Source organism: Bartonella henselae str. Houston-1 (assembly GCF_000046705.1).
GTDB lineage: Bacteria > Pseudomonadota > Alphaproteobacteria > Rhizobiales > Rhizobiaceae > Bartonella > Bartonella henselae.
In genome coordinates this window covers 1,267,328-1,324,998 of record NC_005956.1, presented here as the reverse complement: position 1 = coordinate 1,324,998, position 57,671 = coordinate 1,267,328, and the positions used below count along the sequence as shown (strand labels likewise).

Sequence of the window (57,671 nt, the reverse complement as noted above, 5' to 3'; positions counted from 1 at the left end):
TAAGGTTACGATCGGACAGGTTAAAACCTGCAGGTTCAATAATGTGCACATGTAAACCAAAACAAGCGCTCAGGCGCAAAATCGTTCCCGTGTTACCAGCAATGTCGGGTTGAAAAAGAGCAATGTGAAGTGTCATGCACCCTATAGTATGGTTTTTTTTGTGTGTTTGTAAAGGTGCTCTGTGGTTTGTTCCAAAAATAGAATTGAGAAGCATCTATTTTTTTGCATTTAGTTGTATTCACTTTAAATTTCGGAGAAAAAGTTACGCACACGAATTTATCATGAGATAAGAAAGATAGTGATTCATAAAAAATAACAGGAAGAATGAGAATGGCTATTTCTATCTGATACGGATTTATCTGATTAGGAGAATGTTATATATGTCCTCTTTAGAGAATGTTGAGGATATCTTTATTCGCAAAATATTGTTGATCCTAAATGCCTTTTGAGATGAGGATTTTTACTGGTTATAGAAATGGTAAGCAGGGATGTATTAGTTATAAAATCAATTTTAATCACTTTAGTTTATAGGTATTTTTTGTTGCAAGTGTTTTATGGTTTTGATGAGGAGTTGAAGCAGATCGGATGCAAAACTACCGTACTGTTAGGGGAATAGAGTAGTTCTTTATAAGTTATATTCTTTGAAAAAGACTGTTGTGGTGTTAAGTAAATGTGCAGATACTCATGTTGTTCAACATAAATGGCTTTCAAATTTTGGCAATAAAATAGCGCAGTAATATATGATGATATTGCCTTGTACTGCTTGAAAATGTTAAAGTTGCGTTTAGGATTGGAATAGAAAAACTTCAATCCTAGAATGCTAAGAGCAGAAAAAATAAAGGGTGTTGTCGATATAAAGCGTAAGAAAAAGTAAGCCACTATTTGTTGGAGTGAAGTTTAGAGGATATTTTCTTCAAGGAAAGAAAATATTGTGCAGAGGGTAGCAGGTCTTCTCGAGACTCTATGCACTTTAAGTTAAGATATGGGAGTAAGGGTGGAGTGGTGCTAAATTTTCATGTGTGTAGGATTATGAGAAGACATCTGACATTAAGTTGCCAAGATTTGCAAGGGGTTTACTGTTTATTGTAATATATTGATTTATAAAGATAATCTATCGTTTTTCAATTTGAATGAGAGCGCCAAATATCGTAAGATTCTCTCCTCTTAAATCCTCTCATAGTGAATCATTCAAAATCATTCCTTTGCACGTTACAAGTGGGATTGTCATGTGGATAAAAATTCTTCAAAAAAAGAGTAAAAATGCCTCTCATGAATTGTCTCAATGTAAGGGCTTAACATTTTGAGCTGGCAAAGAGAATGATGGTGCTGGTTTGCTTCTTCATAAGTGTAAAGAGGTTGTGCACAATAGCTTTTACGGTATTATCCTTCACGGGCGCCGTCGTGATCGTGAAATGGGCTTTTGTGCGCTGACGGGTATCTCTTTAAAATAAGAGCGTAAATGAGCAAAACAATGGTATTCTGTTTTGCATGAGGAGCGTAATCCTATTAAAGAAAGTGAGAAACAAAAGCATGAGGCAATGTCCACTCTGCACATTATTAATTAAAAAAATATTGCTCCTCAATGTTTTTGAAAGCTGTAAGGTCGAACTAAACGGTGATGGTAAGGCTGGGAGATAGTTTTTATCTTTACAGCTTCATATTCTTCCCAAATGAGGCTATCTCTTTGTTTCAGAGATTATATAAACAGAGATATGCAATGTTCTCGCTCCCATCTGGCATACAAAAGCTGTAACGATGAAGAAAACACTAAACCGTCTTAATCTTTGTTTCAAACATGCTGCTGCGCTAGGTTTAAATGTTGATTTACAGGGAATAGCAAAAACTTTATTGGGAAAAAAACTATAAAGTTAAAAATATGCCCGCTATGGATTGGAGAGATATTCTGGCTTTTTATAAAATATTTTGCAAAACAACAAGCATAACACAACTAGCTTTGCGTCTCTTTATCCTTACAGGGGGCGTATAAATCCTTTGCGTCATATTCATAAAGAGCAGATTGACGGCGCTATATTGGACAATCCCCGTTGAGACTATGCAAGGAAGGCGTGATGCTACAACAAAATTTCACGTACCTTTATTATCAGAAGCTCTAGAAATTTTGGAGCAAGCGCGTTTTTTATCTCGCAATTGGTATAATCCTTTGTGGGTAATACTTTAGCTATGGCACACTCACTTTGATTCTTTGAGTGATGGCCTTGTTTCCTGTGAGGATGGAACTTCAGAAACGGTTGAACATTATGTGCGCGATGTTGCTGCTTTTTTGATGTGGGTAGCTGATCCTCACATGGAGATTTATAAGAAAACTAGTTTTCGTGTTATTTTATTTTTAATTATTTTTGTGGAGCTTGTTTGTGTTTTAAAAGTTCGGGGCTAGAGGAGTTTAGAGGAAGATTTTGAGGAGGAAAAGAAAGGCTGAAAGAGAAAAAAGCTAGGATTATTGGTCTTAAAAGAGATGAGGGAACAAATCCGGTTACGATGCATTGAGGTTTTGTAAAGTAAAAACGGAGATGTTAAAATGAAAAAAATTATATTTACTGCTCTTATGACAGTTTTGATGGCTTCTAGTGCGTACGCTCAGTCTTTTGTGGAGCATTCTAAAACTGAGATGGTTTCTTCAATGGGGATCGTACATATGGGGTCAGATATGCTTGCGCGTTATGTTACACCTTTGGAAACTGATTTTGTTGCGTCAAGTCTTATTGGTTCAAGTGTATATAATATAGAAAATGAAAATATTGGCGAAGTAAAAGATATTATTTTGCGTGAAAATAATATTACGGGATTTGTTATCGCTATTGGTGGTTTTCTTGGTATAGGGGAGAGTTATGTGGTCGTTGCACCAGAAACAGTGCAAATGACAAATGATTATGGAAAGTGGAAACTTATTATGAATGCGACAAAGGATTCGTTGAAGGAAGCTCCAACATTTAAATATGAAGGACATTGGCCACGCTAATTTTGTCTTTCTGTTTTTTGTAAATATAACAGTGCTATCATACTCTATAATAGCGCTGTTTTTATTTAAGAGAATTTTTTGAAGGTCTTGAAACAATTTTATCGAAGAAGCTGTTCTCGTTTCGATTGATTTAAATGGAATAAATAGCAGTGAGATCAATAGCTTATAGTAGTAGTAAAGAGGATGGTTATTAATTCTATTGCATTTTTTGTCTTTACCCATAATTTTAGGGAGCTTTTTTATCGTTTCCAGGGCAAATTTTTTGCGATCTGCGCTTTTTGTATAAAGAGACACCATAGTGTTATCTGTTCATCCCAAAAGTGCTTTTAATTGTGATACTGTTGCATCTCGTGTTTGGATGCATGTATCGTTGTTTATTTTTTTAAGCATTGTGTTGATTTTTTGATATTTTTTTCATTACACGTTTCATGAAATATGTGTCTAAAGCTTTTTCTTTGCTTTATATCTTGCAATTTTCAATGAGTTTTATTTCAAATGTTGCAGTGAGTTTAGAAAAAATGGAAAGAAACTCTGTTTCGAGTTTATTGTCTTTGTTTTTAGATAAGAAATGATATTATTTTTCTCCATATTTCTACCCCATATAAACAGTGTTTCTAGGCAGTTAAGCTGAGTAAAAGAACGTTTATCATATATTTACGATTTTTGAGAGGTATATAGGTGTTTAAATGGAGTGCGTTAGGTATTATGTTTAAACAACATGATATCGCCGTCTTGTACAATGTATTCTTTACCTTCATCGCGGGCTTTTCCAGCTTCTTTTGCACCATTTTCTCCACCTAGAGCAATATAATCCTCGTAGCTGATAGTTTGGGCACGAATAAAGCCACGTTCAAAATCTGAATGGATAACACCAGCTGCTTGAGGTGCTTTAGTGCCACGGGTAATTGTCCACGCTCGTGTTTCTTTGGGTCCACAGGTAAAATAGGTAATGAGGTTAAGCAAATGGTAACCAGCGCGAATGAGGCGATTGAGACTTGGTTCAAAGAGCTCTAGAGCATTAAGGTATTCTATGGCTTCTGCGTCATTAAGTTGAGTGATTTCAGCTTCGATGGAAGCAGAAATGAGAATGCTTTGAGCGTTTTGCTCTGTTGCCATTTTCTCAATCGTTTGGGTAAAGCTATTGCCATGAGCAGCATCATTTTCGCTTACATTGCAAACATAAAGTACGGGTTTGGAGGTTAAAAGATTTAAACTATCAAGGATGCGGCGCTCATCGGAAGAGATCTCCTCGAGTAATAACCGCACAGGGCTTCCTTTATGCAGTAAATTTAAGGCAGATTCCATTACGGGAAGAATTGTAAGAGCTTCTTTATCTTTTCCGGTTGCACGTTTACGGATTTGTACGATACGTCGTTCAAGACTTTCAAGATCGGCAAGCATGAGTTCCGTTTCAACAGTTGTGGCATCAGAAACAGGATCAATGCGTCCTTCTACGTGGGTAATATCGTCATCTTGAAAACAGCGTAAAACGTGGATAATAGCATCAACTTCACGGATATTGGCTAAAAATTTATTACCTAAACCTTCACCTTTTGAAGCGCCTCGTACAAGTCCAGCAATATCAACAAAATTGATGCGTGTAGGAATAATTTCTTTTGAACCAGCGATCGATGCAATTTTTTCCATTCGCAAATCTGGAACAGCAACTTCTCCGGTGTTTGGTTCGATTGTGCAAAAAGGATAATTGGCCGCTTGTGCCGTGGCTGTTTTTGTTAATGCATTAAAAAGGGTTGATTTACCGACATTAGGGAGTCCAACAATACCGCACTTAAAACCCATGAGCGCCTTCTTCTTTATTGATTTTATAGTCAAGATAAAGTTTCTTTGGCATTTCTATAGCATATTTTGAGAAGAGTCATAGTCTTCTGTTGCTGTAAGGAAGAAAAAACTCTGCTAAAAAATAACCTGTCTTTATTTTACCTTTTACCACATTTTAAAAAATCTTGATTTTAATCATAAGAGACTTCCCAATTAACGTTAACAGTGTGCTAAGTTTTTCATAGTATGCAGGTTTATATGAAGAATTAATCGGAGAAAATAAAAGAGTGTTATCTCGTCGTGCCTTTTTAATTGCAGCACCTCTAGCTTTGGTTGGGTGTGCTACGCGTCATTCAGATATGTCGTTTGTTTCTTCTCAACAGGTTCTATACATTCCGGAAGAAATACGAGCCTTATACGGACCTGTAACGAATGAGCCTTATTTCTTACCTGCTGTTGATCTTTCGACAATTGATCCAAAATTTTGGCGTCAGCAGGTGATTTATTATACATCTTATCCACCTGGAACATTGGTTATAGATACACAGGAATGTTTTCTTTACCTTATTGGTGAAAATGGGAGAGCTTTGCGTTATGGTATTGGGGTTGGTAAGGAAGGGCTAGCATTTGAAGGTGAGGGGGTTGTACAGCGTAAGCGTCGATGGCCAAATTGGGCTCCTACGGCGGCGATGATGGCCAGGGAACCAGAACGTTATGGTCATTTAGGACGAGGAATGCCACCAGGACCCGATAATCCATTAGGAGCAAGAGCTCTTTATCTTTTTAAAAATGGACAGGATACACTCTTCCGTATTCATGGCTCACACGAGTCGTGGTCAATTGGCCATGCTATTTCAAGTGGATGTATTCGTTTGCTTAATCAAGATATCATTGATCTTTATGATCGTGTCCCTATTGGATCGCGTGTGGTGGTGTTGCAGAATAGTGAGAGTAGACCTAGTATTTTAAATCAACAATCAAAAACTTACGATCCACTACAGTCAACGATTAATCCAAGTGAAAGTGAATTGTTTTAATTCTAAGAAGTACTCTCTTGAGGGCGCATCATTGGAGTAATGTTTGGGTTGTTACTCAATGATTTCTTTTGTAAATAGAGAGTATCGTGTACAAAAATTGTATAAAACAGTGCTGATTTGTTTTGTAGACAAGCTTCTCATGTACATCACTTATCTAAGCCAGAGGATGATTGAAACATAAATCAGGAGTTCAGAAGAAGCTTTTTGATCAAATTACGAGCAGATGGATCTAAATTGGTCGCATTTCTTAAAAAAACTTTTGATAATGGAACGTTCTTTGTAAAGTTATTGATCATCGTTATGCGGGGTTGTTCTATTTGAGTGTGAAGGAAAGACAGGGATGTATTTTTCTCATCTTGTCTCGTGGTGTCTTTGAAGCGTTATTTTTGTCAGCAGCATCTTGCTATGGATCACGTTGTTCTTCATCCAGAAATAGTATAATCCCTTCGCGAAAAGATGGGAAGGTTTCTTATGTATTTTTATTCCCTTCAAGAAGTTGATGTGCTTTTATAAGAGCATTCCAGTCTTTGGAGTGAAAAGAAAACTTGAAGCTTTTGGTCCAAAGCATTGATCATAGCATGACTTTTCGTGGTTAAATCTTGGTTTTCTTCTTACCAACGTTTTTCTTTTGTGATGACTTTATTGATAGTTGACAGCACAATCTAGAGCTTCCAACACAATTTATAGTTTGCAAATACAGGGATGAGCCGGGATAAAAGAGGCATTGATCCTTATCATTAGCGTCATAGTCTTTAACAAGCGTTTTAAAAACCCAATTTCAGATCTCTTTTTGAAATTAGGATTGATAAATATCTATGAATGTTGCATTTCTTATTCTGAGAATAAAGAAAAGCTCTTACGTTTGAGCTCCCATTTTTAAATAACATGAACATTTTTAACAAGACGATTGGTATAATTTCCAGTCTCCAAGTGTATTTGAGATACTTATTTTCTATAAATGATAAACCCTTTTCCAGTCTTTGTTTACTTTGTGTCATCCTGGTTCTTGGGCATATTTTTGTTCTTTACAAAAGAGGTTTATCACTACTCCAACTTTACGCTAAAATTTGCATTAAGAGGCAGAACTAAGAGAAATGTGCTATTATTGTAGGTTTTTGTTTTTCATTGCTTGTGAGATTTCATTCATAAAGAGACACTTATTACCCTTTATGAGCAGAGCAATATTTTTTGCAATTGCCTCTAAGAGAGAAGGTAACCATTCTTGGTCAGATTTCGTAAAATTTCCTAGAACATGTTGGTAAACAAGTTCTTTGGAATTTGGGCGCCCGATTCCTAAGCGTATACGGCAGTAATCAGTACCACAGTGAGCATCAATAGATTTTATACCATTGTGTCCATTGTTTCCTCCACCGATTTTTACACGCACTCTTCCAGGTGGTAAGTCCAGTTCATCGTAAATAACAATAAAATTCTTCAAGTCTAATTTATAAAATCGTAAGGCTTCACCGATGGCTTGGCCAGAGAGATTCATGAAGGTTTGAGGTTTTAGAAGAAAAGTTTTTTTACCATTTATGAGACCAGTGGAGATTTCAGCTTGAAATTTTTTCGACCATGGAGAAAAAGAGAAAGACTGATAAATGGCATCAATGGCCATGAAACCGATATTATGACGGTTATTTTGATATTGTAAACCAGGATTGCCAAGACCAGCAATGAGCCACATGCGCACCTTCAATAAAAGTGTGAGAAGTTAGTAAATTTCTCATAAATTAAGGCGGGAAAAGGTTCCCGCCTGATGGAGTTTATTCAGATTCTTCGTTGTTTTCTTGTTCGGAAACCTCATCACTGACATCCATGTCGGCAGGGGCTACGATGGTTGCAATGGTGAAGTCTCGATCTTGGATTACTGGATTAACATCTTTTGGCAGTTGAACTGCTGAAATATGAATAGAATCACCAATAGAGTAGCTGGAGAGATCAATCTCAATCGCTTCAGGGATAGCATTTGCTGGAGCGGTACACTCAATTTCGTGACGAACAATATTTAAGACTCCTCCCTTTTTAAGTCCTGGGGCTGAATCTTCATTGAGGAAGTGTACAGGAATGTTCACTTCTACAATGGATTTCGCTGAAATACGTAGGAAATCTACATGGAGGGGAAAGTCACGGACTGGATCTAATTGGTAATCTTTAGGGAGAACCATGATTTTCTGTTTGTCAATTGCAAGAGTGGCAACAGTGGTACGAAAACCACCAGCGTGAATTTTGTAGAATATGTCTTTATAAGAAACTGCTATTGCCAAAGGAGGCTGTTTGTCACCATAAATGACAGCTGGAATGAGACCGTTGCGGCGAAGTTCACGGGAGGACCCCTTACCAACCCGCTCGCGTATTTCGGCCTTAAGAGTATAGCTTTTGCTCATAATTTAAGTCCTTTTACATGATTGGAGATCCATCAAAAACCAACAACAGTTTTTGTATGAATATGAAGATATACGCTGATAGGCAGCGCTTGCTCCATTCTGCGTTGCCTCCAAGGGTGTCTACGCAGAAGTTTTCTCTATAATTCAAACCATTCATAGATGCAAGAGTTGTGGGAAAAATCGATGATTTCTACCGTTAAGAGAGAGGAAATGTTACAAGCATGGTCTAGATGGACAATAAATCAATACGAGCCGGATTCAAAATCAAATAGTGGAGACGTTATGAAGGTGGAGATCGCCTTGGGTGAGATGGCAGAAGGTAATGCTTTGCGTAAATCAATGCCGGCATTTGTTGATTTGGAAGAATTATTGGCGACACGTCTTCTTGTGCAGGGCAATTCTGGTTCTGGAAAATCACATCTTTTGCGCCGTCTTCTTGAACAAAGTTCTTCATGGGTACAACATTGTGTGATCGATCCAGAGGGTGATTTCGTCACTTTGGCAGATAAATTTGGACATGTCATTGTTGAAGCGCAACGAAGCGAACAAGAGTTAATGCGTATTGCTTACAGGATTCGCCAACATCGGGTTTCAGTGGTGTTGAATCTTGAAGGTTTGGATACTGAACAACAGATGCGCGCTGTGGGTACCTTTCTTGGTGCACTGTTTGATGTGGAACGTGATTATTGGTATCCCATGCTTGTTGTTGTCGATGAAGCACAATTATTTGCTCCAGCTGTGGCGGGAGAAGTTTCTGATGAAGCGCGTAAAATTTCCCTTAGTGCTATGACCAATCTTATGTGTCGAGGGCGCAAACGTGGTCTTGCTGGTGTCATTGCTACACAGCGTTTGGCTAAGCTTGCCAAAAACGTTGCTGCTGAAGCGTCAAATTTTTTAATAGGGCGAACTTTCTTAGATATTGATATGGTGCGCGCTGCTGATCTTTTGGGAATGGAGCGTCGCCAAGCCGAAATGTTTAGAGATCTTGAGCGTGGTCATTTTGTTGCTTTAGGGCCTGCTTTATCAAGGCGTTCTTTACGGATCATCATTGGTTCTGTTGAAACATTGGCACGTTCTTCTAGCCCAAAATTAATGCCACTTCCAAAAGAGCGAGTGGATGTAAAAGAACTTGTTTTTACTGCTTCTCAAGAGGAAATTTTAATTCCCTTTAAACAATCACGAGAGCCGGTGAAAGAAAAATCGATTCATGCAATATTAGAAAAAGCTGTAAATAAAAAACGAGAATTGTTGGCAGAAAACTCGAGTTTATTTCCTGAACTTTCTGTTGTTGATCGTGATCTCCAGGCAGAATGTATTATTCGGGAAATTCTTGAGGATCCTGAGGCTTTTTATCGTTCTACAGCTGTACTTTATCAAGATTTCTTGGTGCGTTGCCGTATTCATGGTCTCTCAGGAGATTTTTTAAATCTTTCGCAATTTCGACGTAAATTGGCTATTGCTCAGGCTTGTGTAGATAAAGAAACCGCTGTCAGTGAAAACTGGAAGCGCATTTTGTATATCTCAGAAAGTTTGGAAGATGATGTCCAAGGTGTTTTTTTGAATGTGGCTCAGGCCGCTTTGGGTGGGAAGCCGTGCCCATCAGATGCATTTTTAGCGCGTCTTTATGGTACGCATTCTTTAAGCCGTGCACGCCGACTTTTAACCTACTTTGAAGAGCGTGGACTCATCGTTATCCATACGCATTTTAGCGGTCAACGCATTATAGCCTTTCCTGATCTTGGTGTAGAAACAGCACCAGGAGATCCTAAAGAACCAATTTAACCGAATAAGCTGGAGACAGATTGCTCTGCTGCTGTTCTTGCGATTGCTTCTCCAATGAGGTCAGTAATTGGCAAAACACGGATATTATGGGCTTTCTCAATTTCTTCTGTCGGCATAATTGAATTCGTAATAACTAATTCTTTCATTTCTGAGTTGGTAATGCGTTCAATAGCATTTCCAGAAAGAACACCGTGTGTGATGTAAGCCGTGACACTATTGGCGCCGTGCTTTAGTAGAGTACTTGCTGCATTGCATAGCGTTCCACCTGAATCAACAATATCATCAAGCAAAAGACAATTTTTTCCAGATACATCTCCAATGATGTTCATCACTTCTGATTCACCGGGACGTTCGCGGCGTTTATCAACAATAGCTAGTAAACTATTCAAGCGCTTGGCAAGCGAGCGTGCTCGTACTACACCACCAACATCAGGTGAAACAACGATAACATTTTCAAGGGAATAATGCATTTTGACATCGCGAGCAATGACCGGAACAGCATAGAGATTATCCGTTGGAATATCAAAAAAACCTTGGATCTGTCCTGCATGAAGGTCCAATGTTAAAACGCGATGGGCTCCTGCTTCAGTGATCAGGTTGGCAACAAGTTTTGCGGAAATGGGGGTTCGTGGTCCAGGTTTACGGTCTTGGCGGGCGTAACCAAAATAGGGGATTACAGCTGTGATGCGACGCGCCGAAGAACGGCGAAGCGCATCAATCATGATGAGTAATTCCATTAAATGATCGTTTGCTGGATAGGATGTAGATTGCAAAACAAATACATCTTGTCCGCGTACATTTTCATGTAACTCTACGAAAATTTCTTGATCAGCAAAACGTTTTACAGTTGCTTTGCCTAAGGGAATACTTAAATAATTTGTAACTTCTTTAGCAAGGCGTGGATTAGAATTGCCGCAGAAAAGTTTCATGGTGGAGCCTCTGAGTAGTCACGGTAGAATGTAATGTGCTTTTTAACTTCTTGTTACCAAATTGCAAGGAAACAATTATACAAGCATTACAATTTTAGCTTTCATTGTTAAAGAGCTTTGCATTTTGTTACTTTTAGAGCACAGTTTTTTGGTCATGAGGCAAATAAATACCTGTTGATTAAGTTTTTTTCTCTTCTTTATATATAAAGAACTGCTTCAATGTGAGTTATGTCTTATGTATGAAATGAGTGATAGGGAATCGTGTTAAAAGAATTTGTCTTGTTAACTCTTACGACTTAATATTGAACACAATAATAGCGCAACTCTTCACACTCTCTACATTAAGAGAGCACTTTGTGCTAAAAAAGTACCGTATTAATAGGGCTTATTGTTTCATTGAGAGCGAAAAGTTTATTTCGCTATTTTAGTATTTTTGTTAGGCGAAAAAAGACTTTTTTATTTGTTCAGGGCAATAGCAGAAAATTGTCGTCCATAATCAGGTTCATTCCGGTGTATTGCACGCCGATAAGAGAAGAAACGCTGTTCATCTTGGTAGGTACAAAGTTCCACACAAAAAGCATTAATGCCTGCTTCTTTGAGTTGATTCATAATAAATGCCCATAGATTGAAATGAAAATGATTGATTTTTTCTGTTTTTAAAAAATATTTTTGAAATTCGTTATTACAATCAATAAATTGGTTATAAAATTCGTCTGTTACTTCGTAATGGCAGGGGCCGATACAAGGTCCAAGAGCTGCTGTTATTGAGTGTCTTTTGGCTCCTTGTTCTTCCATAGCAGCAATTGTTTTTGCTATAATTCCTTTTAAGCTTCCTCGCCAGCCAGCATGTGTGGCGGCGATGACACCTGCTTGTGGATCAGAAAATAGAACTGGACCACAATCTGCTGTAAGAATACCGATTACGAGTCCTGGTGTTGTGGTAACGAGAGCATCAGCTTTAGGAGGCTCATCGATAAAAGCTTGGTCAACTACGACAACTTCACAAGAGTGTATTTGATTAACAGTGACTAAATTTTGCACCTTAACACCAAAATAATCGGCGATAAAAATGTGATTTTGTGCGATATATTCAGGTTGATTATTTGGACTTTGGCCAACATTAAGGCTTTTTGAAACATTGTCTTGACGTGTAAAAAAACCATGTTTTATTCCATGCGTGTGTAAAGCAGAAAGATTTTTTGCAAGAATGGGGTGAACAGAATTCATAAAAGTTCCATAGAGGGATGGTTGTTTTCAAAGTGGGAATAGTGTGAGATGTTTGTATTTGTCAATGTTTCTGATCATCAAATTTCAGGAGGCAAAGGTATATTTTGGTTACTCACATGCAAGACTTTAAATAATTTACCCATTTGATCTGGACCGGCTAATCGTTCGATATCTTGGTGGATTTTGTCTTGTAATGCGGCATTTTTGTCAGCTGCAAGCTGTTTTGCGCGTTCCAGTAGACCCATTTTAACAAGAAAATCTCCTTGTTCTAGAATTTTAGCAAAACACCCTTGTTCAAGCGCTATTTTTTTTAAAAAGGAAAAACCAACATGTGTTGTTAAATCATGCTCACCGGGAGCATCAAAAATATCACGGAATCTGTGTTTTGAAAGTGCTTGCAGTGTATCGCCAAATGCAAGGTTCGAAGCACCATAATCGATAAGTAAAGCAGAACCTTTCACTTGTATTAATCGGTTACTTATTTGTTGCATAAATTGATGTCGCGAAGGTGCATGTTCAAAAATTTTTCCATCAGGTATTTCAGAATCGCAGAATTGCAAAAAAGGAAAGGAGAATTTGCCTGGGGCAGCAATAAATACAAAGTCTCCATTTTGATTGACTGTAATGCGACGTTCTCTCCATTCTCCATTGATTTTAATATATTGGTTGATGGGAAGTGTGTCTAAAAACTCATTGGCAATTAACAAAAGAGGTTTTAAGGGGAGTTGATCAAAATTTTCAATGCTATAGATTTCTTTTTGATAAGGTGCGAGACGTTTTTTTTGTTCTTTTGCTAGTTTTTTACTTATTTCAATAAGAAAAATTTCAGCGGCATTAAATGCTTTTATCGATAATTTTTGAATGGTGCGCAAAATATCATCCATCAAAGTTCCGCGTCCTGGACCTATTTCAGCAAGGATAAAAGGGGCAGGACAACCATGGGCTTTCCAGTTTGCGAGAGCCCAAATACCAATCATCTCTCCAAATAATTGGCTTATTTCAGGGGCTGTTATGAAATCACCAGTGCGTCCAAAGGGTGTTTGTGTTTTATAATAGCCGAATTGGGGATCTGTAAGCGCTAACGTCATATATTGACTGACAGTGATTGGCCCATTAAGTGCAATCATTTCTTTAATTTTTTGTTTGAGTGTGGCCATTTTTGGTAGATTCGTCTTTGAAGGCTTGAAAAAGAAGATAGAACCCTAAAAAAAGCATGGGAAGAGATAAAGCCATGCCGTAGGTGAAACCCGTAGAATGAAAAAGAGTAGAAAACCATTCTGGATCTTCTTGAGGAGCACGATAAATTTCTGAAATACTGCGTGCTATTGCATAGCCTATAATAAATATTCCTGACACAGTGCCTGGACGTTTTAATGCTTTGAAAGCAAAAGTAAGAATGAATAAAATAACGAAAAGAAGAAATCCTTCCATCAGCGCTTCGTAAAGTTGGCTTGGATGACGCGGTAAATAGTAAGGATCTAGGGGGAAACAAACAGCCCAAGGGTGTGTGGTAACATTACCCCATAGTTCTTGGTTAATAAAGTTGCATATTCTTACAATGCCAATACCAATAGGAGCACCGATAGCAATGATATCAAACATTGCTCGTATCTTGATGTTATTTTTACGGGCAAACCAAATCATTGCAATGGTGATGCCAATGAGACCGCCATGAAAGGACATTCCTCCATTCCATATTGTAATGATGGCAGTTGGATGGCTGAAATAATAAATGGGATCCCATACAAGCACTTGTCCTAAGCGTCCACCAACAACAATACTGATGGCAGACCAGACTACAAAATCTCCTATTTTCTCTTTATCCATAGGAGGGTGATTTGCATACCATAGGGATTGTTTTTTTAATAATTTTTGCGCATACCACCAAACAAAAAGAATGCCCACAACATAGCCAAGGCCATACCAATAGAGGGCTATGGGACCTAAATGGACAATGACAGGATTGAGAAAAGATGGAAAAGCAATGGCTGGACAAGAAAAGTCGTTCATGAGCAAGCACTTTACATTTATGAGGTTATATGATGGTCAGGAATGACAGATGAGCACATGATGGTCAAGTCAGGAGAATGGTAAGTTTCCACTGGTTTATAGGGGTAAAGTTTATGTTGGTAAAAGGAATGTAAAAAGACTCAAGTGAAATCTCTATGGTAAATAAAATCTTATAGGTAAAAGGAACAAATGCAATATCTAAATGTTATGAAAATACGTTATAATACGTGTGTTAGTAATTTAAAATTTAAGGAAAGACGTTATGCGCAATGGATCAAACCGTATTCTTGATGAATTGGCAAAATTAGCAACAGATGCAGCTGATGTTGCACAAGGTATACGACGTGAAGCGGGAACAGCTTTTCGTTTGCAGGCTGAGAAGATCGCCAATAAACTTGATCTTGTTCCACGCGAAGAATTTGAAACTTTTAAGGAAATGGTGCTGAAAGTATCTGTCGACAATGCTGACTTGAAAAAACGCCTTGATGATTTAGAAAAAAACCAAACAGCCAAAGAATAAGATGGTTTTCGTAAAACAATGAGTGTCTCAGAAAAAATATCCCCAATTTTTCAATGTGATGTATGAAACTGAAAAATGCTTAATCTTGAATCTGTTATAACAAATTATTCACTTTTTTCGGTATGATTTGTATAAAAAAAAACATTTTTTTTAATCAAGGGGCTAGCGCTGTGAAATTGTATCAATACACTGAAAAGGCTTGATGATTCCCTTTATTATCAAGCGTGTTGCCGCAGGAAGCATTATTGGGTTGCGAGCTCTGAGTGCTATCGATGTTTTTAATGTGTATTTGTTGAGTGTAAAGGCTTTGATTGTAGCAAAATGTTGTTACAGTTTAGGCGGGTTGTATTCTGTTGACAATATTTTAATATTATTGAGGATTGATGATGAGGCTTGCATTTTGCGCCACAGAAAGAGAACAACATCCTGTTGATTTTATCGAACAGATTGCCTGTAAATATGATTGGTCTTTTGAGCGGGATGCTGAAGATGAAATTAGTGTTTGTGTGGAGGGGAAACGGGCAAATTATCGTCTTGCTTTTTCGTGGATGGAAGAGCAGGAGGCTCTTCATTTAGCTTGTGCATTTGATCTTTCTATTGAAAATGCTCGAACAGCGGAAATGCATCGCCTCTTGTTAGCAATTAATGAAAAATTATTGCTAGGACATTTTGATTACTGGCAAGGGAATAATTCGGTTATTTATCGGCAAGGTCTTCTTCTGGCTGGGGGGGTGCATCCATCTCATATACAGGTTGAAACATTGTTAATACATGCGCTTAAAGTCTGTGAGAGCCATTATGTGGCGTTTCAGATGGTAGCTTGGTCTGGAGAAAGTGCTTGCAAGGCACTCCAGTATACTTTGTTTGAAACTATAGGAAATGCCTAAATCGTTAAGTTTGTTTAACATTTTTTTAATAGATGATCTCGTGAAATATTTCTTATAAAGGGATATCGATGATGGCGCGCAAGCCTCCTAATGGGCTGTCCTCTAATTGAATATTGCCTCCGTGGCTGCGCGCTATATCTTGGGCAATAGAAAGGCCAAGTCCTGTTCCACTTGCATCTTGGTTGCGGGCTTTATCCAGTCTAAAGAACGGTTTAAAGACTTCTGTGCGCATGTTTTTTTGAATGCCAGGTCCATCATCGTCAATCGTTATGATGAAAGATTCTTGTTGGGATATAGCTGTCAGTTTGACAGTGTTGGCGTAATAAAATGCGTTTGATACGAGATTGCTGACTAGACGGGTGAAAGCATGTGGGCGTGCTTGTATCTCTGTAGGGCCTTCAATGGTGTAGGAAAAATGACGTTTATGGAGATGAGCATCGGCGGGAAATTTTTGCATAAGAGCTTTTAAATCAAAGGTTTTAAAATTTTCATTGCCTTCGCCGCGGGCAAAAGCAAGGTAGCCTTCTAACATATTCTGCATATCACTTACATCTTGTTCAAGCGGATTAGTATCAAAGTCAGTATTTGCTAAGGCTAGCTGAAGTTTAAAACGTGTGAGAATGGTTCTTAAATCATGGCTTACACCTGAGAGCATCATAGTGCGTTGTTCGATTTGGCGTTCAATACGTTCACGCATGCGTAAAAAAGCAATGCCCGCACGACGGACTTCATCAGCTCCTTGTGGTTGAAAGCTTTCTGGTAAAGGACGACCACGCCCAAAACTTTCTGCTGCTTCAGCCAATTGCTGAATCGGTTTGATTTGATTACGCAAGAAGTAAATCGCTATCAGTAATAAAACCAGAGCTGTGCCTACCATCCAGCTTAAAAAAATCCCAGTATTAGAAGCATAGGCTTGGCTGCGTAGTGCAAAGACGCGCAAGATGTTGTGACCAAGGTGTATGCGAATTTCGACAAGATTAGAATCTCCCACTGTATCAATCCAGAAAGGGCGATTAATTTGGCGGGTGATTTCTTCACTGAGAAAATAATCAAGAATTGCAAAAAAGGGCTTAGGTCCTGGAGGAGGGAGGGGGGTAGGTGGCAGGATAGAAATGTTTAATCCCATACGTTGTTGTGCAATACGCTTGATATCTTCGTAGTTATCTTGTTGTGGATATGTTTCAATGATGTCAATAATGGCTGAAATATCATGGACAACAGCGGTTGAGAGTCGCTCCGTCACCATTTGCCAATGGCGCTCCATAAAGACGTAGCCGATTACTGTTTGCAAGAGTACCATAGGAGCGATAATAATGATCAACGAGCGGGCATAAAGCCGTTTGGGCATCTTCTTCGTTAACCAGCGGACAAATTTTCTTGAGCGATTGGTCATGTACGCCTATTCAATTGAAAGTTTATACCCTATTCCTCGTACGGTTTGCAGCCATATAGGGAGTGATGGATTTTTTTCGATTTTACGTCGGAGACGATTGATCTGTACATCAATTGCGCGCTCACCTATATTGCTATCTTCCGTTGCAAATTTATGGCGCGGAATTATGTCTCCTGGATTTTCGGCAAAAATAACCATCATTTTTTGTTCTTTATCTGTCAATTTAATCACTTCTCCTCCTTTTTTGAGTTCGCGTCGTGAAATTGAAAATATATAAGGTCCAAAAACGATCTGCTCTATTTTAGATTGATTAAGTGCGAAACCACGGCGTAAAATGGCGTGAATGCGAAGGAGAAGCTCACGAGGATCAAATGGTTTAGCGAGATAGTCATCTGCGCCTGCTTCTAATCCATTGATACGATTATCTATCTCCGACAAAGCTGTGAGCATGAGAATGGGAACATCTTTTGTTTGACGGAGTGAATGGGTAAGATCGATGCCATTTTCGCCAGGCATCATGACATCAACTATAAGAAGGTCAAAATCTAAGTTTGAGAGCTGTCGTCTTGCTTCATCAGCATTGGCAGAGACTGAAACACGAAATCCATTTTTAATGAGAAATTGAAATAAAAGATTGCGAATACGGGTATCGTCATCAATCACAAGAAGGTGAGGCGCATCATCACACAAAACTTGAACGTGATCGGTCATTCTTCAAAACCTTGAAAAAAATTTATTTTCTAAAAAATTCAAGTTTACATAAGTTGCATAAAATTATCGAGCAGGCTATTCTATTCTATAAAGAGGGATGACGAAAGTATTACTTATAAGCTTGAAAAAAAATTATTTTAAAAAAGGCTATTATGGTTAGCTTCAGAACACATATTATTCCGGTTACATCTTTTCAACAAAATTGTACTCTGCTTTTTGATAATGAACGAAAAGTAGGTGTTTTAGTTGATCCTGGTGGTGATTGGCTTCAGATTCAAGACGTGATCCGGAAGAATGGCGTGATTGTTGAAGCTATTTGGATAACACATGGTCATTTTGACCATGTGGGAGCAGCGATGCAAGCTAAAGAGGCACTTAATGTTAAAATTATTGGCTCCCATCGCGATGATAAGCCTGTGATGGATGCTGTGCGTGAAAGCGCAGAAAGTTACGGTATTACTGACGCGCGCATTTGTGTTCCTGACCAATGGTTAGAAGATGGCGATAGCGTTCATTTTGCTGGACATGTATTCAGAGTTTACCATACACCGGGACATTCCCCTGGTCATGTCATTTATTTCAATGAAAAAGAACGCTTCGCCTTATTAGGTGATGTACTCTTTCGTGGTTCGATTGGACGTACAGATTTCCCCTTCTGTTCTCATAAAGACTTGATGAAATCACTTCGAGAGAAAGTTTTGCCCTTAGGTGACGACGTCCGTTTCATTTGTGGACATGGACCAGGAAGTTACTTAGGCTATGAGCGCCAGTGGAATCCTTTTCTTCAAGGATTTCATGAATAAGTGAAAAACACATTGGAGCGCTTTTTCTTGCCAATTACGACTTCTTTAGCAGGGCGTCATGCAAGTTACTTTAATGGGGCATAACAAAAGTGATCTAAGCCATCATAACCTCGAAAAGTACCCGTTTTTGGATTAAATGAACGGTATTTTTTCTTGCAATATTGAAGCCAATCAGTTGTCCATGGTTGCTGAATTGGTTGATATGTTCCTGTTGGCTGAACTTCATAAATCACCTGATTTTGTGGAATTTGTTGATAAACCACTTGTGGAATTTCTTGGTATATTACTCGACTTTGAGGTACAGTTTGATAGATAATCTTTGGTTGTTCTGGTTTCTTTAGAACATTGCCAAGAATTGTACCTGCAGCAAGACCAATAATACCTGAAGCTAAAGCATCTCCTGAGTTATTACGAGTAGTCACATGATGTTCATAGATATGACGATGCGTTGTAATTTTGCGTTCGACATGGCGATGTGTTTTGCGTTCAGTATGGTGATGACTCTGTTCTCTCCTTTTATGGTCAACATGATGATGATGGTGATTACTAGAAGGATAATAAGGGTGATGCTTCTCAAGAACAGAATGGGCACTAAAATTATGAGAAGGAAAATTGGTCTTCATTTCCTTTTTCATATCTTCTATTTTTTTCGTAATCTCTTCACTATAAGTTAATTTTGTATCCGCAAGCGTTGTGCCTAGTGGCACCCAAATGGTTGCAGTCGATATTGCTGATAATACTGCTAACTTGGTAATCTTTTTCATTAACGACACTCCTTCTATAAATTCATGTTGTTTACATTTTATATGTGCAAAACTGAATATAGCCTGAACGGTTTTAAACTTTATTTTGATAAAACGAATAAAGAGCGATTTAGTTGAGAATACATTATAAGTTCATAGAATAAAATCGATAAAAAATTAATTTTAAAAAATATATTTTTTTACATGAATTTATATTTCATATTGATATTTATTTATCTTCACTATGATCATAAAATTCTATGTAAGATAATTTTTTTAGCATTCCTCTGTTTCATAATACATAAAATATAAAATATAGGAGCGTGATCAAGAGTTCTTAAACATTGTTTCATGGGGATATATTATTACTATAAATTCTTATTTAATTGCATGATTCATAAGAGTACTGTTTTATTTAACGGATTTGTAAGAGATTTATTATAAAAATTTGGCTTATGATCTGTTTTACGGTATATTGTTGATTTTTTATCTATGAAAAACATATTTTTTATTTGGTTTTTAATGGTTTAAATTTTAGAAACAGTTTTAGATAGTTTTATGGATTTCTTGTAAAAAAACAATTTTTAGAAATATTTTCTTGCATCATTTCTTTGTTATGTTGCTTTTTCGCTAAATTGGATCAACATTGGTATTTAGGGTATGTGTTTTATGGAATAGTGCTGTTTATTGGTTATATTATTAAGATTTTAGGGGATAAAGATTTATTTTCAATGGTTTGAGATCTTTTGGAGTTATTTGTTAGGAGGAATTTTTTCTTTGTTTTTTGTCGTCTTATTAAGGGTATTTTTGTAAGGCCTTCTTTTTTCTTTTCGATTTTCTAAGATACCAGTATCTATTGTTGGTCCCATGTGATCAAGATCTGGTTTGGCGAAAATCCTTGACTGTGGCTCTTGGATGAATTGTTCACTATAATTTAAGGGATTATCTGCGATTGTGAGTTCTATTTTCTGTAGCTTTTTGATTTCATCACGAAGTCGCGCTGCTTCTTCAAAGTGAAGATTAGCTGCCGCTTCACGCATTGATTTTTCAAGATATTGAATATGCTTTGCTAAATTGTTACCTGTCTTACTGTTTTGCGTGATAAAATCAGGAATATTGGTGTGAGTATAACCATTTTCTCCCCCTGAATTGAGAATATCGTCGATATTTTTTTTGATACTCGTCGGTTTGATATGATGTTTTTCATTATAGGCTATCTGTTTTTCTCGACGTCTTTGTGTTTCTTGCAAGGCTCGTTCTATAGAGCCAGTAATTATATCGGCATAGAGAATAACGCGACCATCTACGTTCCGTGCAGCGCGTCCAATTGTTTGCACAAGCGAGGTTTCAGAGCGTAAAAAGCCTTCTTTATCAGCATCTAGAATGGCAACAAAACCGCATTCTGGAATATCTAGACCTTCTCGGAGCAAGTTGATGCCGATGAGGACATCAAAGGCACCAAGCCTGAGATCACGAAGAATTTCAATACGCTCCAATGTATCAATGTCAGAATGCATATAGCGTACTCGAATACCTTGTTCGTGGAGATATTCTGTCAAATCTTCGGCCATACGCTTGGTGAGCACAGTTACTAAGGTACGGTAGCCTTTTTGAATTGTTTTATGAATTTCATTTACAACATCATCAACCTGGCTGGAGGCTGGACGCACTTCTGTTGGTGGATCAACAAGCCCTGTTGGGCGAATAATTTGTTCCGCAAAAATGCCATGTGATTGTTCTATTTCCCAACGTCCAGGTGTTGCGGAAACAGCAATCGTTTGTGGGCGCATGGCGTCCCATTCTTCAAAGCGCAAAGGACGATTGTCCATACAAGAAGGCAGACGAAATCCATATTCTGCTAAGGTTGCTTTTCTTCGAAAGTCGCCTCTGTACATGCCACCAATTTGAGGAATAGTTACATGGCTTTCATCGATAAAAACGAGAGCATTGTTTGGAATATATTCGAACAAAGTTGGTGGTGGTTCACCAGGCTGTCGTCCTGTTAAGTAGCGTGAATAATTTTCAATTCCAGCGCATGAGCCGGTTGTTTCCAACATTTCTAAATCAAACATTGTACGCTGTTCTAAACGTTGTGCTTCTAAAAGACGTCCTGCTTTGTTCAATTCATCGAGACGTTGAACCAATTCCGTTTTGATGGCTTTCATTGCTTGATTTAATGTTGGTCGCGGTATTACGTAGTGTGAATTGGCATAAATTTTAATAGATTGAAGGTCGCCTGTTTTTTGTCCTGTGAGAGGATCAAATTCCGTAATTGTTTCCACTTCATCGCCAAAGAGCGATATACGCCAAGCACGATCTTCAAGATGGGCAGGAAAAATTTCGATTGTATCCCCTCGGACACGAAAAGAACCACGAATGAAGTTAATGTCTTGTCGATAATAGTGTTGAGAAACTAAATCAGCCAAGAATTGTCGTTGATTGAGTTTGTCCCCTTTTTTTATTTGCAAAGTCATGGCAGTATAGGTTTCTACCGAGCCAATCCCATAGATACAAGACACGGATGCAACAATAATGACGTCATCACGTTCAAGTACAGCACGTGTTGCAGCATGGCGCATACGGTCGATTTGTTCATTAATAGAAGATTCTTTTTCAATATAAGTGTCAGAACGTGCAACATAGGCTTCAGGCTGATAATAGTCATAATAAGAAACAAAATATTCGACCGCATTGTGGGGAAAAAAACTTTTAAATTCTCCGTAAAGTTGTGCAGCTAGAGTTTTATTCGGTGCTAAGATCAAAGCAGGGCGCTGTGTTTTTTCAATGATTTTAGCCATTGTATAGGTTTTGCCTGATCCGGTAACACCCAAAAGCACTTGTGTACGTTCATTCTTTTCAATTCCCTCAACCAGAGTTTTAATTGCTTGAGGTTGATCTCCCGAAGCTTCAAAGGATGTTTCGAGTTGAAATGGAATACCGCCTTCAGATTTTTCAGGACGAACAGGGCGGTGAGGTGTCCATAATGCGCCATTCTTAAAAAGAGGATTTCCTGAGGCAATTAACGCAGAAAGAGCTTCCACTGTTGCTGTAACACCATTTTTCATTGTTATATCCTTTGATAGAAAAGTACTCGTGTTTTTGAAGGAAACACCAAGTTTTACAACTTAATCGCGATAAATGATTAAAATGTCTCTTAATTGTTTTGTTCCGGCTTACTGAATATTTCATTTACTCTTTCAGAAGAGTTCTTGGGAGTGTTTTGAGTTTGGTGATGTTTGTAGTTGTTTGTGTCCACCATTTTGTTTGTCCCATGAGGATATTCAACAGGGTATTCCATTATGATATGCATCATAACCCTTATGGAGAATGACTGTATTTGCTGTGATTTGTTATTGGAAGCATCGTGTATGTTTCATAAAGATCACTTCCATCTTTAAATGAGAGGTAACGAGATGATACCCAACCTGTTTGGGTATTATATCTGATCTGGCACCAGTTTGCTTTACAGTTTTGAACAAATACCAACTTCCCTGCGGGAATTAAACCATGAATTGTACACTGAATGCTTGGTCCTGTTCTGAAATTAAGATTTCTTGTGACAAAGGCATCCGCCGCTCCGGATACTGTTGCGGTGAGAAAGAGAGAGACAAACACAAAAGAAATTACTAATTTTTTCATTTTTTTTAGAGGATTTCTTTCGAGATTTCCCTTCCTTTTCTCTTTACTATAAGATTGCTTCTGTTAGGTTATGATAAAATAGAAAAAAAGACAATTATTTCTTCTTTAGGCTTCTGTTGATTAGGAGCACAGTTAGATATTTTAAGTCTAAAAATATGAGAATTTTTTCAATATAATCGGTGAAATGCTTCGTATCCTTTTATTATTTTTTATATGGAAAATAGGAATTCTGTACTATATAATAAGTAAAAATATAGTTTTCGGATTCCAAAAGCAATTTTGGAGGCCGTTTTTCGTGTTTTTATTAAACCTTCCGTGTAATAGAAAGGGACGGATTATGGAAAAAGTTCCGATGACTACAGCTGGTTTTGAAAGTCTTAAAGAAGAATTGCGTTGGCGCCAACAAGAGGAACGTCCACGGATTATTGAAGCAATTTCTGAGGCGCGTGCTCATGGTGATCTTTCAGGAAATGCAGAATATCACGCTGCTAAAGAAGCACAAAGTCATAATGAAGGGCGTATAAATGAGCTTGAAGATTATATTGCGCGGGCAGAAGTTATTAATGTTTCGCGCCTTTCAGGTGATAAAATTAAATTTGGGGCTACTATCAAGCTTTTGGACGAGGATACTGAAGAGAAAAAAGTGTATCAGATTGTTGGAGATCAAGAAGCTGACGTAAAAACCGGTAAAATCTCTATTTCCTCACCTATTGCACGTGCATTGATTGGCAAGCAAGAGGGGGATGTGATTGAAGTCAATGCTCCCGGGGGAGCTCATAATTATGAAATTATTGAAGTCCAATATATCTAAATTATTATGCATGTGTCTTTAGAAGAGACAGAGATTATTGCTCCTCACTTTAAAAAGCGTTTATCGGGTATAACCTCTACTGTTGTTCAGCTTATTCCATTACAGCGAAAGCAGGGTATACGGATAGCGACTTTTGGATTTGGATTACCAAACAATTTGCCGGCTCTTGCCTTTAAGGATCTTTTCGGGCTTTGGAAAAGCCCGATTGGTAAACCATTTCGTATTTGGCATGCACGGCGCAATATTGAGATGCTTTGTGGGATCTTTTTGCGTGATGTCTTGCGAATGAAGCTTAAACTTCTCTTTACATCGGCTTCTCAACGTCATCATAAGTCTTTTACCAAATGGTTGATTCGGCGTATGGATAAGGTTATTGCTACCAGTATACGTACGGGAACCTATTTAGAAGTGCCGCATCAGGTTATTATGCATGGGGTGGATGTTAGGCGTTTTTCACCACCCAAAACTTTTGAAGATTGCTTTTCTTCATCTGGGTTTCCTGGAAAATATGCTGTGGGATGTTTTGGACGTGTACGCTATTCAAAGGGCACTGATTTGTTTGTGGATGCAATGATCGCATTATTGCCACGCTATCCTGAGTGGACAGCACTTATTGCTGGTCGCACGATAGAGCAACATTATTATTTTGAAAAAAAATTACGTCAAAAAATTGCAGAAGCAGGTCTGAATGATCGCATTGTTTTTCTTGGTGAGGTGCTCAATACACCTTTATGGTACCGCCGTTTGTCGCTATATGTAGCACCTTCTCGTACAGAAGGTTTCGGTTTGACACCCTTGGAGGCAATGGCATCACAAACAGCTGTCGTAGCGAGTGATGCGGGAGCTTATAAAGAATTGGTGGTGGAAGGAACAGGAACGATTGTTCAAGCAGGAGATGGAGGTGCTTTAACAGCAGCGATTGAACCTTATTTTGCTGATTTAGAAAAAACAATGGCTGCAGGGGAAAAAGCTTTAGCACATGTCCGTACCCATTTTCCTTTGGAAAAGGAGGCAGCTGCAATTAGGAATGTTTATGAGACAGTGTTTGCGCAAAAAACACTTTAAATATGCAAAAACCTTTTTGAGGAGTGCAGAGAATAAACCTCTTTTATAGGAAGGACCCTTGCATATCAGTTTTTAAGCGAATAGCAAAGTAACGCAAATATTATTTTATAAAATCTTCCATTTATTGATAGGATTAAAAAACTCGTTATCAAAACTTTGAGAACAAAAGGGTGAATTTATATTCTTAAAATGATGTTGGTATTGTGATAAAGTAGCAGGTACATTGATTTAGAATAATAATTTATCTTTTTGCATGTCATAAGCGGGGTTGGAGTGTGGGTAAAACTCTTCAAGAGAGGAGTAAAAATGCTTTTTATAAACCACCTTAATTACAACATTTTGAGCTGGCAAGAGAATAATGGTGCTGGCTTTCATCTTCATAAGTATAAAGATGGTGGTGCACAAGGGATTTTAAGTATCTCCTTCACAGGTGTCGTGGTGAAATGGGCTTTTGTGCTCTGAGAAATGTTTTTAAAACAAGCGCGTCAATGTGCAACGCAGTGGTATTCTGTTTTACGTGAGTGGCGTGATCCCATTAAAGAACGCAACAAACAAAAGCGTAAGGCAATGTGTAGCAAATACAGCCTGATTATTTTTACTCCAATAATGCTTTATATGACAATATAGGCTGCTCTTTCTGTAATGAGACCGATTATTATGGCTATTATATTGATTTCATGTTGGAAATGGTAGTGTGTGTTTTCAATGAGAATGCTTAATATTCAATGCACTATAATATGAAAATTTTATTTTTATGAGGAATATTTTAGTATCTTACGAATCAAGGGCTATTTATCAATTATGCTCCAGTGTTTTTTGACTTAGTTTGCTATTTGATACGGTAATTTAGCAAAGCAAAATTATAGATTTTACTGGGGTGAATAGTTCGTGAGTGATTTTTTTTAATCAATCGCACGCATTTTTCATTGCTTATATATTCAACAAAAGGTGGGTAGAATTTTTTATTTTTTGTGCGACTTTATCTCACACGGATTGAATTCTTTGTTTGAAAGTTTTCGAGCATTTTTTTATTAATTAAATCACGATTGAATTTTAAACCTATAGTTTACTTTTTTATTTGTCTTATAAATTCCTTACCATTATAAAAATCAAACCCCATGTATTAAAATTGTTCACGCCAGAAAGCGGGGATAAAAAGTACGAAAATGGTTATAATTTCAAGGCGTCCAGCTAGCATCATAAAACTCAAAATCCATAAAGCATTGTCATTGATTGTAGAGAAATTGCCAGCAGGACCAATAATGTCTCCAAAACCTGGGCCAATATTTGAAAGGGCGGTTAAGACACCTGTAAAGGCAGAAGTAAAGTCAAGATCGGTTGTAAGCAAAAGTGCAGTGCCGATAATAAGACAGAACATATAAAGACAGACAAAAAACAAAATTGCTTTAGCAACATCGCTTGAGATATTTGCGTGATCATAGCGCGCTTTTACCACGACATTAGGAGAAAGAAGTTGTGCGATATTTGTTTGTGTAATACGCCAAAGAATAATGAGGCGATTGATTTTCATACCGCCAGAGGTAGAACCAGCACATCCGCCCATAAAAGAAATAATGAAAAAAATCCCAAAGGCAAAAGGTCCCCAAAGTTGATAATCTTCGGCGGTATAACCAGTGGTACTAATAACAGATGTAAGGTGAAAAATGACATCAAGAAAAATCACATGGAAAGCACGATGATCATGAAATTTTAGCCATGCTGCTAAAGAAAAGCTGAAAAGGAAAACAATATAGAGAAAAACGATCACTTGCGGATCAATGAAGCGTTTGGAGCGGCCAGGGAGCACTAATTTAACATAAAGCACGAAGGGTAGTGCGGAAAGTAACATGAAGATTGTTGAAATGATTAAAATGGCTGGTTTATCAGAAAAATAGCCAAAAGAGGCGTCGTGGGTCGAGAAGCCAGCTGTCGCTACTGTGCTCATTGCGTGATTGATGGCATCAAATAAGCTCATGCCAGAAGCAAAATAAGAGAGCATACAGGCAAGTGTTAGTCCAACATAAGCTATGATGATTCCATTAGCAATTTGGTTGATGCGGGGTAATATTTTTTCAGATTTATCTGATGATTCCATATGAAAAAGCTGCACTCCACCAACACGCAGTGAAGGCAAAAGCAATAAGGCTAAACCGATAAAGCCAATACCTCCAATCCAGCATATTATAGAACGCCATAACAAAATACTGCGTGATAAATTGTCAAGACCTGTGATCACCGTGGAGCCTGTGGTTGTAATTCCAGAGACGGATTCAAAAATTGCGCCTGCTAAAGAAATTTGAAGAGGGGAAAGATAAAGAGGTAAGGCGCCCACAACGCTTCCTGTTAGCCAAAGACAAACCGTAAGCATAAAACCGAGTCGTGCCGAAAAATGACAAGTAGCACCTCTTGTTGCCAAAAGAATGAGCGTTGCCAATATGGTAGTTATGGAACAAGAGTAAACAAAGGTTACCCAATCAGGGTTGTGATTGTGCAGATCAGCGAAAATTGGTAGAAGCATTGCTCCTCCCATGATTAACGCAAAACGTGCACAGACATTGATAATAAATTGAAAAATGGTTGTTCCCTATCTCTGTATCTATTTTTATTACGGTTTTGTGCTTATGAGAATTTACCTTTCTCCTTTTATAGGATAAAGATTAATTCCTACGTTAAGCACGCCTTGATGAATCGGCAATCCAACCTTTTCACCAAAACCGAAAAAGTATGTACGTATACACCATAATTTAGGCTGTTGAAAAATGTTTTTTTTAAGGCTGCATTTCGTTATAATTTATAGAAGAGTTAAGTAACAAAAAATGAAAGGGATTTTATGGTGCAGTCGCATGTTCGTCTGCTTATTATTGGTTCTGGTCCAGCTGGTTATACAGCGGCGATCTATGCAGCGAGAGGAATGCTCAAACCGGTTTTGATTACTGGATTACAGCAAGGCGGGCAGTTGATGATTACAACTGATGTCGAGAATTATCCAGGTTTTGCTGATCCAATTCAGGGACCATGGTTGATGGAACAAATGGCAAAACAAGCCGAAAATATGGGCACGAAAATTGTCTATGATAATATTACAAAGGCTGATTTATCGAAGCGCCCTTTTATCTTATACGGAGATTCAGGAGCGCAATATTGTTGTGATGCGCTCATTATTGCAACCGGAGCGCAGGCGCGCTGGCTTGGTTTGGAGAGTGAACAGGTATTTATGGGTGGGGGTGTTTCTGCTTGCGCTACATGTGATGGTTTCTTTTATCGTGATAAGGACGTTATTGTTGTGGGAGGGGGAAATACAGCCGTTGAAGAAGCCCTTTATTTATCGCATTTGGCGAAGAGGGTAAGCGTAGTTCATCGGCGGGATTATTTTCGGGCAGAAAAAATTTTGCAAGATAGGTTATTTGCCCGTGATAATGTGTGTGTTCTTTGGGATCATGTGGTAGAAGAAATTATTGGTTTGCCAGCTCGTGCTTCAATAGGAGCTGTTGTGACAGGTGTACGTCTTAAAAATGTTAAAACCGGTCAAAAAGTTCATGTGGATACGGATGGAATATTTATTGCTATCGGACATGACCCTGCTGTCTCTTTGTTTGAAGGTCAACTAAAACAAAAATCAGGTGGCTACTTATGGACAGCGCCGGATTCAACAGCAACAAGCATTGCTGGTGTTTTTGCTGCGGGAGATGTCGTAGACGACGTATTTCGTCAGGCAATAACAGCAGCGGGGAGGGGATGTATGGCAGCATTGGAGGCAGAACGATTTTTGGAGTTGCAGATATAGACGTCAAAAATAGATATCTATCGGAAAAGTGAAAAAAGTAAGAGGAAAAATTAATTGTGTCGTCACCATTGGATTGGGATAAGTTAAGGGTTTTTCATGCGGCGGCAGAAGCGGGTTCTTTTACCCATGCTGCTCAAATGCTTCATTTGTCCCAATCAGCAATTTCACGACAGGTTTCAGCTTTAGAACAGGAGGTTGGCGTGTCCCTGTTCCAACGTCATGCACGTGGTTTGATTCTAACGGAGCAGGGTGAGATTCTCTATCGTACAACGCATGATGTTTTGATGAAACTTGAAAGTGCTCGCTCCCAATTAAGTGAAAGCTGTGAAAAACCTGCAGGCAATTTGCGTGTTACATCGACCTTCGGAATGGGAGCAGGATGGCTTGTGGAGCGCATGCCTGAATTCCTTAGTCTCTATCCGGATATGCGGATTCAGCTCTTGTTTGATGATAAAGAACTTGACCTGATGATGCGTTATGCAGATTGTGCTGTTCGTTTACAACAGCCTCAGCAGCCTGATCTTATACAAAAAAAATTATTTACAATTCATATGCATGTTTATGCTTCAAAAAATTATATTGCAAATTATGGCAAACCAGAAAAATTGTCTGAACTGGATAACCACCGTATTATTTCATTTGGTGAACCTGTTCCAACTTATTTGTCTGGTTTAAATTGGTTGGAAAAGGCTGGTAAAAGCGATGGGGCTTTGCGTCTTTCAATATTGCGAATCAATAATATCATTTCAATCAAGAATGCTCTTATGCGTGATCTTGGTATTGCTGTGCTTCCTGATTATATCGTGGATAATGATGAGCACCTTGTCCGTCTTTTTCCTGATATGGTTGATATTCCTTCTTTTGATACTTTTTTTTGTTATCCTTATGCTTTAAAGAATTTGGCAAAGCTAAAAGCTTTTCGAGATTATATTTTTTCAAAAGCCCGTCAGTGGTCTTTTTAATAATGTGTTCTTTTAAGCTATGTGTTTAATGCATAGCAGATACGCTGAAGTCTTTATTGTACTTCTTCTTATAAAATGACATACAATAAGATCTCTTGATTATGTTGCCTCCCATTGCATTTTCTTGAGTGTTCCCTTACGAAGATCTGTCAGATTGATTTTATCTCTGGAGATTTTCCAAACTTGCCGGACATTATTTGTCCGGCTTTTTTTTTGAAAGAGTATTTAAAGATAGAAATCTATGGGAAGATAATAAGAAAAAATTTCAAAAATTTTTATAAATATTCCAAATTTTTTATGCACACTAAAATTTAATGAGGATCTTTGGATTATAATAGGCGTTACGAAATAGAAAAAGTTTAACCAAAAGGTAGAAGCTTGGTAATTGTCAGGTTTTTTCTCTTTGTTACAAATCAAATCGAGAAGTATAAACTTTACGTGTATGTAATAGCGTTTTTGGTGATCATAATTCAATGTGATTGTAAAATTCGAAAAGAGTTACTTTTTGATCAGAGTTAAAAAAGCAAATGATTTTTTTCTCAATATGAGAGAGAAATCAGAAATCTAATCTATAGAAATATCATCTCTAAAATTATTTGTATCTCACTCATTTGAAGAGAACACTTAATTTTTTTGATTCTGTCTATAGTAAGAATATATTGCTATGCAGTTTCATTGACAAATATTTTCTTTATAACTCGCTTGTTTATTCTATACTCCAATTTCAGATATACTGACATGTGGCAACAAAATTGTAGAAAGAAACGCTCTGCAGAATTTTAAAGTAAGCTTTCGCAAAAATGCTTGATACGGGAACAAGCTTCTTCAAGAAACTTTTCTGATGTTGCATAAGAAATACGAAAAGCTGGACCGAGCCCGAAAGCAGATCCATGCACTACAGCAATAGATTCTGCCTCCAGAAGTGCTGTCACAAAGTCTTCATCATGTGCGATCACTTTACCTTCAGGCGTTTTTTTTCCAATGAGTTTTGCACAGGAAGGATAAACATAAAAAGCGCCTTCAGGCGTTGGACATTCAATCCCAGGAGCCTGGTTTAGCATGGAAACGACGAGATCGCGGCGCGTTTGGAAAACAGTTTTATTTTTAGCGATAAAATCTTGTGGACCATTGAGTGCTTCTACGGCTGCCCATTGTGAAATAGAACTTGTGCCAGATGTTTGTTGGCCTTGAATAGTATCCATGGCTTTAATTAATTCTTGCGGACCGCCCGCATAACCAATCCGCCAACCTGTCATGGCATAAGCTTTAGAAACACCGTTCATTGTGAGTGTACGGTCGTAAAGATTCGGTTCTACTTGAGCTGGGGTGACAAAGGTAAAACCTTCATATGTGAGATGCTCATATATATCATCGGTGAGAATATAAACATGAGGATATTTTATTAAAACATCTGTTAGTTTTTTTAACTCTTCGTGTGTATAAGCGGCGCCTGATGGATTTGAAGGAGAGTTAAAAATAAACCACTTAGTTTTGTGGGTAATGGCAGCTTCTAACTCTTGTGGTTGAAGTTTATAAGAAAATTCGGCTTTAGTTTCTAAAAAGACAGGTATACCTCCGTTTAGGGTAACCATTTCTGGATAACTGACCCAATAAGGTGATGGAATGATGACTTCATCGCCTTTATTCAAAGTTGCCATCAATGCATTAAAAAGGATTTGTTTACCGCCGGTGCCAACAATAATTTGCTCTGGTTGATAAGTGAGATTATTTTCTCTTTTAAATTTGGCAGAAATTGCTTGGCGCAATTCTGGAATGCCAGAAATGGGGGTGTATTTTGTTTCTCCACGTCGAATAGCTTCAATGGCAGCATTTTTGATATTTTCTGGTGTATCAAAATCTGGTTCCCCAGCGCCTAAAGTAATGACATCACGACCTAATACTTTTAAATTACGTGCTTTTTGGGAAACAGCGATTGTTGCAGAAGGTTTGATATGAGAGAGTTTATCGGCGATAAAAGCCATAATTTCAATCCTTACTTACATGATAAACAGTAAATGATTTTTGATTTTAACGGTATTCTATAAGAGATTATGTTGTATGCAATAAAAATTATGGGAAGATTCTTAGGGAGTTTTGTTTTAAATACAGATTTTGAGGCTTTTACAAGGGAATAGTTCTAGGTGAGAATGCAATTTATGAGGGGAAGGTGTAGGTTCATCTGGATAATTGTGCAAAGCAGAAAGGTAGAGCTTTACTTATAAAAAAATCTTCGTTTTTATAAACGAAGATTTTTAAAAAAATGTTGCAGAACTTAAAAATCAAAGGGTTGCAAGGTTACCAGCAGCAAATTTTCCAGAACGACGATCTTGAAGAACATCATAAGAAACTTTTTGTCCTTCATTAAGATTGCTTAAACCAGAACGCTCAACGGCGGAAATGTGTACAAAGACATCTGCACTGCCATCACTAGGCTGAATGAACCCGAAACCTTTAGTTGTGTTAAACCACTTAACTGTTCCTGTAGACATAGGAAACTCCTTAGAATTATATATAAATTATTTATGTACTGAAGCCATAAGCATTCACTACGGTTTTAGATCGAAATTAGGTGGAATAAGTTTCGTAAAAAGTGCAGATTGCACAGGAAAGAAAGTCACATAACCGAAAGTTCGATAGAATTTGTATAGAGGGCTTTGAGATAAAAAGCAAGTCTTAATCGGTATCTTTTACATAAAGAACAGATTGAAAGAGACCGTAAAAAGAGGCTGCAGAGTGTCATGACTTAAAGTGTAAGATGGCACTGTTGGTTGTGCTAAAAATCAATAGAATTTGTTAATTGCAAATGATCTAAGATAAGTAAGAATGCCCTACGAGTGTTTTTTTGATTTTTACGCTTTCCGGCATAACAAAAAACTTAAATGAAATAGTTTTGTAATGAGCGCACTTCAAGGTTACTTTTTGTGAGTGCTTCGATAGCTTCTGCTACAGATTTAGCTCCAGCTATTGTTGTATAATAGGGAACTTTTTGCATAAGTGCTGCTTGGCGTAATGATTTAGAGTCTGAGATGGCACTAGCAGTGCTGGTCGTATTAAAAATCAATTGAATTTGTCGATTACGAATAGCATCTTCAATATGAGGATGCCCTTCTAGTACTTTATTGATTTTTTTTGCTTCAACATTATGGTTGGTGAGAAATTTTTGTGTTCCACTTGTTGCTAATACAGAAAAGCCAAGTGCAATTAAACGTTTTACGGGATCTAAAATATGTTTTTTGTCTTCATCTTTCACAGAAACGAATAAAGTCCCCTCTTTTGGAAGTTCAACACCAGCTCCAAGTTGGGCTTTAGCAAAAGCAAGAGCAAATTCATAATCAAGTCCCATAACTTCACCGGTTGAGCGCATTTCCGGACCAAGAAGCGTATCGACACCTGGAAAGCGAGCAAAAGGAAAAACAGCTTCTTTGACAGCAATACGTTGTTTATATTGTGGAGAGGGTAATCCACCGTAAGCTTTTAGGGCATCGTGGAGAGTTTCTCCTATCATAATACGTGTGGCCATTTTCGCAATAGGGCGGCCAATCGTTTTTGCAACAAATGGAACAGTACGCGAAGCACGGGGGTTGACTTCTAAGACATAGATTGTACCATCTTTAATGGCATATTGGACATTCATCAAACCACGAACATGAAGTGCTTGTGCTAATGCTTTGGTTTGACGCTCTAATTCAGCTACTATTTCAGATGAAAGTGTATGGACTGGCAAAGAACATGCTGAATCACCAGAATGAATTCCCGCTTCTTCGATATGTTCCATAATGCCTACAACCAACGTTTCTTTTCCATCACACAGACAGTCAATATCAACTTCAATCGCTTCTGTCAGGTAGGTATCGAATAAAAGTGGATTTTTACCAAGCAATGTATTGAGTTGGCTTATTTTGTCATTGGGATAACGGGCTTTGATATTTTCTGGTACCAACTCAGGTACACTCTCGAGCAAATAATTTTGCAAACTACGCTCATCGCGGATAATTTCCATAGCACGTCCTCCTAAAACGTATGAGGGGCGTACAACCAATGGAAAACCCAGTTCATGAGCAATAAAATGTGCTTGTTCAACCGAATGAGCAATACCATTTTTGGGTTGTGTTAAATTAAGCTTGAACAACAATTTTTGAAAGCGATCTCTGTCTTCTGCTAGATCGATAGCATCAGGTGAAGTGCCTAAGATGGGAATATTATGTTGTTCTAATGCTTTTGCCAATTTCAGTGGTGTTTGTCCACCAAATTGAACGATAACTCCAAGCAATTCGCCTTTTTGTTGTTCTGTTTCTAAAATAGCAATAACATCTTCTGTTGTTAAAGATTCAAAATAAAGACGATCAGAGGTATCATAATCGGTTGAAACTGTTTCAGGGTTACAGTTAATCATAATGGCTTCAAAGCCTGCATCACGCAATGCAAAGGCAGCGTGGCAGCAACAATAGTCAAATTCGATCCCTTGTCCGATGCGATTTGGTCCTCCACCTAAAATAGCAATTTTTTTACGTTCAGAAACTTGTGCTTCTGAATGTTCTACACCCGCAAAGGGGACTTCGTATGTTGAATACATGTACGCTGTAGGTGAAGAAAACTCAGCTGCACAAGTGTCAATCCGTTTGAAAACATGTTTAACATTAAGCGACTTGCGCAAAGCAGCAATATCATCTGGTTCTTGTCCCGTAAGGGTGGCTAATCGTGCATCCGAAAAACCCATAGCTTTCAACATGCGTAGATTGTCTGCGTCTTGGGGCAGTCCATGGGTGCGGATGCGCTCTTCCATTTCAATGATGGAGGCTATTTGCTCTAAAAACCATGGATCAATTTTGCTAATTTGATGAATTTCATTTAAAGGCAAACCCGTTCGTATTGCTTGGGCTATGTAGCGTAGACGATCAGAGCTTGGTATTGCAATGGCAGAGCGTATAGAACTCTTTTCATCACCCTCAGCATGTTCAGGGATAACAATTTCATCAAGACCGGTAAGACCTGTTTCAAGTCCACGAAGCGCTTTTTGCAATGATTCTTGAAAAGTCCGTCCGATTGCCATGACTTCTCCCACAGATTTCATAGCAGTCGTTAAGACAGGTGATGAACCGGGAAATTTTTCAAAAGCAAAACGAGGTATCTTGGTAACAATATAGTCTATAGAAGGTTCAAATGATGCTGGTGTTGCACCACCCGTAATATCATTTTTTAATTCATCAAGTGTGTAGCCGACTGCTAGTTTAGCCGCTACCTTGGCAATTGGAAAACCTGTTGCTTTTGAGGCAAGCGCTGAAGAGCGGGAAACACGCGGGTTCATTTCAATAACAATTAAGCGACCATTTTCGGGGTTGACGGCAAACTGTACATTAGATCCTCCAGTTTCAACGCCAATTTCACGCAGTACAGCTATTGAAGCGTTACGCATACATTGATATTCTTTGTCCGTTAAGGTGAGAGCAGGAGCTACGGTAATTGAATCACCAGTATGGATACCCATAGGATCAATATTTTCAATGGAACAAACAATGATACAGTTGTCGTTTTTATCGCGGACAACTTCCATTTCATATTCTTTCCATCCCAAAACACTTTCTTCAATCAAAACTTCTGTTGTGGGTGAAGCTTCAAGCCCGCGTTCTATGATTTCATAAAATTCAGAGCGGTTGTAAGCAATTCCACCGCCTGTGCCACCAAGCGTGAATGAAGGGCGGATAATGGCTGGAAGACCAATAATATCAAGAGCTTGAACAGCCTTCGCAGTAGCATGTGCTATATAATGTTGTTTCCGGTCAGCTTCTGTGTGACGCCAATCATGCTCGAGCTTCTCCAGTGCTTTATCAAGATCATCACCAAAAAGTTGAGTTTTAAGTTCATTGCGTTTTTTGGCGTATTTTTGGCGATTTTCTTCTTTAAGTTCAGTTGCGTTGGCTAACATAGAACGTGGTGTTTCCAGACCAATTTTTGCCATCGCCTTACGAAATAAAGCACGATCTTCAGCTTTATCAATAGCATCGGCATTTGCACCTATCATTTCAACATGATAGCGGTCTAAAATTCCCATACGTTTTAATGATAGGGCCGTATTGAGGGCTGTTTGTCCTCCCATAGTTGGTAAAAGGGCGTCAGGGCGTTCATGGGCAATAATTTGAGCAACAATTTCAGGAGTAATGGGTTCAATATAAGTTGCGTCAGCTAACTCTGGGTCCGTCATAATGGTGGCGGGATTAGAATTAACCAGAATAATTCGGTAACCTTCTTCTTTTAATGCTTTACAGGCTTGTGTGCCAGAATAGTCGAATTCACATGCCTGACCAATAACAATAGGTCCTGCTCCAATGATAAGAATAGATTTTATATCTGTGCGTTTTGGCATTGTTTTTTCCTATGACAAACATTCCTGTCCGATTACAGCAGGCAGAGTAATTTAAATTTTGAGACTAAAATATTTTATAGGTTAATAGACGAAGAAAGTAAGCTATAAAATGCCTTTTCCATGCTTTTTTCATAGGATTAAAGATAATTATCTTCTTTGAGGCTGATCAACTTTATATGAATATGCGGAGTTATGATTTTTGATAATAATATGCGAAAAACTCGAATTTAAATACTACTGTTTATGATGAAACATAAGGAGTTATTTACAGGCAAATTGAATTTTGTGGAATGAAATGGGAAATTATGAGAAGTGATAGGCTATAACGTGCTTATCATTATTGTATGTTTGTTATTATAAATTTTTTAATTATAACTTTTCGCACTTTTTCTTGCACGGGAATGTGTAAGTTAAGTGAGGTATTGATGAGAAACTTATATCAAAATCACGAATAGGATTTTAATTTTATGATCAAATTATTATGGCAAAAAAAGTGATAATTAGTGGTACTAAATGATCTATTGTATCAATATATGAATCTAGACAAAAACTCTGTGATTTTGCTATTAAAATTATAAAAAAGATATTGTATCTCTATAGCGTACGCAGATTTGGATATTTACCTTAATAATTTCAATATATATTTGCTAATATGAGGATTTTACCCCATATAAATTATTGGAGAGCTCTTAAAACGATAATTCCTGGTGTTTTGCTAACATAATCCATAAAAGGGGAATCAACTACCTTTTCATTTTCTTTTCGTGAGGAAGCATTTCTTAACATAGGACCATTATCGGTCATAATAAAGAAACCCACATGGGTCACATCTAATCCAGCAAGTTTAGTATAAATACCAATGAAATCGCCAGATTGTAAACGGTTTATAACCTCTTCATTAATAAATTGGCTTGGAATATATGTTATATTACGTTTGACTATAGGTAATCCCGGGAGGTAGTTTGCACCATCAGCTTTTTTATTGAGATATTTTTCAGTAGTTACCGCATTAGGGCTTATCTGTGCAGTGATATCATTGGCAATTTTATATTGTCTATAAGCCCAGTCAGTGAAAAAATGCTTCCGATTCAAAAAATTAACATCACCCTCAACATAACGAGTTCGTATGACGTTATTGATAAATTCTGTTTGTGATGTTGATTTGCGTAATGCTTCAACATAATCCAGATAAGTGAAGCAATCTAAACCTCTAAAGTCAATTATTAATTTTTCGGGTGTATTTTCTGAGCCATGGAGCATATTGGGCTGGTAAGGTGTCCCTAAAAAAGCTTTAGACAGAAAGGCAATCATTTCTCCTATATTATGATCATTAGCTTTTGAGCGTTCTTCAAGAAGAATGTTCAGTTTATTTAAGGTATATGGATCTAGGTTCACTCTGGCTGTTTGTTGTGTCTCCATGTTGTTTTCTGAAACATCCTTATTTGCATAAGAATCCTTAATATCACATCCTATAGCCAACACTGAGATTAAAATGAATTGGAGTATTTTTCGCATTTTATGCACCATTTTTGAAATAATAATTCATCGGCTAATCATCACTAAAAGGAGTATTTTTCCACGCTAATCAAATAGCATTGTTGAGCTAATGATAGCATATAATAAATCATAGTACCAATAGATAGAGTTATAATTTTGATTTCATTATACACATATTGTGTATAATGTGAATATTTTCTGCGATTACAGAATAAAATTTTTTATATAATATACTTAGTTTTGGAAAAATAATTATAAGTATTAAATAGAAAAATTTATAATGTTATATAAAATATTCAATGATGAAGTTAGACTTACACTTTATAGCGCAAATAATTTTTAAATGAAAAATGTTTGTTTTCGTAAATTTATATTTTTTGTATGAAATTTTGCATTAATTTAAAATTCGATTAGTTTTTTTAATATTTTAAGATAAGAATATCTATATTCATTTTGTGTATTTTATAATATTATTTATATATAAATAGAGCTATTATCGGATTACTATAGTGGAAATTAAGTTCATTTAATTCATCAAAAGGGATTGATTAGAAATATCATGATACTTCATAAAAGTGCATGTAATGCTTTGTATTAGATTAAAATGAGGATTGGTAGATTATTTTTGGTTTTTTCTAAAATTCTTTCACTTTAGTAATATTTGGGGTGAGAATAAGTTATGTTATGGAGTGGTTTTTAATAGCGGGTAGGATTTAGAGGATAGTAGGGAAGAAATTGCCTGCTATCAATGATTAAAAATTTGATCTAAAATTTATTCAGCGTAGTCTTGTGTTGTTTTCATTTTGTTATTGGATATTATTGGTATTGCAATCATTAGGCTTGTTTTGCCGGAATATTTTTCTTAATTAAATGGAAAGGATATGAGTACGTCTTCTGTGAAAAAAGCAAAGTTACTTATGGCTTATTCAGTGATGCAATTTTTATTTTCTTCTGTTATTGGCAATCTTTAAGCTCATTATGGCTGCCGTCTTATCTTGCTTATCTCTATGATTGGTTTTGCTCTTGATAATCTTATATGTAGCTATAGCGTGTAGTTATTTTAGGTTGTTTATCGGGCGTTTTTTCAGGGATGAGGAGTGTTAGTTTTACAAGCTGCACAACTTATTTAGCTGATATATCTGATGATAGGATTCGCAAACGCAATTTTGGCCTGTGAGGAATAGACATCCCGATTGGGGGTTGTTTTAGGCTCGTTTATCGGCGGTTTTTTTTAGGTTAATTTGATCGGTGTGTTCTATTTTATTTTGTCGCTGGTTTTTCACTCATTAATTTTATTTTTTCTTTAGATGTTTTCAGAAACTCTTCCTATACAGGATAGGCATTATTTTGATATTAAGCGCACAAATCCTTTAGGTGCGGTTTTGCAACTTAGACAATATCGAACAGTTATTTGGATATTATAGTCTTTTTTCTTTATTGGCTTGCAGAATCTGTATGGCTAAACGTTTGGGCATTCATTACTAGAGAACGTTATGACTGGAATATATTGTTTATTGGATTGTCTCATAGTGTTTTCGGAATAGGCCAGTTTGTGTGATCGCTTTCACTTTGTCTTATTTTTCTAAGTGATGGAGTCATTGGTGTATTTGCGATAGCGTTTTTTTTGTTTGCACTGACTGCTATGCTTGGCTATACATTTGCAATGCAAGGGTGGATGGTTTAAGTGGTTTTTGTCTGTACAATGCTTTAATATCTTGTTCATGCACCTATGCGTGCTATTGCTTCAGCACAGGTTCCCATAAATGTTTAAGGAGAATTGTAGGGAGCCATGGTATCTGTTATTTCATTAAGTTCAATCTTTGGCCCCATTTTTTACATGTTTTTGTTTAAACAATTTACGTAGCCTTTTCACGCAAAAAAACACTATAATTTTTGGTAAAAATCCAAAAAATAAACTCCTTCGATTAAGCTGTTTTTTTATAATCCATAATCAGATTGAAAAAACGTTGAAATAGGTAGTGGCTGTCTTGTGGTCCGGGCGATGCTTCGGGGTGATGTTGAACAGAAAAAACTGGTTTTCCGATGATGCGAAGACCGCAATTTGAGTTGTCAAAAAGAGAAATATGTGTCTCTTCAACATGCTGCGGCAAAGATGTTGTATCTACAGTAAAACCATGATTCATTGAAACAATTTCGACCTTTCCGGTAATAAAGTCTTTAACAGGATGATTTGCACCATGATGTCCTTGATGCATTTTTATGGTTTTTGCTCCAACAGCAAGAGCCAGAAGTTGGTGGCCGAGACATATGCCAAAAAGTGGTATATTGCTGTCAATGAGTGCTTGAATGGTTGGAACAGCATAATTGGCTGTGGCGGCTGGATCGCCTGGTCCATTGGAAAGAAAAACACCATCAGGATTCATTGCCAGAATTTCTTCTATATTTGTGTTTGCTGGAACAATGGTTATATGTGCACTGTGTGCAGCTATAAGTCGCAGAATGTTGCGTTTAATGCCATAGTCAATCGCGACAATGTGAAAATTAGATGCATCATTATTTGTTTTATAGCCTTTATTCCAAACCCATGGTTTTTCATTCCATTTCATTGATTGCTTTGATGTTACTTCTTGTGCCAGATCAAGATTTACGAGACCAGTCCATTTTTGAGCACGTTTTTTCAGAGTATTGATATCAAAATTTCCATTTGGATCATGGGCAATGATGCCATTTAGTGCACCTTTTTCGCGAATAAGAACGGTTAATGCTCGTGTATCGATACCACAAAGTGCAATGATTTTACGCTTTTTTAACCATTGATTAAGGTTTTCATTTGCGCGGTAGTTAGAAGGGTGAGTAATGTCTGCTTTGAAAATAGCACCGACTGCTCCATGACAATTGAGGGGTATGAGATCTTCAATATCTTCACTATTGGTTCCCACATTGCCAATATGAGGGAAAGTAAAGTTCACAATTTGTTTTTTATATGAGGGATCTGTGAGAATTTCTTCATAGCCTGTCATGGCTGTGTTAAAACATATTTCAGCTTCAGCAAAACCTGTAGCGCCTGCTCCTTTACCCTCAATAACTGTTCCATTGGCCAATACTAAAAGAGCTGTAGGTTTGTTTATACTCCAAGGCTTAGGAGATGGAATAGTTTGTGTCATAGTGTGCGCCCACAATTCGTTATCTGAAAGATATAATGACCAACGTTACACAAAAAACACCACCATAACAGATGGTGTGTGTATTGTTATTACAATGTTTTGCTTAAGCTTGAGAGTATAGGTCTATTATATGAAGAGGTAAAGTCCTGTTTTTAGATTTTCTAAGACCTTGATGTTCATTATTTTTTAATCATGCCTTGTAAGACGTATAAGGATTGGTAAAAAATGCTTTTAAAGAACCCAACATTGAAGGTTTTTTCAATGAAAATGAAACACTTTAGATGTTTTTTCTGACGATTTGATAAAAAGCTGTTTCTTTTATGAGATTCCTTATCTCTGTTTCGATTTTTTTCTAGCTTAGAGAGTGAGTTGCATAGAACTTAATTTGTTGAGAGAATATATGGTTAGATTGGTAAATTTTTAGAAAACTGGCCTTGTGGAAGAAATCACCATAGATAATTTGCTCGAACAGAATCGGACAAATTTATATTGCATCACAAAGATGGATAAAGCAGTTTGAATTGTTTTGAATTTAAAGGTGCAGGATAAAATATATCTTGCTATGTTTCGTTTAATGGATGATCCATTGAATTGGCGTTGTGGTTAGGGATTGTGATATTTTTCAGTATGGTCAAGAGAAGCTCAAAGCTGATGATTATCCGACAGTCTATTTTAGCTAAAGTGGTAGAAGAGTGTGAAGAGTCAGAGCGTTTTCATAAAAAGAATCTAGTCGTTTGAGATTGGTAAAAAAAGAATAAGAGAAAATAATGGTTATTGGGTAAACTTTCCCATCAGCTTGATGTAGTAGAAGTTAAATACGTCTTTTGTAAAACTTTGACGTCAATAAAGGCGGTGAGGGATTGCGCGGTCCTTTCTAGGCTATTGAGACTAAAGAAAACTCTCTATAGAGGAAAAATGCATTATTCCAAAGTTTGGCAATAAGCTTTGATGAAAAGTACCGTAAATCTTATCAAACGCAAAGGACATCTAAAATTATTTTGATTGTTAGCAGCTTGTCAATTGTACAGATAATGCGGAGTCATTCATGTTGATAAGCAATATTTTTTAAAAAAATTGAGTGTATAGAAATACTTTGAAGTGAACAAGTGAGTGGTGCTTTTTGCTGAGATGTAAACAGGACATTTGCTCTCTGTTTCACATTGTATTTCTCTTTAAGATATTGATATCCTCTATTTATATGGGATTTGTTGTGTAAAGAGGTGAAGCTGCTAAAAACAATTCGGTTAATAATAATGGCTTGCCTGTTAATCGTAAACGGGAGCGGCGTGCCCACAGCGTATCTTTTCTTCCGATATGGATGTAATCGCGGGTCAATTTATCAATACTGAATAAATAGCGTCCCAGTGGTACATCCCCTAAGTTTATCAGTGCTTCATTGTGTTCGAATAGGGTTTCTTGCGGTATCACTGTGCGCCCAAGGAGCCAAGGTTGGTTGTCTCCCATTAGTATGACTTCGCGTAACCAATAACGTGTGCTCTTGGGCAGATGCGCAGCTTCTTCTTTAAGTTTATCACGCGTAATAAAACATTCACGTTGTGGTTTGATATGTATGTAAGTGCAGTGGTTTTCAAATCGACGTGTCATAGATCCTAATTCCATGAGCCAATCTTTGATGTGAGTTGGTACTGGAGGATCTTGATCTGATAGCCATTTCAGAGGTGGCAAGATAGAATCTTTAGGATCAGACATCGTTTCACTTTATACTTAAAACCGTATTCCATATGCTTTGTGCAGGATGATAGAAAAACATCGTCGTTGTAATGCAGAAATGCAAAGGCAGCAATATTCTAAATAGAAAAATGTAAAAGGGAATAGAGTATTTTCTTAGCGTAATCCTATCTGTGTATTTAATTTTCTACTCTAGAGGATAATTCAAATAGAGACCAGGAATCCCAATAAAAGAAGGAGTTTGTTATCAAATCACTGGAGATATATCTGAAATGTTTTAGTTTATTGAAAAACCTCTCAATAAGATGCCGTTTTGTTTTAGCAATATCCATCATTGTTCTGTAATGTTTTTTATTTGAAAAAAGTTTTAGCGGGAGAGAAGGGTAGGATGAAGTAACAGGCAATAAGTTAGCACCATCATTCTATTTTCCAGCTTCAAATGCTGCTGACAATCCTTGCATTGAGACGATTCATAAGAAGTATTTTTACTCCTTTTTTTGAAGAGTTTTTTCCTCATACGCCAACTTCATTTGTGATACGTAAGTGAATGATTTTGATTGATCATTATAAAGAAAGTGGGAAATGAGAAAATCTTACAATATGCGGGGCTTTCATTCAAGTTGCAGAACGGTTAATTATTCTTATAAATTAATTTGTTGACTTTTTTCTTTTTCATAGGTTTTCTTTTTGACTCTGAGCATACTTTTATCATTATAGTTTGTGTATTTTCATTTCCCTCAAGAAGTGAGGTACTTAGATAATTATCATTTCCTTTTCTTGTCGTTAAGAAGGAGACGTAGAGCTTAGTCTAAGGCATCCTTCCACAGCGTGATTTTCACCACGATATTATAGCTTTTCCGGATCAAATCTTGGCTTACTTCTTTGCACTGTTCTTCCGCTCATTTTTATCTTATTTATAACCACCTGCATAATCTATATTCTACAATATAGAGTGACTCTAGACAAAAGTGATATCGATCATTACAGATTATCTTAGTCTACAGTCCATAGGCGTTAAAAAACTCTTAGCAAATCACATATCAGGTTCCTTTCTGATACCAGGGTCATAACGTTTATTGATGCTATGTGATTTTCCTTAGGATAAGCAGAAATTCTCGCCATTGAGCTACTGTTTTAAAAACAACCTGAGTTTTTTCAGAAAAACAATGGGTAAGTTTTTAATTCTTATGCGTATTTGAGAGACTGATCTTCATTAAGCACTATATTCTTTGCCAATCTTTGGCTATTTGATGGAATAGCTTTGCTAATATGCTTTTTCTTTAAAAATAAAACGTTTCCACACAAATGGAACATTATCACTGTTTCACCTTTATTCTCAAATCTTAACTTAAGGCGAAAAACCTGGGGAAATAGTGTTTTGTCGATGGATTCAAAAGGTTATTTGAATTCTACAGTAAAATGACATCATTGGTGCACTCTTGGTTGGTTAAGCGTTGCACGAGTGAAGTTTTGATTTTCAGTATTGGTTTTTATAAGATGTATTTATTGGCTGTATTGATGCTCCAGTGAGATGCGTGTGGTTTGATAATCTTTGATGAGCATATTCCATTTTATGAGAATTGTGTGATTATCAAGATTAAACTGTAGCATTCCTCTGTTCGAGGCGATAAAAATGTGAGCATGAGTTATAGAAAAGAAAGTTAGTATTGCATTAAAATAACCCCATTCCTGCAGTTGTGAGCACACTGGCATATTGATGCATTTGAGGTGATGAGTTACTCAAGAACTTCTTCCCTGCTCGCTTGATGATATGATGATAGTGATGCAAAAAGACTGCAACTTAAAGCATCTCACCATCACACCCCCACTGACTGCAATTTCTAAAGTTATGGCACAAATAATTCACCCCCCTGCACTCAGCAGTAAAGGTGCTTTGAAGCAATGAATAAATGCTCTATGATCGTACTTTCCGTCCTAACCATATAAGAATACAGGCTCCGACAAAACCTGAAATAAGATAACCAACCCAACCAGCAAAACTGATACCTAAAAGGCCAAAAAGAAAGCTGGCTAATGCGGCTCCAATAATTCCTAAGATAATGTTTAGAAATACTCCTGTCTGGTTTTTCATAAGGTATTGAGCAGCACAACCTGCAAGCCCCCCGATGATAATAGCTGTAATCCAACCGATTTTTGCGTCTTCCATTACATTTTCCTTCCTTTGCCTGTGAACTGTTAGTTCTAACTAGGATAAGCTTTGTAAAGGTCAAGGCTTATTACTTCTTTCTCCAGAAGTGGAAGATATCGCTGCTGAACACTTTATTACAATTTTTACTTTACAGATTTTTAACTTGCTTGAACATATTCTTATGCAGCGTTCTATCCAAAAGTCATAAACGCATATAAGCGACTCTACAATAGCAAAAAGTGTCAAGATTAGCAATATTTTTCCATAAAAACAGAAAGTATTTTTGAAAGTAAATTTAGAGTGTTCTAATTTATATTTTAAATAAATTTTATTTATGAATATAATTTTTCCCAATTATTATAATAATATTTGAAAATTTAAAATTATATTTAGAAATAAAAATAAATAACATTCAAAATTTCTAAAAAGAAGTTTGGCAATATACTATCAATGAGGTTTAAAGCTATTTTTGTTTAACTCTTTGCAAATTGTTATGTAACTTGAATCTCTAAAAATATTGTTATAATAATCGTAATCCAACTAAGAGTTGCATTTCTTATGACGCTATTTTTTCTGAATGATAACCGTTATTCTTCTCGTGTAAGTATTTTTAAAGTTAAAATTTCACTGTTTTCTATTCTGTAGGATTACGCAGGCGGGAACTTTTGAGTAATCCCTTCGCTTCTAAAATTGGATAGATCATTGAGGTCAAAAGGGAGTTAATTTGTTTCAGATCGCGTACAGTGTCAAGGTGAAGACTGGATGATTCTACATTTTTAAGTTCACCCTCACGCAGGCGTTTAAAATGTTTTAAATTCATCTCTTTTTCTAAATTTCGGAGCTGATCTTTTTTCTGTACCAGTAAATGTGCGGCATGTGTGTCACGTGAGACAAGAACATTAAATGCGATATGGGCATTAGCCAGAACAATGGCATGGAAACGAAGAAGGTCATTCCATCCGTCACTACTGAATTGTAAGCCTTTTTGTTGTTTCTTTTTAACTAGCATAAGCATATTATGGATAATGATGTCTCCTGCTTGATCTAATTTTATGCAAGTACTTAGAAGTTCTTGTGTTTGGAGGGCTTCTTCATCCGATAATTTCTGTCCAGCTAATCGTGCAAGATAAAGTTTTATTGCGATATGCTTTTTCTCCAATATAGTGTTTAGCTGGTTAAGCTCACGGATGATGTCGGGATCAGGTTTTTCATAAAGTCCCATGATTTTTTCTAGCATGATATCCACAAGGTCACAAATATGAATCACTTCACGCATGACGTTAGAGAGTGCAAGAGTCGGACGTTCAAGAACGCTATCATCAAGAGCTGTTTGATCGGATAAATTAAGAATTTTATCAGTTTGCACTTTTTTTGTACTTAAATGGACAATCTTAGTAGTCAGTTGTAACACCCATTTCGAGAGCGGTATCCCTGCAAGGAGAATGAAAACATTGAAAACAATATGGGCATTAATAACTTGAGTAGAAACTTCATTGCCAAGCCACGTTATAGGTGGTTGAAAGAAGAGAAATAAAATAAGGACAAGGATTGAACCGGCTCCACGCATCAGTAAATTTCCCAATGGCACGAGTCGCGTATTAGGGGAGGCGTTGCGTGTTAAAAGTGGTGCTATGAGAGAAGAACCAAAGTTGACTCCTAGGACCATAATAATACACAGTTGTGCATGGATAAGGTTATAGTTGGCAAAATTGACCAGCAAAATGATTCCTGCAATCGATGAATGCAAGAGATAGGTCAGGACAGCTGCCAATAAAAAAGTGGAGACAGGATCGGTTGAAAGATAACTAATGATACTAGGCAAAACTGCGCTATCACGTAAAGGCTCTGTGGCTGCGCTTATCATTTGTAAAGATAAAATCAAAAGGCCAATACCGATGATGATACGTCCGATTTGACGCCAATCGCGTTTTTCAGTTGTCATGAAAATACAAGTGCCGATTAAAAGACACAATGGCACAACGATGGTGAGGTCATAGGAGAGAATTTTTACAACCAATGCCGATCCTAGTTCTCCCCCACGTACAGCCATCAGTCCCGCTAATCCAGAGACAAAACCAGATTCCACAAAAGAACCAACAAGGAGCGTTATTGCTGTAGAGCTTTGTAAAATCATAGCTGTAAGAAGTCCAAAGCTTACAGCAAAAAATGGTTTGGAAATGACGTGGCGCATTTTGTATTTAAGCTTGTCACCATAGGCGCGTTCAACTCCAGTGCGCACCATACGTGTGGCCCAAAGAAGTAAAGAAATAGCGCCTGCAAGATGAAGGAGTACCAATGAACTATTCATGATACTTTTTCTTTTTCTATTGTCATAAAGAAGATCAATCTCAAAATTGACGAATTGAAGTGTATCGTCTTACTTTGCTTTCTTTTCTAATAAATGATTAAAATCATAGCCGCTTGGATTTTGAAAAATCTTTAGACCAAAATTAGGAAGAATGGAATAGAGGTGGTCAAAAATATCACATTGAATTTGTTCATATTCCAACCAAACTGTTGTGTTGGTAAAGCAATAGATTTCCAAAGGTAAACCATTTTCTGTTGGAGGTAATTGTCGTGCCATAAGTGTCATATTTTGTGCGATGCTTTGATTTTTCTGTAGGTAAGCAACAATATAAGCACGGAAAGTCCCAATGTTAGTTAAACGGCGAGTGTTGGCTAAAACATCATGATTTTTTTCTAATCGAGCGTTCCATTCTGTAATTTCTGGTATTTTTTGTGTAAAATAATCTTCTAACAAATTAAAACGAGAAAGATACTTTTGTTCTTTTTCTGTGTGAAAGCGGATGCTTGATTGGTCAATGAAGAGAGAACGTTTGATGCGTCGTCCACCTGCTTCTTGCATTCCACGCCAATTCTTAAATGGATCGGTCACGAGTTTACGGATAGGCACTGAAGTGATTGTGTTATCGAAATTTTGAACTTTGACAGTGTGAAGAGCAATTTCAATGACATCACCATCTGCACCGAGATTGGGAACTTCAATCCAATCGCCGACACGTATCATATCGGTAGATGAAATTTGGATGCCTGCAACGAGAGAAAGCAGCGTATCTTGAAAAATCAACATGAGGACAGCTGCCATTGCACCAAGACCAGAGAAGAGAATAAGAGGTGAGCGGTCAATCAAGGTGGCTATCATTAAAACAACTGCGACAGTAAAAAGTGCAATTTTCGCGATTTGAATGTAACCTTTTATTGGTTTTACCCGTGCTGCTGGTCTTTGTTCGTAAAGGGTATTAATGACATTGAGAAGAGCAGAAATTGTGAGGACAACAAAAAAAATGATTAAGGCGTTAGCAACATTGCTGATGATGGTGCTGAATGTTTTGGGCAATGTAGGTATAAAATTAACACCAATTGAAAGCATAAAGGCTGAAACAATATTAGCCATGAATTGAATGGCGTTTCTAATATCATTAGTTGTCTTCTTGGGAAGAAAAGAACCAAGAGTTTTTACTCCGTGAATGAGTGATTTTCGTGCTAAAAAATTAATGAAAAGTGCAATAAGAATAAGAATAATCAGCCAAGAAATCGTCTCTAACCATGGATATTGAACAAGAAATTTTATCACTTTTTCACTCTCTTTTTCTAAAATTATGTGCTGTTTGGTCTTTAAAAATTTTCGACCTCTTAAGAGGAAGTCTTGGAATTATGCTCTAAACTCGTTAAATATGCAAAAAGGAATTTTAAAACTCTGTGAGAGATAATGCGTTTTTCGCCTGATTTTCTTGATGAACTGCGTACCAGATTGCCAATTTCAACAGTTATTGGCCAGAGGGTAACATTTGATCCTCAAAAAAGTAAACCTTCGCGGGGGGATTTTTGGAGTTGTTGTCCATTTCATGGTGAGAAAACACCAAGCTTTCATTGTGATGATCATAAAGGCCGTTATTATTGTTTTGGCTGTGGTGTAAGTGGTGACATTTTTACTTTTCTTTGTGAGCTTGATGGGTTGCACTTTTCAGAAAGTGTAGTGCGCTTGGCTGATTTTGCTGGAATGAAACTCCCTCTTTTTGATCCACAATCTCATAAGAGCCAAATGGGAAAGGCTGATCTTTATAATGTTATGAAGATCGCTACGGATTTTTTTCAATATAGTTTACGTGATAAAGCAGGTGTGCAGGCGCGTCGTTATCTTGATGCGCGTGGTGTAACGCCAAAGCTTGCAGAGCGCTTTCGGATTGGTTTTGCTCCGACAAGGCGTACAGCTTTGAAAGAAGCTTTGAATGCGCGTGGTATTTCAATAAAACAAATGGAAGAGTGTGGGCTTATCAAAATGGGGGAAGATGGTACGACTTCCTCTGACCGATTTAGAAATCGCATTATGTTTCCTATTGAAGATTTACGTGGACGTGTTGTGGCCTTTGGAGGGCGTGCGTTAGAAAAAGATATACGGGCAAAGTACCTCAATAGTCCTGAAACAGTGTTGTTTCATAAAGGAGATATGCTTTACAACGCAGCGTCTGCTCGCAAAAATAGCCGCTTGGTTGGTGATGAAAAAAACCATGCACTCCTCGTTGTTGAAGGCTATATGGATGTCATCACATTGACTAAAGCTGGTTTTGAGGGAGCTGTAGCCCCTTTGGGGACAGCGTTAACAGAAGCGCAAATTGCGCTTTTATGGCAAATAGGAACCGATCCAATTTTGTGTTTTGATGGAGACGATGCCGGTTTAAAGGCTGCTTTTCGTGTTGCTGATCGTGTGCTGCCTCTTTTAAAAGCCGGGGTGTCTGTTCGCTTTGTTTTGTTGCCACAAGGTAAAGATCCAGATGAAATTATTTGCGCTGGTGGTGCAGAGCTTTTTACTTCTTTTTTACAAAAATCAATTCCGTTGATTGAACTTTTGTGGTGGCGCGCCACCTATGGAAAGAATTTTGAAATTCCAGAGGCGAGAGCAGCGCTAGAAAAACAACTCAAACAACAAATTTTTACGATTAAGGATGAAGATATACGACGTTATTATTTGCAAGATATAAAGAAACGACTTTTTGACTTTTTTCGTCCCTCTTTTTCGAACAAAAAATTTACTGGGCGCTCTTATCAGTCCTCCCCAAATAGGATATTAAAAGATCAATCGTTTTCTGTTTTGGCAAATTCCAACATCGTACGTAATTCTTCGCACTCTATTCCTCTGCGTGAGGCCGTTATTTTATTGATTTTAGCTTATTATCCTGAGTTATGGTATGAAAATTTTGAAGTTCTTGCTGAGTTGGAGTTACAAAACACTCAATTAGTGCGTTTTCATCAATCTATGTTGGAAATTCTTGGAAATCAGCAGCTTCATGATAAAGAAACAATGATTGCACTTTTAGAAGAAAGAGGGCTAAAAGTTCTTTTAGAGCTCATGAAAAATCTTGTGAAAAAGATTGGTATGCGTACCATCTTTTATGGTGCTCCCATAGAAGATGCCCGTGCTATATTAAAACAAGCCATCTACTTGCATCTTCAAGAATACCACCTACATAAGAGACTACAAGATATTGAAGAGCAACTCGTGGAAAATCCTAAAAGTGAGGTGTTTGATCTGCTGTGTGAAACAAAAATAGAATTGGAACAGATGCAAGCAACAGAAGCTTTAATTGAAGGATTTGGAAGTTGGTTTGATGAAGAAATAGACGGGAATAAGCAAGATAAGATAAAATGATTCGCTTTTTGAGAGCGAATCAGTCACCTAAGGCCAAGTATAAGGAAATTTTATGTAGAGCTACATTTTTATAAAAAATGATGACTAAATTTTAGGAATAGCGGGAAAGTGGTTCTTATTATAGCGTGCAGAGATTATCTCAGAAAGGCTGAGAGGTGTCGGGGAAACTTCTGGAGTTTTCCCGCGTTTTTCTGTGAATGAAAAGCGTATAAAATATATCTGTTTCTAAGAGAGATCTCTTCTCAAAGGAAGTAGAGAAGTATATATGGAAAATTATTGATACGCTAAGTGGGAACGCAACAAACTGGTCACGTGGAAGCTGCAGAGTGATCAAGTGGAGTTAACGGTATGGCAACAAAGGTTAAACAGAAAGACAATACAGAAGTAACGACCCAAGCGAGTGTGGACAGTCCTCTTCTCGATTTTTCTGATGATGCCATCAAAAAAATGGTTAAAATCGCCAAAAAAAATGGTTACGTGACAATGGATGAACTGAACGCAGTTCTTCCTCCTGATGAGGTTACATCTGAACAAATTGAAGATACCTTGGCGATGTTCTCGGAGATGGGCATTAATGTCGTGGATGATGAGGGTGAGGCTGAGAATTATGAAGAAGAGGTTAGGGTAGAGGGGGGGGATTTAGTAGAAGCTACGAGCAATGCGCTTGTAACGACAGCCAAGCGTGAGCTAACAGATCGCACCGATGATCCAGTGCGCATGTATTTGCGTGAGATGGGGGCTGTTGAGCTCCTTTCACGAGAAGGTGAAATTGCCATTGCTAAGCGTATTGAAGCAGGACGTGAAACAATGATTGCGGGGCTTTGTGAGAGTCCCTTAACTTTTCAGGCTCTTATTATCTGGCGTGAAGAATTAAAAGAGCAGCGTATTCTCCTGCGTGAAATTATTGATCTTGAAATGACTTATGCAGGTCCAGAAGCTAAGCAGGCTCCTGTTATTGAACGAAGTGAGGTCCAAAAAGTAAAAGAGGAAAAGTCCTCTTCTGCCATGCGTGATATGGAGAATATTGCGCGAGATATAGGTGTCGAAGAGGATGATGAAGAAGACGATGATGTTAATTTATCGCTTGCTGCAATGGAAAATGAACTCTGTCCTCAGGTTATGGGAACTTTGGATTTTATTGCTGAAACCTATGTGAAATTGCGAAAATTACAAGATCAGCATGTTGAAAGTAGTTTGGCAGAGCGTAAAGAGGGAGCTCTTTCACCTTCACAGAGGAAAAAATGTATTCAATTGAAGAGCGAATTGGTTCAGGCAGTGAAATCTCTTTCTTTGAACCAAAATCGTATTGAGTCGTTGGTTGAGCAGCTTTATGATATCAATAAGAGATTGATTCATAATGAAGGTAAGTTGAAGCGGATTGCTAATAATTATGGCGTTGGTCATGAGGAGTTTTTAAAAGAATACCAAGGTCGTGAATTAGATGCAGATTGGATTAATTATATTGCAACTTTGTCTGGACGCGGTTGGAAAGAGTTTTCTAAGCGTGAAGCGAAAGAAATTAAAACTTTGCGCAGCGAAATACAAAATTTGGCGCAAGAAACAGCTATTTCGATTGGCGAATTTCGTCGGATTGTGACACAAGTGCAGAAAGGTGAGCGCGAATCGACAATTGCAAAAAAGGAAATGGTGGAAGCTAATTTGCGTCTCGTAATTTCAATTGCAAAAAAATATACTAATCGTGGTTTGCAGTTTCTTGATCTTATTCAAGAAGGCAATATCGGTTTGATGAAGGCAGTGGATAAATTTGAATATCGTCGTGGATATAAGTTTTCAACTTATGCAACATGGTGGATTCGTCAGGCAATTACACGCTCAATTGCTGATCAGGCACGCACTATTCGTATTCCTGTTCATATGATTGAAACAATTAATAAAATTGTTCGTACATCGCGTCAGATTTTACACGAAATCGGGCGTGACCCTACGCCAGAAGAATTGTCTAGTAAACTTTCTATGCCCTTAGAGAAAGTGCGAAAAGTTCTTAAAATTGCAAAGGAACCGATTTCACTTGAAACACCCGTTGGTGATGAAGATGATTCCCATTTGGGTGATTTTATTGAAGATAGGAACGCATTATTGCCGATAGATGCCGCTATTCAAGCTAATCTGCGCGATACGACAACGCGTGTACTTGCTTCACTAACACCACGTGAAGAACGTGTTTTGCGAATGCGTTTTGGTATAGGAATGAATACTGATCATACATTGGAGGAAGTTGGTCAACAGTTTTCAGTTACACGCGAGCGCATTCGTCAGATTGAAGCAAAGGCGCTTCGTAAGTTAAAGCATCCTAGTCGTTCACGCAAATTGCGTAGTTTTCTTGATTCTTAACTGTGCTGCGTTTTTTTCAAAGATGCATGAAAGAAAGGCTTATCATGTAGTTCTTAAGATGTCTTTCTGCCACAGATAACAGATTGTGTGTTGAGTATTTTTATAGAGTTTGCATTATCAAAAGTTTCTCTTAACTTTGTTATTTTGTATTACAGTTTATAAAGTGGCATGAAATTATAGGATTATTTTTAAAGAGAGTAGATATATCTAGAGCGTTATATTACGTGCACTGGTAAGTTTATTAGCAAAGATAATATATTAAGAATCCTTAAATCGGAGCACGTCCACTTTTTTTGAGAAGAAGGTAAAGCTTTTTATGCGGCTGCATTCATAAAAGCGGCTATGTTTGTATGTGGATATGAAAAATTTTATTTGGATTATATTATTCTTTTAGGTTGTGTGTAGCTCGCTTTCTAAGTTCGAGAACCATAAAGCAGAGATCAGAAACTCAAAGATGCTTTTTTATTCAATCATGAGGAGATACGTCTGAAGTTCTTAAATTTATTGAAGGAAATTTCGATAAGAGGGCGTTCTTTTTAAAGATATTTTATCATCGTTATGCTTCGTTCTATTTGTTGAGAGGAAAGAGAAGGTAGTGAGGCAATAACAAGCAGAATCCTATCATTCTACGTGCCAGCTCCCAATGCCGCGACAGCCCTTGCATTGAGACGGTTCAGAAGAGATATTTTTACTTCTTTCTTGAAGATTTTTTATCCAAATGCCAGCTCTGCTTGTGATATGCAAGCGAATGATTTTGATTGATTTACTCTAAAAGGATTTGAGGTGAGAGAATCTCAAATATTCGAAGCTCTCATTCAAATTGCAAACGATAAATTATTCTTATCACTCAATATGATGTAGTTTCGCTTCTTTACTTATTTTCTTCCTACCTCTGAAGCATAATCTTTATTAAGCAATAATTTGTTTGTTTTTACTTCCTTTAAGAAACTAATCTACTTGGATGATATCATTTGTGTTCCCTGTAATTAAGAAAAAAATGGAAAATTTATCCTAAGGGTTTTAGCTCAGCATGACTTTTTATGGTAAAATATTACTGGTTTTTATTCACAGTATTTGCTTCTCATGCTCGACTTTTCTAGAGTATGCTTCACAGTCTAAGCCTCCTGTATAGGGATGAGCTCAGACAAAGGGGGACATTAATCCTTACAGATCACCATTGTAGTTCTGAGCAAGTTCTTCAAAAACCGAACGCCAGCTCTCCTTCTGATATCAGCATTAATAACCTCTATCGATGCTATGCCACTTTCCATGGATATATAAGTGATACATCACATTGATTTATAAGGATAATTTATCGTTTGCAACTTGAATGAGAGCACTGAATATTGTGAGATTCTCTCATTTCAACAAATCCTCTTAGAAAAAATCAATCAAAATCATTCGCTTGCACATCGAAAGCAGAGCTGGCATTTGGATAAAACTTTTCAAGAAAGAAGTAAAAATACTTTTTATAAACCCGTCTCAATGCAAGAGCTGTCATAGCATTGGGAACTGACACATAGAATGATGAGATTCCGTTTATAGAATCCCTTGCTTAAAGTGAAATTCTCATCTTTGAATTCTAGTTTTTAAAATAAAATGAACGCTTTCAACAAAATGATGAGTAAGACTTTCAGTCAGTACGCTATTGCAAAACTTATTCTCAATAAACGATAAATTTCTTATTCATTCCTGCTTTTGATAAAATATTGCTACTCCCTAATAATCATTTGTTCTCTAAAAATGACACATTATGATCTTCATATCTTTATTTTCAAATCTTAACGGAAGCTGCAAAACTTTAAACAGTGCAATATGTGTCATTGTGTATGCCGGCTTTTTTTATGTTTTGTTTACAACAGATGTGTGTTTAAAGTGTTTTCCATTTTAAACTGAACTTTAAGAAAATTCTCTTGAGGCAATATAATGAATAGGATATTTTTTTAGCATATAAAAATGTATCAAATTACAGAGATTAAATTATTTCTTTTATTTCCTGAGAGATTTTCTTATTTGAAGAAACTATGGCTAATTTTATGAGTAAAGAGGCTCCCTTTTGGAAAGTAAAAAAATTAGAAGAAATGTCCCTTTCTGAGTGGGAGAGTCTTTGTGATGGCTGTGGGCTTTGTTGTCTACACAAAGTGGAAGATGATGATACTGGTGATATCTATGCTACCAGTGTTGCTTGTCGTCTTTTAGATAGTGAAACTTGCCGGTGTCGGAACTATGTTCATCGTAAATCAATTGTGCCAGATTGTATATTTTTGAATCTTGCGACGATTAAAACAGTTCGTTGGCTTCCGGAAAATTGTGCTTATCGATTAATTTATGAGGGGAAAGATCTCTATTGGTGGCATCCACTGGTGTCAGGAAATTATCAAACAGTCCATCAAACACAATTTTCTGCGCGTGGACAAATAGAGATTTACGAAGATGAATTATCTTCTGAAGAAGATTACCTTCAATATATCACCGGCATTCTTTGTGAAGGCCGGTGATGAGATTATTTTACTCGGTGATTGATAATATTATATGGTTTAATCGATAGCAAATACTATGGTGACACTCACACTATAATTTAGTTCACCACTTGAAAATGTTGTATCCGTATAGTTTGCATTGACTGCCTTGCTCATTAAATGTGGCCTTGAATAATAATTGTCATCGTTTTCATTGATTTTAATAATTTTTCCTAATTTTAAATCAGCAGCCTCTGCTATAGTTTTTGCTTTTTCAATCGCTTCAGCAATAGCTTTTTTCCGTGCTTCTTGATAGAACGGTTTTGTATTGGCATTGGTAAAGGTAATGCCATGCACTGAATTGACGCCGAGCGCCATTGCTTGATCAAATATTTTACCGGCGTTGGAAAGATCACGAATGCGTACTGTTAAAGAATTTGAAACATGATAGACAATTCCATTGTTCTTTTTTTCGTGATCTTTGTTTGGATTGGATTGATAAATAGATAAGCCTGACGTTTGCAGATCATTTGCTTGAATGCCATTATTCTTAAAAGCGTTTATAATATCATTCATAGATTTATTATTGTCCGCTAATGCTTTTTGAGCAGTTTTATCTTGTGTAACAACAGCGAGATTGATAATTGCCATATCTGGTGTTGCTTGATTTTCACCGGTTGCAGTAACCGTAATAGTTGCATTTTTCATTTTGCTTTCTTCAGCGTGTGTGATAGGTGAAGCTGCTAGCAGTGTGAGTGCTATCATAGCCATTTTAACTGGATAACTCTTCAACGGTTTGAAAATTACTTTTTTCATATCTCTTCCTTTTTTTTGTTGATTGACTATCTTTTCATTTTCTGGAGTTCTTGTAAAGAAATTAGGGCATTAGAAAAAAAAACCGATAAAAAAGAGAAAAAGGTGGCTTATAATTTGATTAAGCCCTTGTATCATAGAAAATTTTAGTTTAGAGAGAAGCTGCTTGTGGGGCCTGTAGCTCAATTGGTTAGAGCCAGCGGCTCATAACCGCTTGGTTGGGGGTTCGAGTCCCTCCGGGCCCACCAATATTCAATAGAATGAAGAGTTAGCAGGTGGAGGAATTTGTGATTGTCTATTTCATTGCAGCTCTTCACTGAGTTTTATATAATTTTTTTGTATTTTTTTAATATCTTTCAAATTCTTCTCTCCTTTTTGCTAGAAAATTTTAATTTTTTGCGTTTTTTTAATGTCTGTTTACAAGACTATCTTTGATAATGAATGCATTAATGATAGAAAATTCCTATAAAAACAATAGGTTATAATGTATTCCTACGCTCTTCCCATTCTTTCTACTTAGACAAAGTTTGCTGTCAGATTACATTCATTACGAGGATTATTATTCCGATTTTTTGAAGAGATTTTTATCGATTCAAGAGAAAATTTTTGCGGTCAGTATTTGTTTTATAAAGGAACGACATCTTTTATTCAATCAAAAGTGTTTTGAATTGTGCTTCCATTTTACCTGAATTGGGGCAGTACGTATTGCGGTTGATTTCCTTAATCTGTAGCCTTATTACAAAGGTAGGTTTTATCTCCAAGAGAATCAGTTTTAAGTGTTACGTTTGGTTTGGGTAAAATGAGGAGATAGATATGTGTTTAGAATTTATTTTTCTTTTTTTTAGAGGAACAATATTCTTTTGATGTCTTTCTAGCCAGTGCGAATCATATCCCACGATGTAAGTCTGCAGAGCGAAGAACATAAATCCAAATAAGTTCACACGTTTTATGAGAGAGATATAATATTTCTCTTTGTTTTCTTCGTCCAAATCGGGAAGCTACCCCTATTTTAGGAGAGTTTTTTACCCTCAGGTTGGCTTATCTTTAAAAAGACGCATTAAATACGTTTAGAAAATTTTGAGAGATTGTTAGCGTTTTTTGTATCTTTTAAGGTCTATTGTAATAAGTGTTTTTATTGTGTTTTAGGAATTTCTCTTATGACATAGGAAACTTTTATTAGAATGCTTTTTCTTTTTTTTGTTTGCTAGGCTATAGCAATTAATACTCCTAAAATGCTCTTTGAGTGACAATATCAATGAATCTGTAATAAGTTTTCTAGGTTTGAGGGAGATGGAATCATTACTCTTCGGTAAGAGTACTTTTGTTGGTATTAATAAGCTCTTGTATTCCATAGGTTTTGTTTATTCTAGTTCATAAGCAATGCGCATATATCATAGAATTGATTATATTGGGGAGTGTATTTTACAAGTTAAAGAGGGGGAAATGGAGTCTTTATAACTTAAGAGAGTAAAAATTTCTCACATTTATTTTTTGACACATTTAATAATTTATCTGAACAGATCATTGAAATTGCTCTTGGAACTTTGTTTTAAGAGAGATGAGCTATTCATAAACAGGCTTGATTTCTCTTAATTTACAACTTAGTTTGGACTTCTCTTAAAGCACGTGCAATGATTGATTACTTTATGTTTACTGGGGGGATACTGAGGTACATCTACAACTTTTTTATGCGTAATTTATTTGTGATGTCAAACAATACATATATTGAAAATAATTATTTGTATTGTTAAGGTCAATCTTTTGAAACTATATGAATTCTATCCGTGAATTCCTATTTCTTCACTATCTGTTTTTTCTAGTTGAAGTGATGTCATTGTAAGTCTGTATATTCTTCAAATTGTTTTCATTTCATTGTGAATTGATGTACTGTCTAAGATGCAAGCGTTATGATTAACCATTTTCATAGCCAATTGTATTACTCTAAAGTTAAGCATCGCTATGAATAGCGCACATTGTTTAAAACTTTTGTGATGTCGAAAATCCAACATTTTTCATGATTAAGGTTTATTACTTTCGTTATTTTTAGTTTCCTAAAACACCGTTCTGACTTTTTCGGAGGCTTTCAGCGTACGGAACAATGTAAATTACGATCAC

39 protein-coding genes, 1 tRNA gene and 3 pseudogenes (1 of these 43 cut by a window edge) are annotated in these 57,671 nt (G+C 37.0%); 19 read left to right on the top strand and 24 right to left on the bottom strand.

Annotated elements, in window-relative coordinates; genetic code table 11:
• Positions 1 to 136: the 5' portion of a tRNA (cytidine(34)-2'-O)-methyltransferase gene (locus AYT27_RS06060; protein ID WP_011181030.1), read on the bottom strand. The gene continues 341 nt to the left of window position 1, outside the view; the window shows 136 of its 477 coding nt (coding positions 1–136); the start codon lies at positions 134 to 136; its stop codon lies beyond the left edge, outside the window.
• Between the two features lie 1,124 nt (positions 137 to 1,260).
• Between AYT27_RS06060 and AYT27_RS09005 the strand changes: the two are divergent.
• The 3 genes and pseudogenes from AYT27_RS09005 to AYT27_RS06040 all read left to right on the top strand — a co-directional run.
• Positions 1,261 to 2,149 (top strand): annotated as a pseudogene (locus AYT27_RS09005) (tyrosine-type recombinase/integrase); the annotation flags it as partial.
• Between the two features lie 54 nt (positions 2,150 to 2,203).
• Positions 2,204 to 2,395: pseudogene (locus AYT27_RS06045) on the top strand (cytochrome c1); the annotation flags it as partial.
• Between the two features lie 141 nt (positions 2,396 to 2,536).
• Positions 2,537 to 2,977, top strand: coding sequence for a PRC-barrel domain-containing protein (locus AYT27_RS06040; RefSeq protein WP_011181029.1), 441 nt, complete (start codon positions 2,537 to 2,539; stop codon positions 2,975 to 2,977).
• 696 nt (positions 2,978 to 3,673) lie between these two features.
• Here AYT27_RS06040 and ychF read toward each other — a convergent pair.
• Positions 3,674 to 4,777: a redox-regulated ATPase YchF gene (gene ychF, locus AYT27_RS06035; RefSeq protein ID WP_011181028.1), complete on the bottom strand. Its 1,104-nt coding sequence runs from the start codon at positions 4,775 to 4,777 to the stop codon at positions 3,674 to 3,676.
• Between the two features lie 266 nt (positions 4,778 to 5,043).
• On the opposite strand from ychF, the gene AYT27_RS06030 reads away from it, so the two are divergent.
• On the top strand, positions 5,044 to 5,793 hold the full coding sequence (locus AYT27_RS06030) for a L,D-transpeptidase (protein ID WP_011181027.1): 750 nt from the start codon (positions 5,044 to 5,046) through the stop codon (positions 5,791 to 5,793).
• A gap of 1,102 nt (positions 5,794 to 6,895) precedes the next feature.
• On the opposite strand, the gene pth is transcribed toward AYT27_RS06030, so the two are convergent.
• Entirely contained in the window at positions 6,896 to 7,477 is a 582-nt protein-coding gene (gene pth / locus AYT27_RS06020) for an aminoacyl-tRNA hydrolase (protein ID WP_011181026.1), read from the bottom strand.
• A 79-nt stretch (positions 7,478 to 7,556) separates the two neighbouring features.
• Positions 7,557 to 8,177 carry a 50S ribosomal protein L25/general stress protein Ctc gene (locus AYT27_RS06015; protein WP_011181025.1) on the bottom strand — a complete coding sequence of 207 codons (621 nt, stop codon included), beginning with the start codon at positions 8,175 to 8,177 and terminating at the stop codon, positions 7,557 to 7,559.
• A 282-nt stretch (positions 8,178 to 8,459) separates the two neighbouring features.
• Between AYT27_RS06015 and AYT27_RS06010 the strand changes: the two genes are divergently transcribed.
• Positions 8,460 to 9,959, top strand: a complete 1,500-nt coding sequence (locus AYT27_RS06010; RefSeq protein ID WP_034447969.1) for a helicase HerA domain-containing protein — start codon at positions 8,460 to 8,462, stop codon at positions 9,957 to 9,959.
• Here the strand turns inward: AYT27_RS06010 and AYT27_RS06005 are convergent.
• The 4 genes from AYT27_RS06005 to lgt form a co-directional block, all read right to left on the bottom strand.
• On the bottom strand, positions 9,956 to 10,888 hold the full coding sequence (locus AYT27_RS06005; RefSeq protein WP_011181023.1) for a ribose-phosphate pyrophosphokinase: 933 nt from the start codon (positions 10,886 to 10,888) through the stop codon (positions 9,956 to 9,958). The genes AYT27_RS06010 and AYT27_RS06005 overlap by 4 nt on opposite strands.
• Positions 10,889 to 11,344: 456 nt before the next feature.
• The gene (gene pgeF, locus AYT27_RS06000) at positions 11,345 to 12,115 is read right to left on the bottom strand and encodes a peptidoglycan editing factor PgeF (protein WP_011181022.1); all 771 of its coding nucleotides are present in this window, start codon (positions 12,113 to 12,115) and stop codon (positions 11,345 to 11,347) included.
• 77 nt (positions 12,116 to 12,192) lie between these two features.
• Positions 12,193 to 13,272, bottom strand: a complete 1,080-nt coding sequence (locus AYT27_RS05995; RefSeq protein WP_011181021.1) for a class I SAM-dependent methyltransferase — start codon at positions 13,270 to 13,272, stop codon at positions 12,193 to 12,195.
• Positions 13,247 to 14,125 carry a prolipoprotein diacylglyceryl transferase gene (gene lgt, locus AYT27_RS05990; RefSeq protein WP_011181020.1) on the bottom strand — a complete coding sequence of 293 codons (879 nt, stop codon included), beginning with the start codon at positions 14,123 to 14,125 and terminating at the stop codon, positions 13,247 to 13,249. Before lgt ends, AYT27_RS05995 begins: the two co-directional genes overlap by 26 nt.
• 262 nt (positions 14,126 to 14,387) lie before the next feature.
• Between lgt and AYT27_RS05985 the strand changes: the two genes are divergently transcribed.
• Both AYT27_RS05985 and AYT27_RS05975 read left to right on the top strand, forming a co-directional pair.
• Positions 14,388 to 14,645, top strand: a complete 258-nt coding sequence (locus tag AYT27_RS05985; protein WP_011181019.1) for an accessory factor UbiK family protein — start codon at positions 14,388 to 14,390, stop codon at positions 14,643 to 14,645.
• A gap of 386 nt (positions 14,646 to 15,031) precedes the next feature.
• Complete coding sequence (locus AYT27_RS05975) at positions 15,032 to 15,532, top strand: type III secretion system chaperone family protein (protein WP_011181017.1); 501 nt, start codon at positions 15,032 to 15,034, stop codon at positions 15,530 to 15,532.
• 52 nt (positions 15,533 to 15,584) lie between these two features.
• Here AYT27_RS05975 and AYT27_RS05970 read toward each other — a convergent pair whose 3' ends face one another.
• The gene (locus AYT27_RS05970; protein ID WP_011181016.1) at positions 15,585 to 16,925 is read right to left on the bottom strand and encodes an ATP-binding protein; all 1,341 of its coding nucleotides are present in this window, start codon (positions 16,923 to 16,925) and stop codon (positions 15,585 to 15,587) included.
• Between the two features lie 6 nt (positions 16,926 to 16,931).
• Positions 16,932 to 17,636 (bottom strand): response regulator, encoded by a 705-nt coding sequence (locus AYT27_RS05965; protein ID WP_011181015.1) that lies wholly within the window; start codon positions 17,634 to 17,636, stop codon positions 16,932 to 16,934.
• A gap of 152 nt (positions 17,637 to 17,788) precedes the next feature.
• Here AYT27_RS05965 and AYT27_RS05960 point away from each other — a divergent pair, with 152 nt between their 5' ends.
• Positions 17,789 to 18,439, top strand: a complete 651-nt coding sequence (locus AYT27_RS05960) for an MBL fold metallo-hydrolase (RefSeq protein ID WP_011181014.1) — start codon at positions 17,789 to 17,791, stop codon at positions 18,437 to 18,439.
• Between the two features lie 65 nt (positions 18,440 to 18,504).
• Here the strand turns inward: AYT27_RS05960 and AYT27_RS05955 are convergent, their stop codons facing one another.
• The 3 genes from AYT27_RS05955 to AYT27_RS05945 all read right to left on the bottom strand — a co-directional run bounded on the left by AYT27_RS05955 (position 18,505) and on the right by AYT27_RS05945 (position 22,821).
• On the bottom strand, positions 18,505 to 19,203 hold the full coding sequence (locus AYT27_RS05955; protein WP_011181013.1) for a BA14K family protein: 699 nt from the start codon (positions 19,201 to 19,203) through the stop codon (positions 18,505 to 18,507).
• A 731-nt stretch (positions 19,204 to 19,934) separates the two neighbouring features.
• Positions 19,935 to 22,247: an excinuclease ABC subunit UvrB gene (uvrB, locus tag AYT27_RS05950; RefSeq protein WP_011181012.1), complete on the bottom strand. Its 2,313-nt coding sequence runs from the start codon at positions 22,245 to 22,247 to the stop codon at positions 19,935 to 19,937.
• A 253-nt stretch (positions 22,248 to 22,500) separates the two neighbouring features.
• Positions 22,501 to 22,821, bottom strand: coding sequence for an SH3 domain-containing protein (locus AYT27_RS05945; RefSeq protein ID WP_011181011.1), 321 nt, complete (start codon positions 22,819 to 22,821; stop codon positions 22,501 to 22,503).
• Positions 22,822 to 23,158: 337 nt separating this feature from the next.
• On the opposite strand from AYT27_RS05945, the gene greA reads away from it, so the two are divergent.
• The 4 genes from greA to AYT27_RS09060 all read left to right on the top strand — a co-directional run bounded on the left by greA (position 23,159) and on the right by AYT27_RS09060 (position 25,324).
• Positions 23,159 to 23,632 carry a transcription elongation factor GreA gene (greA, locus tag AYT27_RS05940; RefSeq protein ID WP_011181010.1) on the top strand — a complete coding sequence of 158 codons (474 nt, stop codon included), beginning with the start codon at positions 23,159 to 23,161 and terminating at the stop codon, positions 23,630 to 23,632.
• A 6-nt stretch (positions 23,633 to 23,638) separates the two neighbouring features.
• The gene (locus AYT27_RS05935; RefSeq protein ID WP_011181009.1) at positions 23,639 to 24,697 is read left to right on the top strand and encodes a glycosyltransferase family 4 protein; all 1,059 of its coding nucleotides are present in this window, start codon (positions 23,639 to 23,641) and stop codon (positions 24,695 to 24,697) included.
• A gap of 306 nt (positions 24,698 to 25,003) precedes the next feature.
• Positions 25,004 to 25,159 (top strand): hypothetical protein, encoded by a 156-nt coding sequence (locus tag AYT27_RS08800; RefSeq protein WP_155245595.1) that lies wholly within the window; start codon positions 25,004 to 25,006, stop codon positions 25,157 to 25,159.
• A 3-nt stretch (positions 25,160 to 25,162) separates the two neighbouring features.
• Entirely contained in the window at positions 25,163 to 25,324 is a 162-nt protein-coding gene (locus AYT27_RS09060; protein WP_155245594.1) for a hypothetical protein, read from the top strand.
• Positions 25,325 to 25,820: 496 nt separating this feature from the next.
• On the opposite strand, the gene AYT27_RS05930 is transcribed toward AYT27_RS09060, so the two are convergent.
• A complete protein-coding gene (locus tag AYT27_RS05930; protein WP_011181008.1) occupies positions 25,821 to 27,215 on the bottom strand; it encodes a TrkH family potassium uptake protein in 1,395 nt (464 codons plus the stop codon).
• Positions 27,216 to 27,527: 312 nt separating this feature from the next.
• Between AYT27_RS05930 and trxB the strand changes: the two genes are divergently transcribed.
• Together trxB and AYT27_RS05920 are read left to right on the top strand one after the other, a co-directional pair.
• Positions 27,528 to 28,481, top strand: coding sequence for a thioredoxin-disulfide reductase (gene trxB / locus AYT27_RS05925; RefSeq protein WP_011181007.1), 954 nt, complete (start codon positions 27,528 to 27,530; stop codon positions 28,479 to 28,481).
• 56 nt (positions 28,482 to 28,537) lie between these two features.
• Complete coding sequence (locus AYT27_RS05920; protein WP_011181006.1) at positions 28,538 to 29,443, top strand: LysR family transcriptional regulator; 906 nt, start codon at positions 28,538 to 28,540, stop codon at positions 29,441 to 29,443.
• A 779-nt stretch (positions 29,444 to 30,222) separates the two neighbouring features.
• On the opposite strand, the gene AYT27_RS05915 is transcribed toward AYT27_RS05920, so the two are convergent.
• The 4 genes from AYT27_RS05915 to AYT27_RS05900 form a co-directional block, all read right to left on the bottom strand.
• Positions 30,223 to 31,425 carry a pyridoxal phosphate-dependent aminotransferase gene (locus AYT27_RS05915; protein ID WP_011181005.1) on the bottom strand — a complete coding sequence of 401 codons (1,203 nt, stop codon included), beginning with the start codon at positions 31,423 to 31,425 and terminating at the stop codon, positions 30,223 to 30,225.
• 297 nt (positions 31,426 to 31,722) lie between these two features.
• Entirely contained in the window at positions 31,723 to 31,932 is a 210-nt protein-coding gene (locus AYT27_RS05910) for a cold-shock protein (RefSeq protein ID WP_011181004.1), read from the bottom strand.
• Positions 31,933 to 32,318: 386 nt separating this feature from the next.
• A complete protein-coding gene (gene carB, locus AYT27_RS05905) occupies positions 32,319 to 35,804 on the bottom strand; it encodes a carbamoyl-phosphate synthase large subunit (protein ID WP_011181003.1) in 3,486 nt (1,161 codons plus the stop codon).
• 675 nt (positions 35,805 to 36,479) lie between these two features.
• Positions 36,480 to 37,319, bottom strand: a complete 840-nt coding sequence (locus tag AYT27_RS05900; RefSeq protein ID WP_011181002.1) for a DUF1460 domain-containing protein — start codon at positions 37,317 to 37,319, stop codon at positions 36,480 to 36,482.
• A gap of 756 nt (positions 37,320 to 38,075) precedes the next feature.
• Between AYT27_RS05900 and AYT27_RS09700 the strand changes: the two are divergent.
• A pseudogene (locus AYT27_RS09700) lies at positions 38,076 to 39,162 on the top strand (MFS transporter); the annotation flags it as partial.
• Between the two features lie 64 nt (positions 39,163 to 39,226).
• On the opposite strand, the gene carA reads toward AYT27_RS09700, so the two are convergent.
• The 5 genes from carA to AYT27_RS05875 form a co-directional block, all read right to left on the bottom strand.
• Entirely contained in the window at positions 39,227 to 40,426 is a 1,200-nt protein-coding gene (carA, locus tag AYT27_RS05895; protein WP_011181001.1) for a glutamine-hydrolyzing carbamoyl-phosphate synthase small subunit, read from the bottom strand.
• A 1,194-nt stretch (positions 40,427 to 41,620) separates the two neighbouring features.
• Positions 41,621 to 42,136, bottom strand: coding sequence for a chorismate lyase (ubiC, locus tag AYT27_RS05890; protein WP_011181000.1), 516 nt, complete (start codon positions 42,134 to 42,136; stop codon positions 41,621 to 41,623).
• A 1,894-nt stretch (positions 42,137 to 44,030) separates the two neighbouring features.
• Positions 44,031 to 44,282: a GlsB/YeaQ/YmgE family stress response membrane protein gene (locus AYT27_RS05885; RefSeq protein ID WP_011180999.1), complete on the bottom strand. Its 252-nt coding sequence runs from the start codon at positions 44,280 to 44,282 to the stop codon at positions 44,031 to 44,033.
• Between the two features lie 616 nt (positions 44,283 to 44,898).
• A complete protein-coding gene (locus tag AYT27_RS05880) occupies positions 44,899 to 46,572 on the bottom strand; it encodes a Na/Pi cotransporter family protein (protein WP_011180998.1) in 1,674 nt (557 codons plus the stop codon).
• Positions 46,573 to 46,641: 69 nt separating this feature from the next.
• A complete protein-coding gene (locus AYT27_RS05875) occupies positions 46,642 to 47,859 on the bottom strand; it encodes a mechanosensitive ion channel family protein (RefSeq protein ID WP_011180997.1) in 1,218 nt (405 codons plus the stop codon).
• 135 nt (positions 47,860 to 47,994) lie between these two features.
• On the opposite strand from AYT27_RS05875, the gene dnaG reads away from it, so the two are divergent.
• From dnaG to AYT27_RS05860, 3 genes are all read left to right on the top strand, one after another.
• Positions 47,995 to 49,932: a DNA primase gene (dnaG, locus tag AYT27_RS05870; RefSeq protein ID WP_011180996.1), complete on the top strand. Its 1,938-nt coding sequence runs from the start codon at positions 47,995 to 47,997 to the stop codon at positions 49,930 to 49,932.
• A 348-nt stretch (positions 49,933 to 50,280) separates the two neighbouring features.
• The gene (rpoD, locus tag AYT27_RS05865; protein ID WP_011180995.1) at positions 50,281 to 52,284 is read left to right on the top strand and encodes an RNA polymerase sigma factor RpoD; all 2,004 of its coding nucleotides are present in this window, start codon (positions 50,281 to 50,283) and stop codon (positions 52,282 to 52,284) included.
• A gap of 2,024 nt (positions 52,285 to 54,308) precedes the next feature.
• Positions 54,309 to 54,782 (top strand): YcgN family cysteine cluster protein, encoded by a 474-nt coding sequence (locus AYT27_RS05860; protein WP_011180994.1) that lies wholly within the window; start codon positions 54,309 to 54,311, stop codon positions 54,780 to 54,782.
• Between the two features lie 39 nt (positions 54,783 to 54,821).
• On the opposite strand, the gene AYT27_RS05855 is transcribed toward AYT27_RS05860, so the two are convergent.
• Entirely contained in the window at positions 54,822 to 55,559 is a 738-nt protein-coding gene (locus tag AYT27_RS05855) for an SIMPL domain-containing protein (protein WP_011180993.1), read from the bottom strand.
• 168 nt (positions 55,560 to 55,727) lie between these two features.
• Here AYT27_RS05855 and AYT27_RS05850 point away from each other — a divergent pair.
• Positions 55,728 to 55,804: transfer RNA gene (locus AYT27_RS05850), tRNA-Ile, on the top strand.
• The last annotated feature ends 1,867 nt before the right edge of the window (positions 55,805 to 57,671 follow it).

Coding starts and splice junctions, on each gene's coding strand:
- AYT27_RS06005 (WP_011181023.1), bottom strand. CDS start 10,888: ATGAAACTTTTCTGCGGCAATTCTAATCCACGCCTTGCTAAAGAAGTT.
- AYT27_RS05970 (WP_011181016.1), bottom strand. CDS start 16,925: ATGACCAATCGCTCAAGAAAATTTGTCCGCTGGTTAACGAAGAAGATG.
- AYT27_RS05860 (WP_011180994.1), top strand. CDS start 54,309: ATGGCTAATTTTATGAGTAAAGAGGCTCCCTTTTGGAAAGTAAAAAAA.
- ychF (WP_011181028.1), bottom strand. CDS start 4,777: ATGGGTTTTAAGTGCGGTATTGTTGGACTCCCTAATGTCGGTAAATCA.
- ubiC (WP_011181000.1), bottom strand. CDS start 42,136: ATGTCTGATCCTAAAGATTCTATCTTGCCACCTCTGAAATGGCTATCA.
- lgt (WP_011181020.1), bottom strand. CDS start 14,125: ATGAACGACTTTTCTTGTCCAGCCATTGCTTTTCCATCTTTTCTCAAT.
- AYT27_RS05935 (WP_011181009.1), top strand. CDS start 23,639: ATGCATGTGTCTTTAGAAGAGACAGAGATTATTGCTCCTCACTTTAAA.
- AYT27_RS08800 (WP_155245595.1), top strand. CDS start 25,004: ATGCTTTTTATAAACCACCTTAATTACAACATTTTGAGCTGGCAAGAG.
- trxB (WP_011181007.1), top strand. CDS start 27,528: ATGGTGCAGTCGCATGTTCGTCTGCTTATTATTGGTTCTGGTCCAGCT.
- AYT27_RS05855 (WP_011180993.1), bottom strand. CDS start 55,559: ATGAAAAAAGTAATTTTCAAACCGTTGAAGAGTTATCCAGTTAAAATG.
- carB (WP_011181003.1), bottom strand. CDS start 35,804: ATGCCAAAACGCACAGATATAAAATCTATTCTTATCATTGGAGCAGGA.
- rpoD (WP_011180995.1), top strand. CDS start 50,281: ATGGCAACAAAGGTTAAACAGAAAGACAATACAGAAGTAACGACCCAA.
- AYT27_RS05955 (WP_011181013.1), bottom strand. CDS start 19,203: ATGAAAAAGATTACCAAGTTAGCAGTATTATCAGCAATATCGACTGCA.
- AYT27_RS05965 (WP_011181015.1), bottom strand. CDS start 17,636: ATGACCGATCACGTTCAAGTTTTGTGTGATGATGCGCCTCACCTTCTT.
- uvrB (WP_011181012.1), bottom strand. CDS start 22,247: ATGAAAAATGGTGTTACAGCAACAGTGGAAGCTCTTTCTGCGTTAATT.
- AYT27_RS05880 (WP_011180998.1), bottom strand. CDS start 46,572: ATGAATAGTTCATTGGTACTCCTTCATCTTGCAGGCGCTATTTCTTTA.
- AYT27_RS05945 (WP_011181011.1), bottom strand. CDS start 22,821: ATGAAAAAATTAGTAATTTCTTTTGTGTTTGTCTCTCTCTTTCTCACC.
- AYT27_RS05930 (WP_011181008.1), bottom strand. CDS start 27,215: ATGCTTCTACCAATTTTCGCTGATCTGCACAATCACAACCCTGATTGG.
- AYT27_RS09060 (WP_155245594.1), top strand. CDS start 25,163: ATGTTTTTAAAACAAGCGCGTCAATGTGCAACGCAGTGGTATTCTGTT.
- pgeF (WP_011181022.1), bottom strand. CDS start 12,115: ATGAATTCTGTTCACCCCATTCTTGCAAAAAATCTTTCTGCTTTACAC.
- greA (WP_011181010.1), top strand. CDS start 23,159: ATGGAAAAAGTTCCGATGACTACAGCTGGTTTTGAAAGTCTTAAAGAA.
- AYT27_RS05900 (WP_011181002.1), bottom strand. CDS start 37,319: ATGCGAAAAATACTCCAATTCATTTTAATCTCAGTGTTGGCTATAGGA.
- AYT27_RS05975 (WP_011181017.1), top strand. CDS start 15,032: ATGAGGCTTGCATTTTGCGCCACAGAAAGAGAACAACATCCTGTTGAT.
- AYT27_RS05985 (WP_011181019.1), top strand. CDS start 14,388: ATGCGCAATGGATCAAACCGTATTCTTGATGAATTGGCAAAATTAGCA.
- AYT27_RS06015 (WP_011181025.1), bottom strand. CDS start 8,177: ATGAGCAAAAGCTATACTCTTAAGGCCGAAATACGCGAGCGGGTTGGT.
- AYT27_RS05910 (WP_011181004.1), bottom strand. CDS start 31,932: ATGTCTACAGGAACAGTTAAGTGGTTTAACACAACTAAAGGTTTCGGG.
- AYT27_RS05960 (WP_011181014.1), top strand. CDS start 17,789: ATGGTTAGCTTCAGAACACATATTATTCCGGTTACATCTTTTCAACAA.
- pth (WP_011181026.1), bottom strand. CDS start 7,477: ATGTGGCTCATTGCTGGTCTTGGCAATCCTGGTTTACAATATCAAAAT.
- AYT27_RS05995 (WP_011181021.1), bottom strand. CDS start 13,272: ATGGCCACACTCAAACAAAAAATTAAAGAAATGATTGCACTTAATGGG.
- AYT27_RS06010 (WP_034447969.1), top strand. CDS start 8,460: ATGAAGGTGGAGATCGCCTTGGGTGAGATGGCAGAAGGTAATGCTTTG.
- carA (WP_011181001.1), bottom strand. CDS start 40,426: ATGACACAAACTATTCCATCTCCTAAGCCTTGGAGTATAAACAAACCT.
- AYT27_RS05885 (WP_011180999.1), bottom strand. CDS start 44,282: ATGGAAGACGCAAAAATCGGTTGGATTACAGCTATTATCATCGGGGGG.
- AYT27_RS05915 (WP_011181005.1), bottom strand. CDS start 31,425: ATGGCTTTTATCGCCGATAAACTCTCTCATATCAAACCTTCTGCAACA.
- dnaG (WP_011180996.1), top strand. CDS start 47,995: ATGCGTTTTTCGCCTGATTTTCTTGATGAACTGCGTACCAGATTGCCA.
- AYT27_RS06040 (WP_011181029.1), top strand. CDS start 2,537: ATGAAAAAAATTATATTTACTGCTCTTATGACAGTTTTGATGGCTTCT.